Origin of the sequence: Streptomyces sp. KR80 (assembly GCF_052245555.1) — a bacterium.
Lineage (GTDB): Bacteria > Actinomycetota > Actinomycetes > Streptomycetales > Streptomycetaceae > Streptomyces.
Map to the genome: position 1 here is coordinate 1 of NZ_JBQQCD010000024.1, position 57671 is coordinate 57671.

Here is a 57671-nt window from a genome sequence, read left to right on the forward strand (position 1 = left end):
CGCAACCAGGCCGAGCAGCTCGTCTACCAGACCGAGAAGTTCCTCAAGGACAACGAGGACAAGGTCCCGGGCGAGGTGAAGACCGAGGTCGAGACGGCGGTGGCCGACCTCAAGGAGAAGCTCAAGGCGGAGCCCGCCGAGGGCGGCAATACGGCGGAGATCCGCACCGCGACCGAGAAGGTCGCCGCGGTCAGCCAGAAGATGGGGCAGGCGATCTACGCCAAGGCCCAGGCCGAAGGCGCGGGCGGTACGGCGGGCGCCGGTACCGCGGGGCCCGGCGAGGCGAAGAGCGAGGAGGATGTCGTCGACGCCGAGATCGTCGACGAGGACAAGCCTCAGGGAGGTACCGGATGAGTCACCCGACCGGCTCTCGACACGGACGCCAGCAGCGGACGCCGGCGATCGCCTCGGATGCGATGCGCACCCATCCGGCCGCCCTCGCACCGCCTTCCCGGTCCGCCCTGGCAGCGTCTTCCCGGTCCGCCGTCGACCGGCCCCGGCCCCGGGCGCCGTTGCCGGCCGCCGGCCGGGACGCCGAGGCGAGCCTCCCTCGGACGCCTCCCCCGGACTCCGTCTGGACGGTGCCTGCGGTGCCCCCAGGCGGGACGTCCATGCCGTCGCCCTCCCCGCGCGGTCACGGCTCCCAGCCGGACCAGCCGCAGCAGCCACACCCCGCGGAGCTGCAGGCGCGGCTCGTCGAGCGCACCGCGGACCTGCAGCGGCTGAAGGCCGAGTACGACAACTACCGCAAGCGGGTCCGGCGCGACCGGCTGGCGATCCGTGAGACCGCCGTGGCCGACGTACTCCGCGAGCTCCTGCCCGTCCTCGACACCGTCGAGGAGGCCCGCGGCCGTGGCGATATGACCGACGGCTTCATCGCCGTCGCCGACGCCCTCGAAACCCACCTGGCAGCGCTGGGGCTGCACTCCTTCGGCACACCCGGCGAACCGTTCGACCCCAGACAGCACAAGGCGCTCTACCAGTCGCCCTCCGAGGACGTCGACCGCGCCACATGCGCCGTGGTCCTCCGGCCCGGCTACCGGCTGGGCGAACGGCTTCTCAGCCCGGCCTACGTGATCGTCGCCGAACCGGCCGCCCCGGAAGCGTCGGCACCCGAACCACGGGGTCAGCGCCCCGCGCCCTCGTCGGGGGGCTGACCAGCCACGACGCGTCAACCTGCGGTAAAGGCGGCACGCAGTGCGTCCTCCACCGCCGCGAGCGCGGCGGCCCGGTCCAGGCCGAGGCGGTGGACCCGCTGTGCGTAGGCCATAGCTGCTGCGGCCGCCTCCCGCTCGGCGGCATCGCCGGCCGCCGCGACGAACGTGCCGTTGCGCCCGCGCGTCTCGACCACGCCGTCCGACTCCAGCGCGCGATACGCCTTGGCCACCGTGTTCGCCGCGAGCCCGAGCTGTTCGGCCAGCCCACGCACGGTCGGCAGCTTGTAGCCGACCGGCAGGGCTCCCGAGCGCGCCTGGTCGGCGATCTGCGCACGTACCTGCTCGTACGGCGGCTCGGCGGCATGGCTGTCGACGACGACCTTCAGACTCACGGGGGCTCCTCGCGGACGGCTGTGCTTTGTGGCACCCATTGTGTGCAGCCGCCGAGGTCCGTGCGCGCCGTGGCGCGCGAATGTCAGCCACCGCTCACTGGATGGGGGACATCGGCCAGTGGTCTGTGGCGGTCGGCGGTCAACTCCCTCCCAGGCCGCGGTGGCGGGCTCGGCGGGCGGTGCGGCGGGCGGCGGGCTCCTGGGAGCGCAGGGACGCCAGTTCGGCGCCCAGGACCCCGCCGAGGCAGGTGAGGAAGGGCTCCGGCTCGTCGGCGGCGTCACCGCCGCCCTCCCCTCCGGAGGACTCCTCGACGATGCGATCGACGATGCCGTGCGCAAGGAGGTCGGCGGAGCGCACCCCCTGGCGGGCCGCCACCTCGGACGCCCGGTCCGTGGTCCGGTACAGGATCGCGGACGCGCCCTCGGGCGGCAGGGGTGAGAGCCAGGCGTGCCGGGCCGCGATCACCCGGTCCGCGGGCAGCAGCGCAAGCGCGCCGCCCCCCGCGCCCTGGCCCAGGAGCAGGCACAGCGTCGGGGCGGGCAGGGTGACGAGGTCGGCGAGGCAGCGGGCGATCTCCGCGGCGAGACCGCCCTCTTCGGCCTCCCGGGAGAGCGCGGCGCCCGCCGTGTCCACGACGGTGAGCAGTGGAAGGTCGAGTTCCGCGGCGATGCGCATACCGCGGCGGGCCTCGCGCAGCCCGCCGGGCCCCAGCGGCGGAGCGACCTCGGCCCGGCGGTCGTGACCGAGGACGACGCAGGGCGTGCCCCCGATGCGGGCCAGCGCGAGCAGCAGGCCCGGGTCGTGCTCGCCTGCGCCCGTCCCGTTGAGCGGGGTGACATCGCGACCGGCGACCTTCAACAGGGCACGCACGCCCGGGCGGTCGGTCCGCCGCGAGCGCCGGATCGACTCCGCGGTCGACGCACCGCCGCTGGCGTCCCGACCGGCCCCCGCTGCCGGGTCCTCGCCCGCCTGCGGCGGTGTCGCTGCCCCTGCCCGGCCGCGGGCCTCGGCCGGGCGTTCCGGTGGTGCCGCAGCGGCGGTGTCACCGCAGAGCACGGAGAGGGCGCGGGCCACCACGTCGGGGAGCCGGTCCGCGGGGAAGACGGCGTCCACCAAGCCGTTGGCGAGGAGGTTCTCCGCGGTCTGGACTCCCGCCGGGAACTCCTCGCCGTACAGGGCCGCGTGGACGCGCGGGCCCAGGAAGCCGATGAGCGCGCCCGGTTCGGCCGCGGTGACATGCCCCAGGGAGCCCCACGAAGCCAGGACGCCGCCCATGGTCGGATGGCGCAGGTACACCAGATACGGCAGTCCGGCCGCCTTGTGGTCGGCGATGGCCGCGGTGACCTTCACCATCTGGACGAAGGCGACCGTGCCTTCCTGCATGCGCGTGCCACCGGAGGCGGGGGCGGCGAGCAGCGGCAGCCGTTCCTTCGTGGCCCGCTCCACGGCCTGTATGAGCCGTTCCCCCGCCGCCATGCCGATCGAGCCGGCCAGGAAGCGGAATTCACAGGCGAGGACGGCCACCCGACGCCCGCGGATCCGGCCCTCGCCGGTGACGACGGACTCGTCGAGGCCGGTGCGCTCACGGGCCTGCTCCAGGTCGGCTCGGTAGTCCGCGTCCTCGGTCGTGACGGTCACGGGTTCGTCCCAGCGGCGCCAGCTGCCGGGGTCGACGACGGCTTCGACGAGTGCCAGCGCAGGAGAGCGCGGGCTCGCGTGAGGGCTCGGTCCGGTCATGGGAACACCCTGCCACGGGCCCTCACCGGCTCGTTCTTCAATGACTGCTGAGTGGTTCCTTAACCGCACCGTAAGGGCCTGCAGCCTTCCTCCGGCCCTTTGTGCAGGTCAGGGCAAGGCTGCAGCTATCGCACCGTGCGCCGGGTTGGGCCTTAGGAGTGCCTTAAGCATCCCCGCCCGCGTTCACCGCGTCATGTCCCCGTGAGAGCTCTCTCCGGAAACCGTCCGGATGCCTTCGGGCATCACAGGAAAGGAGCCTCGTCTTCGACCCCGATCCGCCAACCCATCACCGCTGGGTGATAGCCCGCCGCAGCCTGTCTGACCCCAGCGAGCTCGCCTACTACCTCGCTTACGCACCTATCGGGATCGAGATCGCCGAGCTGGCCCGCGTCGCCGGCTCACGTTGGGCGATTGAAGAGTGCTTCCAGGCCGCGAAGAACGAGTGCGGCCTGGACGAGTACGAGGTCCGCCGTTACGTGGGCTGGTATCGGCACATCACCCTGGCCATGCTCGCCCATGCCTTCCTCGCCGTCCTTGCTGCCCAGGCCCGGGACACCGCAAAGGGGGCGGCAGAAACACGAACTCTGACTGGAGTACTCAGCCCACGTAAAAGCCTGGCCAACTCATCTGTTGGCCCCGTGGTGCCCAACAGGCGTCCTCCGTTATTCGTGTCGTTGTCCGGCGCAAAACGAATCCACACGTCCCGATGCACCGTCGAACCTGCAGATCAGGATGGGGGGAACGTCCCGCTCGTCCCGCGCGTCGCACAGAGCGTTGCCGGCCCCGGCCGGGGGTCCCATGGTTATGGCGATCGCCTCGAGGCCCTGCAGCCTTGGGGCTGCCCCGGACGGGAGGTGTCCGGGGCACGTACCTAACACGGGGAAGGATCCATGAGATTCAGCACGATCACAGGGGTGATCACTGCGGGGGCGCTCGCCCTGCCGGTGGCCAGTCTGGCCTCGGTGCCCGCCCACGCCGCTGCCAGCGCGGCGGCGCGGGCGAAGGCCGCTCAGGTGTCCCCGACGGCGCCGGACGGCGCCCTCGGGGCACAGGGCGGCTGCAGCTGGTTCGGGTGCAGCGAGATCCAGAACTTGTCGCGCAGGAACGTCCGGGTGGCGCGGGACTGGTGCGGAAGTGGCAGAAACGGAGCCATCAGCAACCGCTCGCGTGGTCCGCAGACCTGCTCCCGCAACAAATACAAGTGGCTCAAGCCGGGGCAGCACTCCTACACGTCTGCGTTCAAGGACACTGACTCGTTCCGCGTTGGCCGCGGCTGCAAGATGAAGGTGCAGTGGAACACGGACGGCCAGGAGAACGGCAGATTCAAGACGTACAGGCCGTCACGGACCATCTGGGTGAAGGTGTCGGACAACTACGACATCGACATCGAGAGTTACCGGTGCTGACCCGATAGCGAGTCAGACTCGACGGGCCCCTTCCCGCGACCGGGCGGGAAGGGGCCCGTACTGTCGGCGACAGGTGAACTGAAATCAGGGTTTCGTACTCAGGGCGGTGCTGCCTCGTGGTGGTGATCGACCGCTCCTCCGGCGGCGCCACCTCTAGGCGCTCGGGGAGCGCCGGCTCCATCGAGGATTCTGCTGCCGTACCTCCCGCGACGGTCGGGGAGCGGGAGAGGACCGGGTGATCTTCTCCTCGCTGGAGGAGCGCAGGAATCCCTTCGGGAGCCGACGACGCGCCACGCCCCGGGCCATCCCCCTGGCCGGGTCGGCTCCGACCGCCCGCTCGCGATCACTTGGCATCGGCGACCGTCATCAGTCGCCGACGGGAACCCGTCGGCTGGAGATCAACACCGGTTCCTCGGTGATCTCGACTTCGTCACCGACCTGAACAGGGACCACAGTCCCGTCGAGAGCGTGCACAGACCGGCCGCGGGACCCCACCATGGTGGTGGCCGTACCGGACTCGGCCCACCGGATGACCGCACGGCCACCCGGCCCGTGCGGCCCGCCCGAGAATCCGCACTGCCACACCTTGTCCGGCAGTCCCTCGGCCGCCCCGTGTCCGCAGCCATGGATACGGGCGCCCGCGAGCCATCGTTGCAGCTGCTCGACCGCCCGGGCGGCCTTGGTGGGTGGCGCGCCCTCGGCCTGAAGCACGATCGGGATGTGGCCGCTCCCCCAGTTGTAGAAGTACATACGCCGTAGGTTGACCTCCCGTCCGTACAGCCCCACCAAGAAGAAGCGGACGGCGTAGTCGCGGGCGCGCTCGGGAGAGAGTGACCCCTGGAGCGGCAGGTCGTATGTCGTCCCTGTGCTCCACAGCGGTGGGTGCACACCAACCCGGTGCAGGGTCTCATCCACGGCGGTCAGCACCTTGGCCATGGTTTCCGGCGGATCCGACGCGTGCCGCTGATGCAGCTTGATCCCCGCCACATCGCAGTGGTCGTATCCACCGAGTTTCGCGAAACGCCGCAGGAAGGGCAGCGCGTCGCGCTCCCACAGGCGGCCCATGCCCGGGCAGACCACCGTGGCCTCGGGGGCGGCGTCCTTCAGGATCCGGTCCGCCCGCTCGGTCATCTCGACAAGCGTCTCCACGCTGCCTGAGTAGAAGCGCCGGTCGTTGGCCATGACCCAGAGCTCGTACGCCTCGATACGGTCCCGGTAGCGCTCGCCGAGCGCCCTGACGAAGGCATCCCAGTCGGCGAGGTCGTCGGGGGGCGCGGTACGGGAACCGTCGGCGTAGACCGACTTCGGCCCCTTCGGCGCCGCCCAGGCCGGCGTACCCCCGAGGACGAACAAGACGGGCCGCCCGGCCTGTTCGGCGCCGTCGACTAGCCGGTCGAGGGTACTCCAGCGGAACTCCCCGCGCCGTGGCTGGATGTTCGCCCAGCGGGTACCGCTGTCCCACAGCCGCACGCTGCCGACTCGGAACGACGGCATGACGCCGGAGGAGCTGTTGATGGTGACTCCGAAGGTCGTCTCGGGAACCAGATGGGGAGTGTCGGTCCACTGGTCTCCCGGGGAGCCCGAGGAGCCCGGCGCGCGGGGCGGCGCAGGCGGCTGCGAGGACGCGGGCAGCCCGGAGTTCGGCGCCAGCACGAACACCAGGACACCGAGAAGCAGCGCCAAGAGGACGGCGGGGCCGGGCAATCGGCGGGGGCGCGCGGCCGAGGAACGGACCAGGGGGGATACGGGTAAGGGCTCTGCGGCGCGCGGATTCTCGGACGGTGACTGCGGACGTAACGTTTCCGGAAGTGGCGCAGTCGAAGGCGACGCGCCCATGGGCGGCGCGTCCCCATGCGATCCATCCGACGCAAGCGGATCCGCTCGCTGCGCATCCTCCGTGGCGGCCGTCCACAGCCGCAGCAGCTTGTTCAGCTCAGCCGGCGTGGCACCGCACTCCCGGGCCAGCCTCACGACCACGTCGTAGTCGGGGGGCACACTCGTGCCCGTGCAGTAACGGTGCAGTGTCGAACTGCTGGTGTACGTCCTTCTCGCGAGTTGGGCGTAGCTGACCCCACCGCGCCGTTTCAGCTTCAGCAGCAGCGCGCCCAGGCTCTGTGCGTCCTGTGACCCGGTCACGATCTCCCCCTCGTGTCACCGCGGACAGCACCGCGGACAGCGTGCCAGGGCCAGCACTGCCCCCGCAGTTGTCAGTGTTCCGGCTGCGATCGCGATGGCCGCTGCGGGCCGTACAGGGCCCCGGGCGCCCGGTCATAGCCGACCAGTACCGGTCGCGGTACGACCAGTGCCACCACTCGGTGGGGTAATTGACGAACCCGGCCCTGGTGAGGGCGTCGGACAGCACACGGCGGTTGTCCCGCGCGATGTCGGAGATGTTGGGCGCCGCGGTGTAGCACGCGCCGTCGCTCTCCTCGGGGCTGGCGTTGACCGGGGTGCCGAGGTCGAGTTCGGTACCGACGGCGGTGCAGAGGGTGAGGTCCACGGCGGCGCCGGCGACATGGGGGGCGACTTCCGGCGGGGAGAGGGAGCGGCTGGTCTGGGTGCGGAGCACCGCCGTCGACCGCGACCACCAGCAGGGACGTGGTCACGCGAGGCGACGAGGCGATGCGGAGCATCAGATTTCCCTCCCCCTCAGGATTCCTGGCGTCGGGTGTTTCCGTCCGACGCCAGTAAGGTTCGCGGAAGACGCTTTAGGTTCTCTACAAGTCGATCTCCAGCGACCTCCAGCCGTCCCTCGCGGTCTCACCACTCATCCGCCGCGCAGGTCGGGCCTCTCTGACACCCTTCCGACACCTGTCGCCGCGGCTGCGTTTGGCTCAGCGCCGACCTTTGATGACCAGGGCCATCAGGGCGTCGACGACGGTGACGTGCCAGCCGCGGGCGCCCAGCTCTCTGGCCCTCGACAGGCCGAATACTCCCGCGCCCACGACAACAGCCGTCCTCGTCATCCGGTGCTTCCTCTCCCTTTCTTCTCCGGCTATCCCTGCTCACGCTGCAGACCTGGAGTTCGTCCACACCCGCCAGGCCGGCCAAACGGACGAGGCCCACGAAGACCAGGAGCCGATGAAGACCAACGTCTGACCGTCCCCCGGCGGCTCGGCTCCCGAGCGGGTCCGTATACGCCTGCGTCTTGGCGTATACGGACCCGCTCACCTGCGTATCAGCAGGTGAATCGGCTTCTGCTGAGCCTGCAGGCCCATGAGGCGCAAAGAACGGCGTCATGGCTACGCAGGGTGTGCCGGGAAGTCTGGTCGGCGTCCAGGGGACTCCTGTACTCGCTCATCGACTCGCCCAGACATGCTTGCCAGGGCCTTTCCGTACACGTCGAGACGCACGCCGCCGAGTGATCGTTGCTGCTTCGCGGATAGCGCCGGGTCGGGTGGGTTCGGTGGGTGAGGCCCGCCGGCCTGTCGCAAGAGCCGACTCGCGCTCTTCTGCTCAACTCCCCTCTCTCGTAAGGTCATCGCTGTTTGAAGCGGTCATGGCAACAAGGAAGGTGTCATGGGCAGACGTCTGCTTGCGTTGGTTCTGGCCGCGGTCACCGGTGCCGCGGTCCTCATAGCACCGGCGGCCGCGGCGCCGCCTAGGCCATCCGATGTCTACCGGCCGGTCCGTGGACCGGCCGCCCCCGCGGAGTACCGCTACCTCCAGAAAACCCTGCCGGGAGAGTCGATTCCGCGCCACGCCCACGACCTCGCCGCGGCACAGGCGCGCCAACTGCCCGCCACCGGCAGGCGCTGGAAGGCCATCGGACCCACCAACATCGGCGGGCGCATCGTCTCCCTCGCGCTCGACCCCATACGCGCCGACACCCTGTATGCGGCGGCCGCCAGCGGCGGGCTGTGGCGCAGCACCGACGCCGGGCAGACGTTCCACTCGGTGTGGCCAGACAGCTGGACCCAGGCCATGGGCGCGGTCGCCACCGCCCCGGACGGCACCCTGTACGTCGGCACCGGCGAGCCCAATCCCGGCGGCGGAAGCATCACCTACGAGGGGACAGGGCTGTACCGCAGCACCGACGGTGGCGCCCACTGGACGCCGCTCGGCCTGCGCGACTCCGGTGCGATCAGCGCCATCACCATCGACCCCGCCAACCCTCGCCGCATCTACGTCGCCGCGGCCGGATCGCTGTACAACGGCGGTGGCGACCGGGGCGTGTACCGCTCGGACGACGGCGGCGCCACCTGGGAGCGGATCCTCACCGGGGCCAACGAGTTCACCGGCGCCACCGAGATCGTCGTCGACGGCGACCGGCTCTACGCGGTGCTGTGGGACCACCGCCGCCGCCCCGACGTGCGTACCTACGGCGGAGTGGGCTCGGGTGTCTTCCGCAGCACGGACGGCGGCCGGACCTGGCAGCGGCTCGGCGGTGGCCTGCCCGCCCCGGGCCCCGATGTCGGGCGCATCGGCCTCGCCGTCGCCGGCGACCGGCTCTATGCGATCGTCAACAAGTCCAGTGGCCCCTTCGAGGGGTTCTACACCTCCGCCGACGCCGGCGACAGCTGGACCCGCACCCCCGCCAACAAGGACCTCACCGACTCCCAGTCCAGCTTCGGATGGTGGTTCGGCAAGGTGTGGATCGACCCCCGGAACACCGAACACGTGCATGTAGCCGGGGTCGCCCTGCTGACGACGAAGGACGGCGGCACCACCTGGACGGCTGACGACAAGAGCATGCACGTCGACCACCACGCCATGGTGTGGGACCCGCGCCGCCCCGGCCGCGTCTACCTCGGCAACGACGGCGGTGTCTACCGCTCCGACACCGGCGGCGACGGCGGCTGGGTCAAGGCCAGCCACCAGCCGTACACCCAGCTCTACAGCGCGGCGATCAGCCCGCAGGACGTCACCAGGATCTCGGGCGGGGCCCAGGACAACGGCTCGCTGCGCTCCTGGGGCGGGGACGGGTTCAACGAGTACCTCGGCGGCGACGGCGAGGAGAACCTCATCAATCCGACCGACGTCGACAACGTCTTCGCCTGCTACCAGTACGGCAACTGCTTCCGCTCCACCGACGGCGGCGACAAGCTCACGTACTTCGCGGACACGACCACCTTCAAGCGCCGCAACTGGTTCACCCCAGTCGTCTTCGACCCCCGCGACCCGAAGGTCCTCTACTACGGCTCCGAGGTGCTCAACCGCTCCACGGACGGCGGCGTGACCTGGCGGCCCATCAGCCCCGATCTGACCGGCGGCCCGGGCGCCGACCCCATCTACACCAACTACGGCACGATCACCTCGATCGCCCCGGCAGGCGACGGACACACCGTGTACGTCGGCACGGACGACGGCCGCGTGTGGGTCACCAAGGACCTCGGGGCGACGTGGACGAAGCTGGCCGAGGGGCGCCCTTGGGTGACCCGCGTGGTCGTCGACCCGAACGACCCCGAGCAGATCTGGACGACGCACTCCGGCTACCGCTCCGGCTCCCCGCTGCCCCACGTGTACGGCAGCACCGACGGTGGCCGGCACTGGCGGAACCTGTCGGGCAACCTCCCGGCGGCGCCCGTCAACGACCTGGTCGTCGCGCGGGGCGGCGTCCTGTACATCGGTACCGACCACGGCGTGTTCACCAGCGGCACGGGCGGCGGCCGCTGGCTGCGCCTCGGCCGTGGCATGCCGCAGGTTCCGGTCGACGACATCGAGTACGACGCGGGGCACCGCAGACTGGTGGCCGCCACGTTCGGCAGGGGCTTCTACGAACTGACCACTTCCTGAGCCGGACGCGCCGGGCGTCCCGCCCGTGGGCGGGACGCCCGGACTGCTGCGGCCACTGCCGCCCGCCCTGGCGGCGCTGGACACGGACCGCGCCAATTGGGCACCACAGACCACGACACAAGACACACGCGCTTGGACAACCACGGACGGTCGCGCGCCCGGACGCCCGGTTGAGTGGGCCTCCCTGCAGCCCTGTCTGAGGCCCCGATTAGCGCTCCCTTAACCGCACCATAAAGATCGCCTTCCCCCCGTCGCAGCAGCGGAAATCGGTGCTCTGCGGGTCTAGCGTGCTGGTCGACGCGACAGGGAGATGCCGTCGGCGCCGTCTTCGGGGGGCTGCGCCGGCGGCCCATCACCCCGCCCTCGCGGTCCCCCTCCGGCCGCGGCCCGTGTCACCCGACCCACCCCCCCACCGATGAGGAGACTCGCGATGACCGCACGTCGTAAGGCCGCTGGTATCGCCGCTATCGGCCTCGCGCCGCTCGCGCTCACCGCGCTGGCCGCCGGGTCCGCGGCTGCGCACGGTTCCATGACCGGCCCCGCCAGCCGGACGGCCGCCTGCTTCGCCGAGGGCCCGGAGACCCCCAAGTCGGCGGCCTGCAAGGCGGCCATCGCGGAGAGCGGCACTCAGCCGTTCTACGACTGGCACGAGGTCAACATCGGCGACGCCGCGGGGAAGCACAAGCAGCTCATCCCGGACGGCAAGCTGTGCAGCGCCGGTCGTGACAAGTACAAGGGCCTGGATCTGCCGCGCGCCGACTGGCCGGCGACCTCCGTCTCGGCCGGCAGCCAGAACTTCAACTACAAGGCCACCGCGCCGCACAAGGGCTCGATCGAGCTCTACGTGACCAAGGACGGCTACGACCCGACGAAGCCGCTGAAGTGGTCGGACCTGGAGTCCGAGCCGTTCGCCACCGTGACCAACCCGCCGCTGCAGAACGGCGCCTACGTCTTCGACGCCACGGTGCCCTCCAAGTCCGGCCGCCACATCATCTACAGCATCTGGCAGCGCTCGGACAGCCCCGAGGCCTTCTACGCCTGCTCCGACGTCGTCTTCGGCAAGGACAACGGCGGCTCCGCCCCTGCGCCGCAGCCGGAGACGCCGACTGACGAGCAGATCGAGGCCGGTGCCGACAAGTCGACGGTGGACCACAACGGCCACGGCGGCGACGACCACGCCGCGGAGCCGGTCGAGGCCGCGGCGGAGAACGCGGGCAACGACCCCAAGACGAACGGCTCGGGCGCACCGGCCGGGGACGACAACCTCGCCGAGACCGGAGGCGACAGCAGCACCACCCCGATCGCCCTGGGCGGCGCTGCGGTGCTGGCCCTCGGCTCGGCCCTGCTGTTCGCGACCACCCGCCGAAAGGCCGCACGCAACCGCGGTTGAACCGCCGCGGTTTGTACGGCGTACCGAGGTCACGCGCCGTACCGAGGCGCCGCCGCCCCTCCCTCCTCCACGGGGCGGCGGCGTCGGCGTGTCCGGGCACCGAACTCCGGGCACCGAACGGAGCCGGAATCGCGCGGGGTTCAGCCGAGCGACCAGCAGGTCGTCGGGGTGGCGTGGGCGGGGTCGAGGGCGTTGGCGGTCTCGTGGAAGGCGAGCCGGTCGAACAGCCCGATGGCCACGTGCTCGGAGAAGTCGAGCGGACACAGGTCCTGGAGCAGGACGTTGCGCACACCGGGCCCGGAGAGGAACTGCGAGCCGTACGGCGTGACGACCTCGTCGTACTTGGTCGCGATCACCGTGTAGCTCACCTCGGGCACCGTGTCACCGCCCTCGTTGAGCTTCCGCAGGAAGTCCGATCCCAGGATCTGGTCGGCCAGCCCTGGGGTCTTGTCGCTGATGAGCTCCTTCGCGCCGGGGAAGTGGTCGAGCAGCTGGGTGAAGCCGTTCATCGTGGTGCCGTGGTTGCTCGGCGCGAGCCCGACGAGTGCGTTCACCTTCGCCGCGCCGCCCAGGAATTTGAGGTAGTGACGCGGCATCATGCCGCCCTGGCTGTGTCCCACCAGGTCGGTCTCCGCGGCTCCGGTGGCCGACAGGACGCGGTCGACGTAGGCGGACAGCTGACGGGCCGAGTCCTCGACGGGACCGAGACCGTGGAAGAAGGGCACGCCGGGAAGTTGGCCGTAGTCGAGCGAGAAGACGCAGTAGCCGCGCTTGACCAGATAGGGCGCGAGGCCGAGCCAGTTGTCCACGGAGTTGCCGAGGGTGCCGTGCACGAGGACCACCGGCCGGGGATGGGCGGCGGACGGCTTGCAGGAGAAGTCGTTCCAGCCGCTGGTCGTGGCGGCGGAGACGGTGGTCGCGGAGACGGTGGTGGCGGACGCGGCGGCGGGTGCGGTGGGGACCGCGGTCAGGGTGGCTGTCAGCAGGATCGCGGGCGCGAGTCGCCACGCTCGCTTCCAGGGCAACTTCATGTGATCTCCTTGCGGGCGGTACGGAGTGGGGTAGCCGTTTCACCCTGTGGTCCGGATCACAAGAGAGCTGTTCATCCATCAAATTACGGACGAGTAGCAAAACTGGCCAGTAGCACGGTCGTAAAGAAACCGACACATCCCCTTCACCAGGCGGCCAAATCCTTGGCCAACGCCTAGCCGGAGTGCACGGGTCGGCCGCCCGTCCGCGTCCGTGCCGACGGCCTCGTCACGCCGCGCGCAGCGTCCCGGCAGGACGGGCCGCGCCCCCACCGAAGCGGGCCCGGGCACGGTCGGCGGCCGCCTCGATATGACGGGACTTCTCCTCCGCCGGGTCGTCGAAGGTCAGCTGGCGGGAGGCCAGTTCAGCGGGTATCAGGTCCTCGGCCCGCAGGGAGACGGCCCGCACCCGTGCCCGCTGCAGGGCGAGGGAGGCGTGCAGCGCGTACGCGGCGGAGGTCAGCGCCGGGGTGTGGGCCGTGGGCTCGGGGAGGGCGCGGCCGCGGGTCGTCGTGGACCGGTCGGCGTAACGGACGGTGAGCGTCAGGGAACGGGCGACTTGGCCCTCCGTACGCAACCGGGTGCCGATCTCGTGCGCGAGTGTGAGCAGCGCCCGGCGCCGCTGGTCCGGATCCAACTCGTCGTGGTCGAAACGGTGTTCCGCGCCGATGGAACGGGCCGGCGCGTTCGGAGTGACGGGGGTCGGATCGATGCCGCACGCCCGTTCGTGAAGGCGCCGTCCGGCGCTCGCGCCGAGGATGCGCTGGAGGGTGGCCTGCGGTACGGCCGCGATCCGCTCGAGGCTGTCCAGGCCGTACGACCTCAGGGTGCGGGCGGTCGCCGGGCCGACCCCGAGCAGGGTGGATACCGGCTTGCGGGCGAGGAAGCCGGCGACGGCCTCCGGGTCGCCGGGAACGGTCCGCACCGCTCCGGCCGCTCCGGTCGGTCCGGCCTGGGCAGCCATACGGGCGAGCAGCGGGTTGGCGGCGACCCCGATGGTGCAGTCGACGCCGTAGCGGGCGAGCGCGCGAACGCGTACGAGCTCAGCGAGCCCGACCGCGTCGCGGCGGAAGTAGCGCAGCGCGCCGCGCACGTCGGCGAGCGCGGCGTCGGGGGGCAGGGCCTCGATGACGGGGGTCACTTCACCGAGCAGGCCGAGCAGTCCTTCGTACGCCTCGTCGCCGAGCGGCTCCCCGCTCATGGCGTGAAACCGCACATACAGCACGTGCGCCGCCTCATTCGCCTCCCCACGCGCGCGTGCCCGCGCCGCCGAGGCGTCGGCGGCCACAGTGGCGTCCTGACCGACCGTCGGCAACCCTCCGACCGGAGCGCCCGCCAGAGCCTCGGCGCGCGGCACCGCCAAGACGTCGACCCGCGGGCCCCCGCGGCGAGACCGCGGCTCATCCGCCCGCACGCCCGCACCGAACCGCACCGACGACCATGCGGGCACGGGATCCGGCACGCCTCCGGCACGCGCGCGTGCACCGGCCCGTCCGCCCGGGCCCGACTCCGCCATCGGCTCGTCGCCCAGCCCGGTCGCCAAGGCGCCGACTTCCGGCACTCCGGCGAACTCGTCCCTCTCCTCAAGCCCCCTGCCGGGCAGGGAACTTGACAGGCCACCTGCCTGCGGGGCCGCGTATGGCGCCCTCGGCGGCGGGGCGTCGGGGCGCATGGCCCCGTGCGGCTTCCCCGCCGAGCGGCGGAGCTGCGAGGCGGCACGCTTCGGGGTTCGCCGGGTCATCGTCCCGCGCTCCCCGGGCTGGAGTGCCACAGCTTGCGGCCGGTGGCGGCGCCCTCGCCCGCGGGGCGGAGGTCCGCCCAGGGGTGCATGGCGTAACCGGTGGGCAGATGGATGCGGCGGTCGCCTCCGGAGTCCGCCCCGTCACCGGGCTCCGAGGCGGATTCCGGCGCCGGTTCGCCGCCCGGCTCGCCGTCAGGGCCCGTGCCCGCCAGGCGGGCCGCGACCGCGTCCAAACCGCCCTCGCGGCGCAGCTCCACGAGTTCGGCGAGGTTCCACGCCACCGCCCCCACCACGCTGAGGCTGCGCGGTCCGCGCCGCTGAACCGTGCCACGGACCAGCAGTAGCCAGGAGTGGAAGACCGTATGCGCGCACGAGGCGTGGCTGTCGTCGAAGAAGGCCAGGTCGACCAGGCCCGTACCGTCGTCGAGGGTCGTGAAGATGACCCGGCGCCCGGAACGGATCGGCGGGGTCTGGGTGGCGACCTTGGCGCCGGCGACCAGCACCGTCTCGCCGTGCCGCGCGTCGGCCAGCCGCTGCGCCGGGGTCACGCCCAGCTCCTCCATGAACTCCTGGTGGTCGCCCATGAGATGGCGGGAGGTGTCCATGCCGAGCACGTTCAGCTCCGCGCCGAGCCGTTCTGCCGCGTCGAGGTCGGGCAGTCCCACCGGCTCCGTGACGGCCGCGGCACCCGGGTCCGCGTCCAGCGGAAGCTGTCCGGCGTGGGGGCCGCCGTCCCGCCGGGAGGCCTTCTGCCGCCGGTGCAGCTCGGCGATGTGCAGCAGCAGGTCGCGCCGGTTCCCGCCGAAGGCGTCCAACGCACCGACCTGGGCCAGCCGTTCGGCGATGGCCCGTCCCGGCCGGGCCCGCCGCCACAGGTCCTGGAGGGAGGCGTACGGCTGCCCGTCCGCGATCCGCTCCGCCTCGGCCTCGCTGATGCCGTGCACATCGCAGAGACCAAGCCGTATGCCCCACTTGCCCCCTGAAGCAGCATTATCACCAGACACCAGTTCGATCCGATAGGCCGATCCCGACCGGTTCACATCCAGCGGCAGGATCGGCACTCCGCGCCGCCGCGCGTCCGCCAGCAGCAGCCGCTTCGGGTACATCCCGGGGTCATGGGTGAGCAGCCCCGCGTAGAAGGCGGCCGGGTGATGGGCCTTCAGCCAGGCCGACTGGTACGTCGGCACGGCGAAGGCGACGGCATGTGCCTTGCAGAAGCCGTACGAACCGAACGCCTCGACGATCTCCCAGGTGCGCGCCAGCACCTCCGGCTCGTAGCCCCGCTTGGCCGACTCCCGCCAGAACCAGGTCCGTACCCGCCCCTGCCGTTCCGGATCCGACAGCGCGCGGCGCGCCTCGTCCGCGCGCCCCCGCCCGCAACCGGTCATGATCCGCAGAATCTCGATGATCTGCTCGTGGAAGACGACGACGCCGTACGTCTCGCGCAGCACCTCCTCCAGGTCCTCGTGCGGATAGCCCGGCGCCTTCCGCCCGTGCCGCCGCTCGATGAAGGGGCGCACCATGTCCGCCGCGACCGGCCCGGGACGGAAGAGCGAGATGTCGACGACGAGGTCGTGGAAGGTGCTGGGCTGGAGCCGCCCGATCAGATCGCGCTGGCCCGGCGACTCGATCTGGAAGCAGCCGAGCGTCTCGGTGGACCGGATCAGGTCGTACGTCGCCGGGTCGCCCGGCGGCACCATGGCCGGGTCGTCCAGGTCCACCCGCTCCCCCGAGGCCCGTTCGATCTCGGCCACCGCGTGCGCCATCGCGGACTGCATCCGCACGCCGAGGACGTCGAGCTTGAGCAGTCCCAGCTCCTCGACGTCGTCCTTGTCGAACTGCGACATCGGGAAGCCCTCGCCGCTGCTGGCAACGACCGGCGTACGAGCGTGCAGTGAAGCGTCGGACAGCAGCACCCCACAAGGGTGCATGGCGATGCCCCGGGGCAGACCGTCGAGCTCCTCGACCAGCTCCCACAGCCTGCCGTAACGTTCCTGCTCGGCAGCGACCGGGCGCAGCTCAGGCAGTTCGGCGAGCGCCGCCCGGGCGTCACGGGCCCGGATGTGCGGGAAGGCCTTGGCGAGTCGGTCGACCTCGGCCGGGTCCATTCCCAGGGCCGCGCCCACATCCCGGATGGCATGGCGCACCCGGTAGGTCTCGGGCATGGCGACCGTGGCGACCCGCTCCGCCCCGAAGCGGTCGAAGATCGCGCGGTAGACCTCCAGCCGTCGCGCCGATTCGACGTCGATGTCGATGTCGGGCAGCACGCGCCGGTCCCTGGACAGAAAGCGCTCCATCAGCAGGTGGTGCTCCACGGGGTCGGCGTGCGCGATGCCGAGGAGGTGGTTGACGAAGGACCCGGCGCCGGAACCGCGGGCGGTGACCCGGATGCCGAGGGCCCGGGTGTCGTCGACGACCTGGGCGACGGTGAGGAAGTACGAGGCGAAGCCGTGGAACGCGATGATGTCCAGCTCCTCGTGAAGTCGCTCCCAGCGCTCCCGGCTGCGGTCGTAGCCGCGCAGCACCATGGCGGCGGCACAGCGGGAGCGCAGGGCACGGTCGGCGGTGCGCCGCTCCGCGCCCACCAGGTGCGGCTCGGGGAAGTGCACACTGCCGAGGCCGAGATCGTCCTCGGGATCGACCAGGCACTCGGCGGCCGTCCGCTGCGTCTCCTCCAGCAGGCGGCGTGCGGTGTCCCGCCGGAAGCCCGCGGCCTCGGCGATCCGCTCGGCGATGCGGGCCATGTCCGGCGCGTCCTTGAGCCAGCGCTCACCGGTGTCGAGGGTGTCGGGCTTGCGCGGGTCGATGGGCACGAGACGGCGGGCGGCGTCGAGCACATCGGCGACCGGACCCTGCCGGGGGTCGGCGTAGCGGACGGCGTTCGTCAGCACGACCCGTACGCCCTGGTCCGCGGCGAAGCCGAGAGTACGGGCGGCAAGCCGGAGCGAGCCGGGACCGGTGCCCGTACGCCCCAGGTGCACGGCCTCCAGCCGGAGCGCGTCTCCGTGGATCTCCCGCCAGGGCTCGAGCAGTCGGGCCGCGCGGTCGGGGCGGCCCGTGGCGAGCGCCCGGCCGACCTCGGAGTCGGGGCCGAGCAGCACGGTCAGCCCGCTGTCCGCGGATTCTTCGAGATCCGGCCATCCCAGGAGGGGCCGCTCGGCGTCGGGGTCCGCATGGGCGGCGGAGATCAGCCGGCACAAAGTGGCCCAGCCTGAGGCACCGTCCCGCGCGAGGAAGATCACGCGGGGCGCGGACTCGTCGATGAACGCCCCGCCGCGCACCGGAGTGCGCCTGCGGGACGTACGCCCCCCGAGGTCCTGGGCGCGTTCCCGCACCGCAAGACCGGCGCCGAAGAGCGGTCGCACTCCGGCTTTCCCGCAGGCCCGGGCGAACCGGACCGTCCCGGCAAGGCTGTCCCGGTCGGTCAGCGCGAGAGCGTCCATGCCGCGCTCGGCGACACGGGCGGCCAGCATCTCCGGATGCGCGGCCCCGTACCGCATGGAGAACCCGGAGACGGTGTGCAGATGCGTGAACCCGGGCATCCGCACCTCCTGCCACTCGCCCACCCCCTGGCCGAATCCTTCTCGTCATCCCCCTTCCCCACCATAGCCCAACTCTCGAACATCCGTACGACACGATGCGGGCAGCGCGTCGAGCGTTTATTGCGGTCAGCCAGGGTCCGCAGCGCCGCTGTCGGCGTCACCCCATGCGGTGTTGCTGACGCCCTCGAGGGACAGCAGCCGGCGCTTGCGCTCCAGACCGCCCGCATAGCCGGTCAGCGAGCCGTCCGCACCGATCACGCGATGGCACGGGCGCACGACGAGCAGCGGATTCGCGCCGATCGCCGCCCCGAGGGCGCGGACCGCCGCGCGGGGCAGACCGATCTGCTCGGCGAGCTTCCCGTAACTGATGGTGCTGCCATACGGGATGGCCTCCAGCGCCTTCCAGACCCGCTGCTGGAAGTCGGTGCCCCGGGTGATGTGTTCGATGTCGAAGCGGGTCCGCTCGCCGTCGAAGTACGAGCGCAGCTGCGCTGCGATGCCGGCGAAGGCCTCCGGGTCGTGGCGCCAGTCGTCCTCGACCGTTGCCGCGCCCTTCTGGCCGGGCATGGACAGCGACGCCAGCGCGATGCCGCCCTGCGCCGTCGCGGACTCCTCACCGACGAGGAGCAGTTCGCCCAGCGGGCTGCCGATCGTCATGTAGACGGTCATCTCTCGTTCCTCTCTCACCATTCGTCAAGCTTTTTCCTGATACACGTCCATGGCGTCGCCTCGTTGTACCCGGACAGCCGAGTTCCACAGGTGGTGGGTGGCGTACGAGCGCCAGGGCCGCCACGCGTCGGTGTCCGCCGTCGAGGCGCCGAGGCGCCGCAGTGCGGCCCGTACGGCGGCGTCCCCGGCAGGCAGCACGTCCGGGTCGCCCAGCGCGCGCATGCGGATGTAGCCGGCCGTCCAGGGGCCGATGCCGCGCAGGGCGAGGAGCGCCTGCTCCGCCTCGGCCCGGTCGGCCCCCGGGTCGAGGCGGACCGTGCCGTCCGCGAGCGCCGCACACAGCGTCCGCAGCGCGGTGCGCCGGGATTCGGGCATGCCGAAGTCCTCGAGCGAGACCTCGGCGATGTCCTCCGCCCGCGGGAACAGATGGGTGAGTCCGCCGCTCGGAGCGGCCAGCGGTGCACCGATCGCCGCCACCAGCGCATCCCCCAGGCGCCGTCCGGCGGCCACCGAGACCTGCTGGCCCAGGACGGCGCGGATGGCCAGCTCCGGTCCGTCGGCCGCTCCGGGGGACCGAAGGCCTGGAAGCGCGGCGACGAGCGGGCCCAACACCGGGTCGGCGCCTAGGCGTTCGGCCACCGCGTACGGATCGGCGTCCAGGTCGAACAGACGCCGCATCCGCTGCGTGGCCGTGGTCAGATCCCGCAGGTCGTCCAGGTGCAACCGGCACTCGAGCCAGCCCGCCCCGGACTCCGTACGGGTGGCAGTGCCGCTGGGGGTGCTTCCACCCCGCATCCGGCGGGAGGGCCCCGGCCTGGCGGCGCCCCCGCCCGGCTTCTCGCGGACCTCGGCGATGCCGGTGCCATGCGGCAGCCGCAGTGTGCGCCGATAGGTCCGCGCACCGCGCTCGCCGGTGATCTCCTCGATGCCGGTGACGGCCCGCGCTCCCAGGTGGTCGAAGAGCTCGGCGGAGGCATACGGCCCTCGGCAGGCGAGCCGCAGCGGCACACCGGCCGCTCCGGCCCCCGGCCCCGACTCAGGCGCTCCGGAGCGGAAGGCGCGGCCGGGCCGGGCGGCGCGCAACTCGCCGGGCGTTGTCGCGTAGATCGCCCGGATGGTGTCGTTGAACTGCCGCACGCTGGCGAAGCCGGCTGCGAAAGCGATCTCCGCTGCGGGCAGTTCGGTGGTCTGCAGCAGCACTCGTGCGGTGTGAGCGCGCTGGGCCCGGGCGAGTGCGATGGGGCCCGCGCCGAGTTCGGCGCCCAGCTGACGCTGCACCTGCCGGGCGCTGTAGCCGAGGCGGCCGGCCAGCCCGGCCACTCCCTCGCGGTCGACGACGCCGTCGCCGATCAGGCGCATGGCCCGGCCGACGACGTCTGCGCGGGCGTTCCACTCGGCGGAGCCCGGCACCGCGTCGGGGCGGCAGCGGCGGCAGGCGCGGAATCCCGAGCTCTGGGCGGCGGCCGCGGTGGGGAAGAACGTGACGTTCTCGCGCCGGGGGGTGATCGCGGGGCAGCTGGGGCGGCAGTAGATGCCGGTGGTGGAGACGGCGAAGAAGAACTCACCGTCGAATCGGGCGTCCCTGCTGCGCACCGCCTCGTACCTGCTGTCTTCGTTCATCACGAGTCCACTGTGCGCGCCCGGGCGAGCGGATGCTGGCGGATATCGGACATCACCGTACGGCGGCCCGCCACCCGGACCCGCGGCCGCACGGTCGCCAGCCGGTCCGGGCGGCGTACGGATCCGTCGCGGCCGTCGGCAGATGAGACGAGGAACGTCGGTTTCCGGTCGAGGTGAGCCGGCCGGCCAACCGCCCGTTTAGGCATTTGCGCAGCTCAGATGGTTGTTTTTACTTGAACGAAGCAGTTTTGCCCACATTATGGACGGCGTTCACATTCTCTTCGCACACCCCTGACCTGCCCGAATGTCCATTCGGGCACGATCTGCTGCCACCTCGCGACCAGAAGTGACCGCCGGGCGTGCATTCACTGTTCGCATGAGCAAGACTCCGGTCCGGAATCTGCACCCGCGAGAACAAAGGAGTTCGATATGCGGTACACCCTGGGGGCCTTGGGAGCGACTGCCGCTCTGACCGTCGGAGCCCTGGCGGGCACGACCGGTACGGCGCAGGCCGCACCTGCGGACGCCGAGCGTCTGTACGCCCCCTCCGCGCTGGTGCTCACCACCGGCAGGGGCGAGGACGCGGCGACCGCCGCGGTGGAGCGGGCCGTACTGCTGAGCTGTAGCCCCAAGCCGACCGGCACGCACCCGGCGGCCTCACAGGCGTGTGCGCAACTGCACGAGGTGAAGGGGGATTTCGAGCAGCTGGCCGACACCAGCGGTTCCACCCGCGTGTGCACCAGGATCTGGGACCCGGTCGTGGTCACCGCGGACGGTGTCTGGGAAGGGCGCAGGGTCTCCTGGTCCCACACCTTCGCCAACCGCTGCGTGATGGAGGGCTCCCAGGGGGGCGTCTTCTCCTTCTGACCCGGGACACCAGCGCGACCGCCGACGATGCGGGTCCGGCGGAGCAGGCTGGGAACTGCCGCTCGAAGACCCGCTGAGCGAGGTCTTTCATGGGGCCGTCGCGCCCCGGGGCCGTGGGGGACTCGGACGCGACGGCGCCGGTCTCCGGACACTATGGGTGGTGTCCGGAGACCGGCTGGCCGGCCGTTCCGACGGCCGGATGACGCATCGGGGGTGCCGATGGCGTGGGGCGACGAGGCCGAGATCAGCCGATCTCGGCGCCGACCGCCTCCAGCGCCTCAGGCACCGGCTGGAAGAAGGTCGTGCCGCCCGAGGTGCAGTTGCCGCTGCCGCCCGAGGTCAGGCCCAGCGCCGTGTCACCGGCGAAGAGCGCGCCGCCGCTGTCGCCCGGCTCGGCGCAGACCGTGGTCTTGATCAGACCCTCGACCGTGCCCTGGGCGTAGTTCACGGTCTCGTTGAGGCCGGTGACCTCGCCGTCGTGCACCTGGGTGGTGCTGCCGCTGCGCTGCACCTTCTGACCGATGGTGGCTTCGCCGGCCTTGGCTATCGCCTGCGTGCTGCCGTTGTAGAGGTTCACCGCACTGGGGTGCTCGACATCACCCGTGTACTTCACGAGTGCGAAGTCGTCGCCCGGGAAGCTGGACTTCTCCATGGTGCCCATCGCGGAGCCGCCCGCGGACTCGGACCACGTGCTGCCCTCGTCCCCGCAGTGACCGGCGGTGAGGAAACCGGCCCCGTCGCCCACCTTCACATTGAAGCCGAGCGAACAGCGTGCACCACTGCTGTGGATGGCGTCGCCGCCCGCGATGAAGGGCTTGAACTCACCGGCCGTCCGCTCCACCACGGCCTTGCCGCCGAGGCTGTCGACCACCTTGTTGAGCCGGCCGAGCGCGGCACCCTTGACGGTGCGGTCCGCCGTCACGACGACCTTGTTCGTCCGCGGGTCGATCGACCATGAGGTGCCCGGAATCGTGGCCTTGTCGGCCAGCGTCTCGCGCGCCGACGTCAGCTGGGCGAGCGTGTTCCGTACGATCTTCGCCTCGGCACCTTGCTCGCGGACCGCGTCCGCGGCCGCCTCGTCGAGGACATTGACCACGAGCTTCTTGGCCTTGGCGTCGTAGTACGAGCCGGCCGTGTCGGCGCCGAGATCGGAGACGACCGCGGACGCCAGCTTCGTCGCCGCCGAGACAGACAGGGTGTCCGGGCTCGGGGCGGAGGGCGACGCATTGGCATTCGACAAGGTGAGCGCTGCGGCGACGACCGCCGCCAGTCCCGCACCCGCGATCGCCGTGCGCCGCTTTGTGATCCGTCGATGCTTCAACTCAGGACCTCCAGTGGGGGGTTGGGCCTGCCGTGGGGAGCATTGGCCCGGAGGACGGCAGAACGCGCACCAGGACAGCAAGCGTCCATAGTCGCGTTCATGCCAATAGTCCTGCCGAAGTATTCCGGGGGGCTAAGCAGTGCACAAGGTTGACTTCGGGCCGCGCACACCAGAACGCCGATGCGCCCCGTAAAGGCGCGCATCGGCGTTCTGGCACGTTTAGTTCGGCGGGTGAGCACTCACCGCGGATGAGTGGTCAGCAGTGGGTGAGGTCTACTCCTGTCCGGAAACAGTCCCTCCGGTTCCGGAATCCGATGGTGACCGGTCACTTGCCGGACGCTCACCATCGGCCTGGCCGGGCTCGGCGGGAACCGGGCTGTCGGCCCCGGAAGACTCCGGTGGCGTCGGCGCCGGCGCCGTCCGCTCCGCGTCCCGCTCCTCGACCGCCGGATACAGCCCCTGCGATCCCCGCTCCAGGAAGCGCAGCAGCTCCACCGGGATGGGCAGCACCAGCGTGGAGTTCTTCTCGGCGGCCACCGCCATCACGGTCTGCAGCAGCCGCAGTTGCAGCGCCGACGGCGTGTCCGCCATCTGCGTGGCGGCCTCCGCCAGCTTCTTCGAGGCCTGCAGCTCCGCGTCGGCATTGATGACCCGGGCACGCCGCTCGCGGTCGGCCTCCGCCTGGCGGGCCATCGACCGCTTCATCGTCTCCGGCAGCGAGACGTCCTTGATCTCCACCCGGTCCACGGTCACGCCCCAGCCGAGGGCAGGGCTGTCGATCATCAGCTCCAGGCCCTGATTGAGCTTCTCCCGGTTGGACAGCAGATCGTCGAGCTCGCTCTTGCCGATGATCGAGCGCAGTGAGGTCTGGGCCATCTGTGAGACGGCGAACCGGTAGTCCTCGACGTTGACGATCGCGTCGGCGGCATCCACGACCTTGAAGTAGACGACGGCGTCGACCCGTACCGTCACGTTGTCGCGCGTGATGCCTTCCTGCCCCGGCACCGGCATCGTGACGATCTGCATGTTCACCTTGCGGAGGCGGTCCACGATCGGAACGATCATGGTGAATCCCGGTTCGCGGACTTTGGGCAGCAGCCGTCCGAGGCGGAGGACGACCCCGCGCTCGTACTGTTTGATCACACGGGCTGCTGCCATGGCGTACACCGCGCCGCAGGAGAGTACCGCCGCACCCGCCGCCACGAGCTCCTCGACCATCACGGCCACCTGCCGTCCGTATCGCGAGCAATACCCCGTTCGGGGCCTGGTCTCCACGATAAATCCGATACCGGGCGGGTGGGGAGTGGGGCCGCCCACGAGCAGGGTGAGCCCCCGCCCGGTCCTCCCCCGGACATCGGGCCGGGAGGTGGAGCGAGGCAGGGGCTCACCTGTCGCACTGCGGGTCGGCGCCCTGGTCGGTCGGGACCGTACCCCGGATCATCAGGTCGCTCCGGGTCCGTACGGCGTCCGGGACGGGCGGCGCGGGGGAGTCCGGATCAGTAGACGCTCACGCCGTACGCGCTCAGCGCCTCCCTCACCGGCTGGAAGAAGGTCGTACCGCCGGAGCTGCAGTTTCCGCTGCCGCCGGAGGTCAGGCCGATGGCCCGGCTGCCGGAGTAGAGCGGGCCGCCGCTGTCGCCGGGCTCGGCGCAGACGTTCGTGCGGATCATGCCGTAGACGACGTCGCCGTTGCCGTAGTTCACCGTGGCGTTCAGGCCGGTGACCTGACCGCTGTGGGTTCCGGTGGTGCTGCCGCGCCGGGTGACCGACATGCCCGCCGTGGCGTCCGCGGCGCTGGTGATGTCCTGGCTGCCGACCGTGCCCGGCTTGCTGATCGAGGTGTTGCTGTACCGGACGATGCCGTAGTCGTTGCCGGGGAAGCTCGAGCCGGAGGTCGGGCCGAGGACGGTGGTACGGGCGGAGTTCGCGTACCAGGTGCCCGCGCCGTCAGTGCAGTGACCGGCGGAGAGGAAGTAGTACGTGCTGCCGCTGCGGACGTTGAAACCGAGCGAACAGCGCCAGCTGGCGGCGTAGGTGGCGTCGCCGCCGGAGATGAGCTTGCTGAGCTTGCCGGGGGTGCGTTCGATACGGATGGCGCCGGCGTTCGCACCGGCTTCCTTCTTGATGTCCGCGATCTCGGCACGCGAGACCGTGCTGTCGGCAGTGACGACAAGGGCATTGGTCTTCTTGTCGATATGCCATGCGGTGCCTGCCACGTCTGCGGCGAGCACCGCGTCGCCCGCCGCGGAGAGCGCCTCAGCGCTGTAGGAGCGTGCGGTGGTCTCGGCATTGGCGGCGGGCACTGCGAGCGCCGTCGCGGCAACGAGCCCGGACGCCACGGCGATCAGCCGGGTACGTCTCGCTGTGCCGCCGTGGGGGGTCGTGCGCTTGATCCTCACTGGTTCCTCCAGAGGGGAATCGGGGGTCCGCTTGGGTGGGCGGGCCCATGAGGCGCAGCCAGTCGAGCACTACGGATTCCGCATGTGTCCGGATTTCGGATACGTCGTGCCCCTGACAAACGCTGGGGGGAGTATTTGGCGGGCGGGCCCGTGGCCGCAAGGGCGTCTTTCAGCCGTGATCCGCGCATACCGAGAGCCCCGGCGGCCGGTGACCACCGGGGGAACTGCGCGTCGGCGCGACCGGCGTGGTCGATGCCGGTCGTTGTGTTCGACGTGTCAGCGCGTCAGACGGTTCCGCTTCACTGCCGGGAAGGTCATGTCCCGCCGACGCGAGGCGTTTTCTGCTGTCGTGTCCGGCTGCCGCGCACAGAGCCGTCCACACCGGGCCGACTGCGCCTTCAGCCCGTGCGGCGAGCCGGTGTCATCCCGCCTCCGCGGCGGAGTTTCGGGCGGCCCTCAAAGGTCGCCGACGCAGCCGGCGAGCCCGGCGGCGCGCCTCACCACCACGGATCGGCCGACCGGCGCTACTTGGCCGAAATCCGACCCCACCGCACGGGCCGTGCGGTAGCGGCATCCACGCCGCCAGCCACCGCCCGTCCTCCGGAGCCGCCGCCCGCCGAACTCGAGGATCAGCAGCAGTCGCAGGGCAGCAGCAGTCGCAACCACAGTCCAGGCAGCCGCACTTGTGGCAGCAGCCCTCGCGCTTCTCGCGCGATCAAGGGGCCGCGTAACGCCACTCCGCACCCCGCCCGGAAGCCGCGCCGCACGGGCTTGCGGGGTTCGTGCGCGAACGCGGCCCGCCGACGGAGAATCCAGACCGTCAGTAGCCATCGTGGCCGGAACCTTGACGCTCCGACATTCGTTGTGCACCAGTACCGTCACGAAATTTCTGTGTGGGGGCTATTCGCTTGGCGCAACTTCCGCATGATGGACGACCATAGGGGGGCGGACATCACGGACCGCGTGGCGAGAGGAGGCGACCATGGGATCGGTGCGGAAGGCGAGTGCCTGGCTGGGCCTCGTTGATGACAGCGATGACGACCGCTACTACGACGACGACTACGCCGAGAGCCCCGAGACCGCTGACGCCTGGGTGACCGATCCTCGTGTGCGTGTGGCGTCCGAGTCCGCGCAGGAGAAGGGCCGCCGGATCTCGACCGTCACCCCGGACGGTTTCCGGGATGCCCGCGGAATCGGGGAGCTCTTCCGCGACGGCGTCCCGGTGATCGTGAACCTCACCACCATGGAGGCCGCCGACGCCAAGCGCGTGGTGGACTTCGCCGCCGGGCTGACCTTCGGGCTGCGCGGCTCCATCGAGCGGGTGGCCACCCGGGTTTTCCTGCTCACGCCGGCCGAATACCAGGTGGTCAGCGGCGAGGCGGCCCGCCGCGCCAACGACGGCTTCTTCAACCAGAGCTGAGGGCAGGGGCGCTCACCGTGCGCCTCGTCACCGGAACGCATCGATCCCGGTCAGCGCCTTGCCCAGCACGAGCTGGTGCATCTCGACCGTGCCTTCGTAGGTGAGCACCGACTCCAGATTCGTCGCGTGCCGCATCACGGGGTACTCCAGCGAGATGCCGTTGGCGCCCAGGATCGTCCGGGCGGTGCGGCAGATCTCGATCGCCTCCCGTACGTTGTTCAGCTTGCCGAAGCTGACCTGCTCCGGCCGGAGCGTTCCCGCGTCCATCCGCTGCCCCAAGTGGTGCGCGAGCAGGATGCCTTTGTGCAGCTCGACCGCCATGTCCGCGAGTTTGGCCTGGGTGAGCTGGAATCCGCCGATCGGCCGGCCGAACTGCTCGCGGGTCTTGGCGTATTCGACCGCCGTCTCGAAGCAGGTCCGGGCGGCGCCCATTGCGCCCCACACGATGCCGTAGCGGGCGTGGCTCAGGCAGCTGAGCGGACCGCGGAGCCCGGTCACCCCCGGCAGCACGGCATCGGCCGGAAGCCGGACGTCGTCGAGCACCAACTCGCTGGTGACCGAGGCGCGCAGCGACCATTTGTGCTTGATCTCGGGCGCGGAGAAACCCGGGGTGTCGGTGGGGACGACGAAACCCCGGATGCCCTCGTCGGTGCGAGCCCAGACGATCGCCACTCCGGCGACCGAGCCGTTGGTGATCCACATCTTGCGGCCGGTCAGCACCCAGTCCGAGCCGTCGCGCTTGGCGTAGGTGCGCATTCCGGCCGGGTCGGAGCCGTAGTCGGGCTCGGTCAGCCCGAAGCAGCCGATGATCTCCCCGGCGGCCATGGACGGCAGCCAGCGCTGCTTCTGCTCCTCGGAGCCGAAGCGGTGGACGGCGTACATGGCGAGGGAGCCCTGCACGGAGACGAGGGAGCGGATGCCGGAGTCGGCGGCCTCCAGCTCCAGGCAGGCGAGCCCGTACTGCACGGCGCTCGCGCCCGCGCAGCCGTAGCCGTCGAGGGACATGCCGAGGGCGCCGATCGAGCCGAGCTCGCGGGCCAGTTCCCGTACGCGGGGCAGCTCGCCGCGCTCGTACCAGTCGGCGATCTCCGGCAGGACGCGGTCGGCGGCCCACTCCCGTACCGTCGCGCGCACCGCGAGGTCCTCGGCGCTGAGCAGGTCGTCGAGCCCGAGCAGGTCGCTGGGGTCGAACGGCGGCGCAGACATGGATCCTCCTGGGGGCACCCCCCAACAGAAAGCCGGGGGACAGTGATCATTTGCGGCTCGGGGCCGACGCTACGACCAGGCAGCCCCTCGCGTCCAGAGGGCCCATCGTCCGCTCCCCCGGCGCCGTCCGGCGGGCTGTGCCCTCGTGGTTGCTCGTCGAGCGGAAGCGGGGGCTGAGGCCGGCGGTGCCGTGCTCAGCGCACCATGTGCCGTCGGCAGGCAACGGTGACCGCCGTACGGCGCCGGGTCAGCGAGGTGTCTCGGCGCCGACACCGGCGCGGGTACGGGTCTGCTGGCCCGGGATGGCGCCGACCGGGCTCGTCATGGCCGGCGCGCTCCCGTGCGGGGCCCGCTCCGGCCGCGGGGCCGCCTCGCGGCCTGAGCCGCACTCCATGACCCGCGGCAGGCGCAACGCGGCGAACGCACCGAGCAACAGCAGCAGAGCGCTCGCGACGAGGGTGACGTGCAGGCCGTGGACGAAGGCGTCGCGGGCCGCCTCGCGCAGCGCGGCACCGCTGGGGCCACCGAGGCGGCGCGCCACCTCGTAGGCCTCGCCGAGCGAGTGCCCCGCGGCGCTGCTCGCCGCTGACGGCACGCCGGGCACCGAGGAGACGCCGGGGGCGTAGGCGCCGTTCATGACACTGCCGAGCAGGGCTATGCCGATGCCGGCACCGAGCTGGTACGAGGTCTCCCCGATGGCCGCCGCGCCGCCGGCCTGCTGGGCGGGGGCTTCGCTCAGCATCGATTCGTAACTGCCGAAGAGCGTGGTCTCCAGGCCGAAGCCGAGCAGCACGAGGGCCGCCGTCAGCAGCCCGGGCCGGTCGTGCAGGCCCATAAGGGTCAGCAAGAGCACCGCCGCGGCGGTGAGCGAGAAGCCGAGGGCGACCATGGCCCGTGGGCCGAAGCGCTGGAGCATACGGGAGCCGAGGAGCCCGGCGGCCATCGCAGCCACAGTCAGCGGGACCATTCGCAGACCGGTCTGGAGCGGGGAGAACCCGAGGACCAGCTGGAGGTACTGGGTCGCGATCAGCTGCAGGCCCACCAGCGCGAGCATGGCGAGGACGATGCAGCCCACCGAGGTGCCGAAGGCGGGCCTGGCGAACATCCGCAGGTCGACGAGGGGATGCTCGCGGCCGCGCTGGCGGCGGACGAAGACGATCAGCAGCGCGGCGCCGGCGATCAGCGGGACGAGGGTGGCCGGGTGGAGCACGGCCTCCTGGCCGCCGATCCGCTTGACTCCCAGCACGACGCCGAACAGGCCGAACGCGGCCAGCAGCGCGCCGAGCACGTCCCAGGGACCGTTGCGGTCGCCGGTCGACTCGGGCAGCAGCCAGCGGCCGATCGGCAGGCAGACCGCCATCAGCGGGATGTTGACGAGGAAGACCGAGCCCCACCAGAAGTGCTCGAGGAGGAAGCCGCCGAGCAGCGGGCCGACGGCCGCGCCGACCGCGGCGACCGCGCTCCAGATGCCGATGGCCAACGCTCGCTCGCGCCGGTCGGGGAAGACCTGGCGGAGGATCGACAGCGTGGCGGGCATGATCATCGCGCCGCCGACGCCGAGCAGCGCCCGCGCCGCGATGAGGACGTGTGGACCGTCGGCGAAGGCGGCGACGGCCGAGGCCACGGCGAAGAGGGCGTAACCGAGCAGCAGGACGCGCCGGCGCCCGATGCGGTCACCGAGCGTGCCGAAGAGGATGAGCAGGGAGGCGGCGACGAGCGGGTAGGCGTCGACGATCCAGAGGAGCTCGATCGCGCCGGGGCGGAGGTCCTCCGTGACGGCGGGGACGGCGACGTGGAGCACCGTCGCGTCCAGTGCGACGAGCAGCAGGCTCACGCAGAGGACGACCAGCACGACCCAGCGGTTGGCCCCGCCGCCACCGCTGCCGCGCGAATGCCAGGGAACGTCCGCTGCCCGCCGGTCGCGGGCCGTGGTCGTTCCGGACAAAGTACGCACCTCCCAGTGGTGTGCTCGCAGTCACCGGTGCCACGGCACTGCGGCCGGCCGGTCTGGCGCCGAAAGGCGGAGTAAAGCGCCAGAGTACGCGAGTCGGGGCGCGGGAAGCGCGGTCCTCTCGACCTTCGTCAACGATGACACGTGGTGTTCGCCACGTACATTCGGGCGATGGGCTACGTAGCGGTGAGCGGTGGTCGGCGCAGCGTGAGGACGATCGAGCCGCCCCGGCGCTCCGCCCGACCGCCCGGGCGGGACTCCGCGACCCCTCGCTCCCTCGCGAAGAACCAGGTCACACCCTTGATCACGAATTCGGTACCGAGTGCTGGACCGACCTCGGTAAAGCGAGAAGCGCAACTTCACGGAAAATTCACGGCCACCGGAAGGTAAACGCGCCGGTGCGCTCGAAACAGGACGCCGGGCAATGGTTCTGAGAAATTCACCCGCCGGTCACTCGGGTTTTGGCGGAGCCGCCCGAATAACGAGCCGTGGGACGGCTACTCCACATCACATCGTCATCACGAAGCCGGTGCCCCCACCAGGGCCGCCGCTCACCCCCTGTAACGTCGATTGAGTGCGTACCGACCAAGTCTTCGCCCGGCTGGAGCAGGAGCCGGAGCGACCGAGCCGCCGCGATGTCCCGCGGATGAGCCGAACACGCATGGTGTTGTTCGGTTCCGCCGTCGTGTTCTACGCGGCCATCGTCGCGGCCGTCTTCGTGAGCGACTACCTCGTCCTCCTGGACTGGCAGGTGATGTTCTTCCGGCCCTACAAGCAGTGGCCCGACCTGCACGCCTTCCTCGACTACTTCGTGGTGCTGGGCCAGCGCGGGCCGACCGCGGTGCTGGTGGCCGCGTGGCTCGGCTGGCGCTCCTGGCGGCAGCGCACCCTGCGCCCGCTGCTCGCCCTGGGCATGGCGCTGCTGCTGCTCAATATCACCGTGGGATCGGTGAAGTACGGGCTCGGCCGGCTCGGCCCGCACTACGCGACGACGGTCGGCTCGGCCGAGATGTTCGCCGGTGGGGATATATTTCCTTCGGGGCACACCGCAAATGCCGTGGTGACATGGGGAATTCTGGCCTATCTGGCGACGACTCCCCAGGCCCGGCGGGTGCTGTCCGTCGTCGGCGCCGTGTTCGCGCTCGGCGTCGGGGCGACCACCGTGTACCTCGGTACGCACTGGGTCAGCGATGTGCTGCTCGGATGGGCCGCCGGCCTGCTGATCCTGCTGGCGCTGCCCTGGTTCGAACCCTTCATCGCCTGGGCCGAGCAGCGCATTCTCGCGGCCCGGGACCGACTTCGCGAGCACGGTGTGCGTACTCCGGCCCCGGTCCCCGCGACCGCCGCCCACCCCTCGCTGGTCACCCAGCGGGGCTTCGCGGCGGATCTGCCTCCCGTGCTCGAACCCGTAGGTGCGGGTTCGCCTCGTCCGGCAGGGCTGGGGTCCCCGTCCGTCGTCCGGAGCGTCGAGACACGGCCGCATCACCCGCCACGAGCACATACGGTGCGGTCCGAGCGCACGCCCGTCACACCGACCGGCAGCCGCCGACCGCCGCACTCGGACCGCACACCGCACACCGACCGCACTCCGCGCTCGACCGCTCCGCTGGGCCCGGCAGCCCCGCACGGACGGACCGGGGGCTGATCTCGCGGGGGGACGGTACGCACGTATCCCCCGGAGTACGACGGCCCCGGCGCCCCTGCTCGAGCGCCGGGGCCGTCAGCGTGTGCGCGTGGGCGACGCCACCGTCAGCGTGTGCGCGGCGGCACCGTCAGCCCTTCCAGCAGCGGACGACCTCACCGTCCTTGACGGCCAGGTTGATGCGGCCGGACAGGTACTCCATGGTGATGATCGCGTCCGGCGGGAGCGTACGGACCGTGGTCCAGCCGCGCTGCCGGGCCCGCTCTTCGGCAGCCCCGACGTCAAGTCCGACATAGGCCTCGGGGTCGTCGTCGGCCGGCTCCATGTGGTTCGACGTGTCGTTCATGAAGCCCACCGTAGGCGCGTCCCGCAGTCGGTGGAAGCCACCCCTTTGCAACCGCGGAGTGTACGGACCGTCACGCTTGTGTCACAGGGGCGCCCCCCGTTTGCCCCGATTGCCGTCACTCGTACGGGCCCTTCTCGGCCGCCGAGAACGCACTTCCAAAGACGCCACATTGCATTTCTGACACTGCTTCGCATCGTCTTCTGAATTCCGAACCCGAGCGGCACTCAAGGGAATTGCGGGGCGATACCGAACAGCGGGTTTATACCGGTCTGATCGCGGTACTCGGGCGCGGCAGCAGCCCTGGCAGACAAAGTCTGAAAACACCGGACATGAGCGCGATGCGAACCGTCGCCCCCGGGCGCGCCCACCCACGCGCCCGCCGGGCGAACTCACGACAGACCTCTGTCCGCGCGGGGGGCATCGAGGCGAGACTCAGACCGGTGCGGGGCTGCGGCGCGGTGCCGGGAGAACCCGGCGAACGGGGCATACCGTGCCCGTGGAGCACCGACCCTGCAGCCTGAACCGCGATGCGCGAGGGGGGCGTCGATGAGTACCCGGATCCCGGAGGCGAGCGCCGGTCCCGCACCCGCACGGACCCCGGGCCGAGTCGTCGTCGACTGGCTGACCACCACCGATCACAAGAAGATCGGCCACCTCTACCTGGTCACGTCCTTCGTCTTCTTCCTGGCCGGCGGGCTGATGGCACTGATGATGCGCGCCGAGCTGGCCCGCCCGGGGCTGCAGGTGATGTCGAGCGAGCAGTACAACCAGGCGTTCACCCTGCACGGCACGATCATGCTGCTGCTGTTCGCGACCCCGACCTTCGCGGGCTTCGCCAACGAGATCATGCCGCTGCAGATCGGCTCACCGGATGTCGCCTTCCCTCGGCTCAACATGCTCTCGTACTGGCTGTTCCTCTTCGGCGGATTGATGGTGCTCGGCAGCCTCCTCGTACCGAGCGGCGCGGCGGACTTCGGCTGGACCGCATACGCCCCGCTGAACAGCAAGGAGCGCACCCCCGGTATCGGCGCCGATCTGTGGATCATGGGTCTTGCGCTGGCCGGCTTCGGCACGATCCTCGGCGCGGTGAACTTCCTGACCACGATCATCGCCATGCGCGCCCCCGGCATGACCATGTTCCGCATGCCGATCTTCACCTGGAACACCCTCTTCACCTCGATCATGGTGCTGATGGCCTTCCCGGTGCTGGCCGCAGCCCTGCTGTGTCTGGAGGCCGACCGGCGGTTCGGGTCATGGGTGTTCCAGCCGGAGTTCGGTGGGACGCTGCTGTGGCAGCACCTCTTCTGGTTCTTCGGGCATCCGGAGGTCTACATCATCGCGCTGCCGTTCTTCGGCATCGTCACCGAGATCCTGCCGGTCTTCTCCCGGAAGCCGATCTTCGGTTATCTCCCGCTGATCGGGGCGACGATGGCAATTACCGGTCTGTCCATGGTGGTGTGGGCGCATCACATGTTCGCGACGGGTGCGGTGCTGCTGCCGTTCTTCTCCCTTCTCTCCTTTCTCATCGCGGTGCCGACGGGGGTGAAGTTCTTCAACTGGACCGCGACGATGCTGCGCGGCTCGCTGTCCTTCGAGACCCCGATGCTCTGGTCGGTGGGTTTCCTGGTGACCTTCCTGTTCGGCGGGCTCACCGGGGTGATCCTGGCTTCCCCGCCGATCGACTTCCACGTCACCGACACCTACTTCGTCGTCGGCCACTTCCACTACACCGTCTTCGGCACCGTGACCTTCGCGACCTTCGCGGGCTTCTACTTCTGGTGGCCCAAGTTCACCGGGAAGAGGCTCGACGAGCGGCTGGGGAAGCTCCACTTCTGGACGCTGTTCGTGGGCTTCCAGACCACCTTCCTGGTCCATCACTGGCTGGGCGCCGAGGGGATGCCGCGGCGGTACGCCGACTATCTGGCGGCCGACGGTTTCACCGTGCTGAACTCGGTCTCCTCGATTGGTGCGTTCCTGCTCGGCCTGTCCACGCTGCCGTTCCTCTACAACGTCTGGAAGACCGCGCGATACGGCAGCAGGGTCGAGGCCGACGACCCGTGGGGCTTCGGCCGGTCGCTGGAGTGGGCGACGTCCTGTCCCCCGCCGCGCCACAACTTCGTGACCATGCCGCGCATTCGCTCCGAATCGCCCGCCTTCGACCTGCACCACCCGCAGGCGGCGGCGCTGGTGCAGTCGCCGCCCTGGCGTGAGGAGCGGCTCACGGAAGGCGAGGAGTGACGGCCGTCCGCGGGGTCAGGGCCCGGCCGAGCCGGTCCGCGATCTCCCTGATGTGGTCGTTCAGCTCGGCGGGCTCGCGCACGTCGAACTCGAAGCCCATCAGCACGATGTGGATGACCAGCACGTCGAGCGTGTGGGCTCCGGTGTGCAGCAGGCAGCTGTGCTCGTCGATCGCCTCCAGGACGCCGGCCGACGGGGAGATCCGCTGTGCGGCCTCCTCGGCTGACGCGTGCAGCAGGACCACCGCCTTCGCCGCGTAGGCCGCGGTGGACACCCCGCGCGAGACATATGCCGCGAGGTCCTCCGCGGGCGGCGTGCGCGGCTCGAACCGCGGGCCGTGCGGCGGTTTTGGGGTGATACGGTCCGCGCGGAAGGTACGCCAGTCCTCCCGCTCGACGTCCCAGGCGACCAGGTACCAGCGCCGCTCGGTGAAGACTAGGCGGTGCGGGTCGACGACCCTCCGCGTCGCCGACCCGGCGTGGTCGCGGTACTCGAAGCGCAGCCGCTCCCGGTCGCGGCAGGCGTGCACCAGCTCGGTCAGCGTAGCCGCGTCGACGGTCGGGCCTCGGCGCCCGCCGAGCATCGGCACGGTGTACGAGTTGAGCGCCGCCACGCGTCGCCGCAGCCGGGATGGCAGCACCTGTTCCAGCTTGGCGAGGGCTCGTACGGATGTCTCCTCGATGCCCTCGATGCCGCCGCCCGCCACCGTCCTCAAGGACACGGCGACGGCGACGGCCTCCTCGTCGTCGAGCAGCAGCGGCGGCAGTTGGGCACCGGCGCCGAGTTGGTACCCGCCGCCCGTGCCCGGGCTGGCGTGCACCGGGTAGCCCAGCTCGCGCAGCCGGTCCACATCCCGGCGCACGGTTCTCGGGGTCACCCCGAGGCGGTCGGCGAGGTCCCGGCCGGACCATTCGCGATGGGCCTGCAGCAGCGAGAGCAGGCGAAGCAGCCGTGCCGAAGTCTCCAACATGCCTCTCACCCTTCCGGCCCTTGAGGACAATCACCGTCCTCAAGGGTGTCCAGCGTAAGGGCACGCCTTTCCCCGCCGCCCCGACCCGATCCCTGCTAGATCCTGTCCGGTCGATCAGGCCGGATCAGGGAGCGGCGTCTGGTGCAGGAGGCACCCCCAGCGGTAGCTGAGGGAGGAGTCCATGCGGTGGGGGCACCTCCCAGCGGTAGCTGGGGGCCATCGGCGACCGACGACAACGCGGCGAGGCGCGGTGCCAGGCGTCGCGAGCCCGGCATGATCGGCCCGGACAGGGCCTAGGCGGCCGCCCCGCCTGCCGGGTCGATCCGTACGGCCAGGTCGTTGTCCGTGGTGTAGTACGGACCGACCTCGGCGGATCCCTGCGGGGCCGCAAGCGGCTGCGCCGGATAACAGAAGATGTCCTGCTTGTCCGGCACATCGTCGAGGAGGCGGGCGATTCGTGCCGGCTCCGCGTCGGCATCCGGCCGCAGCCAGAGGTCCCATGACTCGCTGTCGCCCTCCCAGTCCTCGGCCAGCTCCTTGAGGGAGAACGTGAAGGCGAAGGCCGCCGCTCCCTCGACCGACACCGGCGCCGTACGGACCAGGGACGGGTCCCGGCGGCAGCGCGCCTCGGCCAGGGCACCAGGGCCGACCGCCGCGCCGTACAGCCGTCCCTCGACGGTGATTCCACTGTCCGTCAGCCGGATCTCCCCCGCCTCGGCGTGCGGCGCGCGCAGCCAGCTGCGGACGGACAGATTGGCGTGCTTGGTCGCGTACGGGATGCGGACGGCGACCGTAGGCCGGTCGGAGTCTGGCCGACGGTCGACGAGCGAGCGGAGGTCGAGCACGCCGGGCACGGTCCGCTGGGGTCCGCCGTCACCGGCTGCCGGTGCGTAGACGTCCCAGCGCCCCTCGGGCAGTTCCATGGTGCTCGGCAGCACGGCCCGCAACCGGCCGCCCCCGGTCTGCACGAGCGGGAGCCGCACCTCCTCGGCGTCGCCGTCCCCGTCCCGGCGGCGCAGGACGAGCGAGGTGTCCCAGGTTTCCGGGGCGCCGGATGGCCCGCAGTCGGCCAGGTCGAAGGTGAGCCCGCCGGCGGAATCCGCGATGCAGTCGGCGATGGGGCTGCTCACACCGCAGTCCAGGGCGGGCACGGACACGGCAGGGGACTCCTCGGCTGGTCGTCCGGGCTCGGTCGGGAGCCCGGGGGCGGACTGGGGCGTGCGCTCGGTCGCGGTCCGAGCCGTCGTGGACGGGAGCCGCAGTGGTACGGACCGGTCCACGCGCGCGTGCAGCGGGAGTTCGGCAGAGATGGTCATGCGGTACGGCCCTTTCGCGGTGCGGTGCGGCACAAGTCCTGGACGGCATAGGCCCCGCCGAGCAGCGCACCCCGGGTGCGGTGCAGCGAGCCGCGCAGCCGGGTGCGCACGCTGCCCCGGCCTGCCTGGGCGACCAGGTCCGAGAAGAGCGACTCGTAGCGCCCGGCGACCTGGGACGGGTCGAAGCGAGCCGCGCCCTCGAGTGCCGCGCGGCCCATGCGCCGCCGCCGTTCATCGTCGTTGATCAGTTCCAGCAGAGCCGCGGCCACGGCGTTGACGTTGCGCGGCGGGACGAGCAGCCCGTCGACGCCATCGTCGATGATCTCCCCGGGCCCGTGCGGACAGTCGGTGGAGACGACGGGGAGGCCGCAGCGCATCGCCTCCACGATCGTCATGCCGAAGGATTCGAGGCTGGAGGTGACCGCGGCGATCGAGCCTTTGGGCCACTCCGCCTCGATGGGGTTGGCGGGCCCCATGAGGAACACATGGTTGTAGAGGCCGAGTTGGTCGATCAGCCGGCGCAGCTTCTCCTTCTCCACGCCTCCGCCGTAGATGCGCAGCCGCCAGTCGGGACGTTTCTCCACGACCTTGGCGAACGCCCGGATGAGCAGGTCGTAGCGCTTGACCTTGGCCAGCCGGCCGGCCGCCACGACCCATTTGCCGGTGCCGTCGGCCGGCTCGATGCCCGGTTCGGGCACGCTGTTGGGCACCGCCTCGACCCGTACGCCCGGCAGCCGCAGCTTTCTGCGATAGGCGGAGGCGTCGGCCTCGGTGACGGTGGTGACCGCGTCCAGCCGCGGGTAGAGGCCGCGCAACTCCCTGCGCAGCGCGTCCGAGTGGCTGTCGAGGGTGAGGTGCTCCTGACCGACGCGAACGGGGCCGCGCCGGGCCTCCCGGGCGATGTGGACGTTGAGGCCGGGCCGGGTGCCGACCAGGACATCGGCCTCCAGGGTGCGCAGATGGCGGCCGATGCGCCGGTCGGTGAGCTCGCTGTACTGCTGGTAGCGGCCCTCCGCCTTGGGGAAGACCCGTGCGGGGCGGTGGTATTCGGGCGAGTCGCCGTCGTATCCGGGGCTGTCCTTGCGCAGATCGACGAGGTGGCGCAGCCGTACCTTCGGGCCGGTGTCGAAGACCGGCTCGTCGCGGTGGCGGAAGACCGAGACGATCTCCACCTCGTGCTGCTCGGCGAGCGTACGGGCGAGGTTGCAGGTCGTGCGAATCGTCCCGCCGATGCCATAGGCATTGTGAATCAAGAATGAGATGTGCATCCGTCCCCGTATCCCACGGTTCCCCGCGGACAGTACCTCTCGTCCGCCTACCTCATGGTTAGACCTGGCACGCCGGTCAGGGGTTGGTCTCTATCACTGTTTTGTTCCATATAAGAGATGACATCGTTAGCGAAGATCGGGAACCTTTTCGGCTGACCGTACGTCACGGGGAGTACGGCAGCTGCGGAACCGTGAAGCAGTTTTGCGTCATGTCACCACCTTGGGTGACCCAGCCGCCGTCTCCGGAACCTGCATCATCACTCCAACGGGCTACCGACAGACAGCTGCGCCGGGTCTTCGGGGGCTCCTCCGAAGGCTGAAACGTCACCGGCAGCAGCAGACCGCGCGCCGTGTATGGCTTGTCGCGCATCAGAAAGCGTTCCACGCACGAGCGCGTGAGCCGGTCACCGCACGACCTCGCGGCATCCGTGAACCACATCGCCGCGGCCCACCCCTCCAACTGCCACTGGGACAACGTCTCTCCTCCCGGGTGTCCTTCCATGCCCGAGCGAAACGCGCGCACAGCCGGGTGGCCGGTGTCGTCGTAGTTACGGCTCGAGCCCGTCGCCCAGAGGGCGTTGCGGCAGCCCGGCGCGTTCTTGTAGTCGTCGGACACCGCCTGGGACCAATTCTGCACATTGGTGACCTTCGCCGTGACCTCGGCTCCGACGGCGTCCATCGCCTCGCAGAGGCGGGAGTTGCCGTGGGTGTCCATCGCATCGAAGACGAGGTCGGCACCACGAGACCGCAGATCGGCCGCGACGGCCTGGAAGTTGGGCAGCACGAAGTCGACCTGCTCGGTGACGACCTCATAGCCCTCGGCCTGCAGACCGCGGGTGACGAGGTCGGCGTACGCGGCCGAGGAGGCCTGGTTGTACGAGACGACGGCGGCGGTGCGGGCGCCGTGCTCCCGCTTGAAGTAGCGGTAGACCTCGGTGCCGCCGTAGAGCTTGCCGTCCCAGCCCGGCTCGCGCCCGTCACGCGGCGCCTGACTGCCGTAGATGCCGTACAGATGCGGATAGGTGTCGTAGGCGGGGCCGATGGGCTGGCCGCCGATGTCGGGAACACCGGCCTTGCTGACCCGGGGCGCGCCCGCGTAGTCCAGTGCGGTGGTGGCGACCAGCGCGAACACCTTGTCCTCGTCGATCAGCCGGTGCACGCACTCGTTGTTGCCGACGCCGCTCCCCCCGTCGTCGCAGGTGACGACCTCGACCGGACGGCCGTTGATGCCGCCCTGCCGGTTGAGGTCCGCGAAGTAGGCCTGCGCGCCGTCCCGCGGGCCGGTGAAGGTGGCGGCGCCGACCGGGCTGGTGGCGCTGGTGATGATGCCGACCTTGATGGGCGCGCCGTCGGCCGGACCGGGCGACGTCGTACGGTCCTCGCGCGGCGGCCGGTCCTCGAACTCGCTCTCGGGCAGGCGGCTGCCGCAGGCGGCGGTCAGCAGCAGGAGCGCCGCCAGCAGTGCGGTGAGAAGAGCCGCGAGAAGGTCCGCAGGCCGCGCGTGCTCAGCAGCCCGGTGCCTCAACGCCGCTCTGCCCCACCAGGGCGCACAGGGTCTTCACCGACACCTTCCACACGTTGTCCTGGAGGACCGCGACGCCGGAGGCGTTCGGCAGTGCGGTGGTGCCCTGGACCGTCAGGTTGTACGTGACCTCGGCGCCCGTCGCGGAGGTGAATGTGACCTTGGTGACCTCGGCCGCGGACTGCCGGGCGCGCTGGTCTCCACTGAACGCCTGGAGCAACGGCTGCAGCCGGTCGCCGTTCTCCAGCACCTTCGTCTTCTCGTCCAAGGGAGCGCGCGGGTCGAAGAACGTCGCCCAGTTCTCCCTGACCTGCTTCTCGGCCGCCGCCGGGTCGGCAGGCCGGTTCCCCGCGGGACTCTCGGTCGCGGTCGTCTGCGTAGGAGAGGGTTCTTCGGCACCTTCGTCGTCGTCGTCCCCGCAGCCGGCCGCCCCTGCCCCCACGAACAGGATCCCGGCCGCCAACCAGGCCGCCGTTCTCCCACGTCCGCCAAGGACCATGTGGCTCACCACCAGGTGTAGTCGGGCCGGTACTGATCGATGCTTTCAGGGTGTGGCGATACGGGGCATAGTGCAACTCATCGGGTGAAATGCCCGAGCTGAGTGCAGGACCCAAGGGGGCCTGATGCGGACTGACCGAGAGCACCCCTGGGCGAGGGCGTTCGTGCAGTGGGCGGGCTGGCCGGCGCTCGCCGCGGGAGCGGTGCTCTGTGCGATCGGCTGGTACGGGGTGTCGGGGGAACGTTTCGTCGAGAGGCAGATCCCCTATCTGGCGTCGTGCACGGTGCCGGGTGCGGCGCTGATCGTCGCGGGCGCGATCCTGCTGGCCCGCAGCGAGCAGAGCGTCGCGGCGGAGCGCATGGAGGAACTCCACCGGCTGCTGGTCACCTACGAGGACACCGACGGCGGGGGTCACGTCGAGGAGCCGGAGGAGGCCGTGGTGGGGACGCCCTCCGGCATCCCCACGGAGTCAGGGCGGCCGCCTCCCGAGAACCGGGCAGCTCCCCCGACAGCGGTATCGGCTGAGACCCGCGGCCTGTCGGAGGCTTTGGCCCACGAGAAGGGCCGGCCCGCCGCACCACCTCCTCCTGCGGGGCCTCCCACCTCTCGTGCCGAGGGGGCCGAACGGCCGGTGGACCGGGAGACCGGTCCCGCGTCCGGCCCCGCTCTGCTCGCGGTCCCGGGCGGAACCCTCGTGCACCGGCCCGACTGCCCCCTCGTCGCGGGCAAACCGCAGGCCTTCCGTGCCTCCGTGTCCACCGGCCATGAGCTGGGCCTGGAACCCTGCCCGGTGTGCGAACCGGAGTTCCCCACGCCGCCTGAGGCGCCGGCCGCCGGGAGCACTCCGCCCTCCCCTGGCAACAGCACCGGGCGCGGCCGACCAACCGTGCGCGAGGGCCCGACCCGTGAGCCCGGCAACGAGCCGAGGTCCGACGCGCGGTACGGACCGTCGGCAACACCCCCCGAGCCGGGTACGCCTTCCGAGCCGGGTGCGCAGCCCGAGGCGGGGCCGCGGCCGGATGACCCGCCGAAGCCGCGTGACGTACCGCGGCCCGGACCCGAAGACCCGCCGGAGGCGTGACCGTGGGGTCGCTCAGTTACGACCTCACCCTCGCCGGTATCGCTGTCGGCAGCGCCGCCGCCCTCACCGGTATCGGGCTGATCGTCACCTACCGGGCCACCGGTGTGCTCAACCTGGCGCAGGGTGCGATCGCGATGGTGACCGCGTACGCCATGCGGCAGTTCTCCGTGGAGTGGCACTGGCCGCTGGCCGCGGCGGCCGCCGTGAGCCTGCTGGTGGTCGCGCCCGGCATCGGCCTCGTGCTCGACCTCACCGTCTTCCGCCCGCTCTCCCGCACCCGCGACCTCGCCGGCGCCGGCCCCGCCCGGACGCTCGTCGCCTCGCTGGGCGTCTTCGTCCTCCTGGTCGGTGCCGCCACCCTGCTCTGGGGCAGGGGAGCGCGGGCGGACGCGCCCGTACTGCTCCCCGAGGACCCCTGGGTCCAGTTGAGCACCGCGATCGTGCTCGCTGCCGCCGTGGGAGCGGTGACCCGCTGGACGCAGTTCGGCCGCGAGCTCCGGGCCGTCGTCGACAACCGACGGCTGGCAGTCCTGGGCGGCGTCGACGCCGACCGGGTGGCCGCCGCCGGCTGGGCCTTCGGCGCCTTCACCGCGGGGCTCACCGGGGTGTTGCTGGCCCCCTATCTCCGGCTCGACCCGTACGGCCTGCCGCTGCTGGTCATGGAGGTCATGGCGGTGGCGGTCGCGGCCGCCATGCGGAGCCTGCCGGTGGCGGTCGGAGTGGCGCTCGCGATCGGTGTCGCGCAGAGCCAGTTGACCCGGCTGCATCCACCGGGCTGGGGCGAGCCGCTCGTCCAGGCGGTCAGTGCGAACCTCTTCGTCGTCGCCCTGCTGGTGGCGGCGCTCGCACTGCCCGGTGTCGGGGCCGCGCGGGCCCTCCCGGCGGAGGCGCAACCCGGCGTGCCGTTCGTCCCTCAGCTAAAGCTGGGGGTGCCCCCACTCCGGGTCCGGGGGCGGCACGGCGCCATCGCCTGGCTGGTCTGCGGCGTGCTGTTCCTGCTGCCGCTCGGGTTCGCCGGGCAGGATCTGTCCACCTCGGTGCAGGTGCCGGCCATGGTTGTCGTCCTGCTGTCCCTGGTCGTCGTCACCGGCATGGGAGGCCAGATCTCCCTCGGGCAAGGGGCGTACGCAGGGCTCGGCGCACTGTTCACCGCACTGCTCGCGGCCGGGCGCTTCCCCGGTCTGCCCGCCCTGCCCGAACTCCTCGCCCTGGCGGCTGCGGTGGTGCTGGTGGCTCCGCTCGGCCTGCTCACCGGACGGCCCGCGATCCGCCGCCACGGACTCGCGCTCGCGCTGGTGACGCTCGCCATCGGTGTCGCGGTCAGCCGCTTCGTCTTCGCGCAGCCGTACGCCACCGCGGGACTCGGCCTCGACCGCCCGGCGGGATTCGACGGCGACCGCGCGTACTACCTGCTCGAACTGGTCCTGCTCGGCGGCGGTCTTGCCGCCGTCGCGGCACTGCGCCGCGGCCGGGAGGGACGGGCGCTGGTGGCGATGCGGGACCACGAGCCGGGTGCGGCAGCCGCGGGTGTTCCGGTTCCCGAGCTGAAGCTGGCGGCGTTCGTGGCCGGGGCTGCCCTCGCGGCACTCGGCGGCGGGATGCTCGGCATGGCGGTACGGGCCTTCGACGCGGATGCGTACGACCCGGTCCGCGGGCTGCTGTGGTTCGCCGCGGTGGTCGTGCTCGGGGCGGACAGCATGCTCGGGGCGATGGCCGCGGCGGTCCTGCTGGTGGGGCTCGACGCGGGAGCGCGGGGCGGTGTGGCGGCAGCGGTGATCGGTGTGCTGGCGGTGCTCCTGGGCCGCTTCCCGGACGGTCTCCCGGGGGCATTCCGCTCGGCGTCGGCCCGCCTCTTCCCCCCTCGCGGGCCCGCGAACCTCACCCCACTGGGCGTCCGCGTTGCCGCGCACCTGAGAGCAGCGGGCGCAGGCGTCTCGGCGCCCGGCCGCGGCCGGGCCACGGCCGATCCGCCGCGCTCCCCGCGAGGAAACCCCGATCCGGGTGCGGCCGCGCCCGCGAACTCCCGATCCGCCGCCGACGGGCACCCGGCCGCGCCGGCTCCCTGGACCTGGTCTCGGAGTGCGCCCCCGGCCAACGGGCCCTGGTGGCTGAGGCCGGACGCATCGCACTCGACGGGCGGCCGCAGGGGGAGTGCCCCTGGACGGACCCTGGGTGCGCTGCTCGCCGGGCGGCGTGGCGGCCGGACGGCTGCGGGCCCACGCGGCGGCGGCGCACTTACAGGCGCGGGCTCACGCGGCGAGGATACGGGCGCGGCGGGACGCGCGGCCGGCGGCCGGCCACCGCGGCGTGGGCGGCTGACGGCGCGTGGGATCCGGGTGGCATACGGCGCGTTCGTGGCACTCGACGGAGTGGACATCTGCGTCGCCCCGGGCCGGGTCACGGCCCTGATCGGCCCCAACGGGGCGGGGAAGAGCACCCTCTTCCACTGCCTCTGCGGGACCCTCCGCCCCCGCTCCGGACTCGTCACCCTCGACGGCAGCGACATCACCCGCCGCCCCGCCCACGCCCGTACCCGCCTCGGCATCGCCCGGACCTTCCAGCAGCTCGCCGTCTTCCCGTCCCTCACCGTCGCCGAGAACGTCCGGATCGGCGCCGAACAGGGCCGCGTTCGCGACCTCGCCGCCGTCGAGCCCGTGCTGCGGCTGCTCGGGCTCGACGGCCCCGTACGGGACGCGCCCGCGGCCGGGCTGTCAACGGGCACCCTGCGCCGGGTCGAGTTGGGCCGCGCCCTGGCGGGTGGTCCGCTCGCCCTGCTCCTGGACGAGCCATCCGCGGGACTGGACACCGCCGAGATCGCCGCACTGACCCGCGTCCTGCGGGCGCTGGCCGCCGACGGGATGGCGCTGCTGATCGTCGAGCACGACCTCGACCTCGTAGGCGATCTGGCCGACACGGTGTACGCCATGGAGGCCGGCCGCATCGTCGCCTCGGGCCCGGCTTCCCGGGTGCTCGCGGAGGCCGCGCCATGAGCGTCGAGATCGCGCTGCACCGGGCGCACGTGCGCTACGGCCCGCTGGAGGCTCTGCACGGCGTGGATCTGACCGTACCCGCCGCACGGCTGACCGTGCTCGTCGGCCGCAACGGCGCGGGCCGCACGACCGTGCTGCGGGCGCTCGCGGGCACGGTCCCGCTGGCATCCGGCCGGGTGGAGTGGCGCGGCGCGGACGTCACGCGGGTCCCGGCCCATGTGCGGGCCCGCAGCGGGCTGGCCTTCGTGCCGGACCAGCGCGCGGTGTTCAACTCCCTGACCGTGGGCGAGAACCTCGCCCTCGCCGCCCCGGGTACGGCGGCGAACCGGGCCGCCGACCGCGCGATTGCCGCCTATCCGTCCCTGGGTCCCCTGCTCGGCCGCCGCGCGGGCACCCTCTCGGGCGGCGAGCAGCGGATGCTCGCGGTCGTGCGGGCGCTCCTGTCCCCGGCTCATCTCCTGCTGCTGGACGAACCGGCGCAGAGCATGTCACCAGGAACGTCGGCTCGTACGTACGAGCTGCTCGGCGAGGCGGCGGCGCAGGGCCGGACGGTGATCGTGGCCGAGCAGTCGCTGTCGCCCGCGCTACATGCCGTCACGGCTGTGGTCCACGTTCTGCGCCGGGGGACGGTGGTCTTCAGCGGCGAGCCGTCGGAGGTGACGGGGGCTCCTCCTACTCCCGGCCCGGCAGCAGGAGCACCCTCCCGGTCATGAGCCGGTTCGGATCCCCGCCGATCTGCGCGGCGTTGGCCCGGTAGAGCGCATGCCAGCCGCCCGGCACACGGTGGCTGTGCGCGATCGACGACAGCATCTCGCCCGGCCGTACGACGTGAGTCCCGTCGCGCCGTCCGCCGGCGTCCCCGCCGAGGGCGCGCTTGGTGACGGTGAGGCGGATGCGCTTGGAGCAGACCGGCCAGGCGCCCCAGCCCTGCTTCCGCCTGACGGCCTCGGCGACCAGGATCTGCTCCTGGCGGGTGGCGAGGTCGGCGCGCTTGGCGAACCGCAGGCCACCGTAGCCCCGCCAGGTCGTGGGGGCGAACTGCAGCCCGCCGTAGTAGCCGTTGCCGGTGTTGACGTGCCATCGGCCAGTGCTCTCGCACTGCGCCAAGCGGTCCCACACGGCCGTTCCCGCCCGTCCGGTCGGCCGCGAGCCGGCGGCCGGCTTCCTCACCGGCGCCCGCTGCGGCTTCTTCACCGGCTTCTTCACCGGCTTCTTCACCGGCTTCTTCACTGACGTCGTCACCGACATCTTCGTCGGCTTCATCGTCTGCTTCTTGGCGGGCTTCCTCGCGGGCTTCCTCGCGGGCTTCTTCGTCTGCTTCTTCGCCGCGGGCTTCTTCACCGTCGGGCCCGCTGCTCCCGGCGGCGGCGTCCTGCTCTGCGCCCCCTTCGCCGTGCCGGGCGGGCCGGTGGGCAGGTCCACTGTCCGTCCCTGCACCGTCCCGGTCGTGGCACGCGGGTCGGTGGCGGCGGCTCCCGCCGTCCAGGACTGCGTGTTCTCTACCGGCCGCGCCTGAACCTTCTCCCCCGCGTTCTCCCCTGGGCTGGGCGGATCCATGGGCGTATCCGCCGTCAAGGACTGGTCCTTCTCGACCGGCCGCGCCTGAACCCTCTCCCCCGCGTTCTCCCCCGGGCTGGGCGGATCCATGGGCGTATCCGCCGTCAAGGACTGCGGCCTCTCGATCCGCTGCCCCGGAACCGTCTCCTCTGCGGGCTCCCCTGGGCCGGGCGGATCGGGGGACGTGTCCGCCGCCCCGGGCTGCCAGGCGTACGCCGTCTCCGGCGCCATGGCCAGGAGTGCGGTGATGACGAGAGCGATCGGCCCGCTGATCCGCATCTGGGACATGCCGTCACACGCTAGGCACGCAGTCGCCGCCACCCGGGGAGCGCGCCCTCGGACGCGGCGAGCCCCACCCGGTCGGACCATCCGACGCCCGGCAGAGGCTTCGCCGCTGTCGCGAGAGCTTCTTCAGGGTCAGAGCACGAGCCGCTGACCAGGGAGGATGAGGTTCGGATCGGCGCCGATCACCGCCTTGTTGGCTGCGTAGACGGCGCGCCAGCCGATGTTGTGGGCGGCGGCGACGGCGGAGAGCGTGTCTCCGGGCCGGACCGTGTAGTCCCCGCGGTCCTGGCCGCGGTCCGGGTGGCCGGTGGCGCGGGCGGGCGTCTTCCGGGGCTGGCCGGCCTCGGTCTCGCGGGAGTTCTCGGGGGAGGACTCGGGGTCGGGAACCGTGGGCGTGCTGCCGCTCGCTGTCGCACGCGCTCCGCACGTGGGCCAGGCGCCCCAGCCCTGTTCGGCCTGAACCTTGGCGGCCACGGCGATCTGCTGGGCGCGGCTCGCCCGGTCGGCGGTCGGCGCGTAGGCGGTGCCGCCGTAGGCCCGCCAGGTCGCAGCGGCGAACTGCAGCCCGCCGTAGTAGCCGTTGCCGTTGTTGATGTGCCAGTCGCCACCGCTCTCGCATTGGGCGATGCGGTCCCACACATCTCCCCTGGCCACCGTTGCGGACATCCGCACCGCCGCGGCCGCCGGGTCGGCGGCGACGAAAAGTGTCAGCGGTGCCATCAGGGCGGCGGCTGCGAGCGTCGCCAACTCACGACGACGTTTGGGTATGGACATGTACTACCTCTCCACGAACCCGGGGTCACCCGGGCGGAGGGGCCGCCGTACGCGTCGGGCGCGGGCGGGCCGCTCCGCCCCGCCCGCCGTGGGTGGGCCGGCGCGGTGCTGCGCCGGCGGATGGGTGCGGTCGTGCCGTGGCGGGCGTTGCCGGGCGGTGCTCGTTGCACACGGCCGGAATGTAGGCAGGCGCTCGCCCCGGTCTCAACCAACCCCTCGTCATCCCAGGCCGGTTGGCGGTTACCTCAGGTATTGGCGGGTTTCCGCCAGGCATTTGGTCCGCCGATATCACGATGTGTCGACCTGGTGAATCGTTCGCGCGTGACCCACTTCACCACGAATCGGTACCGTGCCCGGCCCCTGAATTGACGCGGAGTAAGACATTCCGCAGCTGGGCTCACGCTCCGCACCAGAGGCGGCGATTACGCCACCGGGTGTGCGTGACTCCGGCCACAGATCACCCGTTGTCCTCTCATGAGTCGGTCCTCCCGGCGTCCATCACCGAGATTCGAGGAGCCCCCCAGTGCCGCGCATGCTCGACGTCAGCGACGACGTACGCGCCGAGATCGGCGACGAAGAAGCCGACCGGCTGATCGGCGGCGAGAACGCCCCGGGCAGCTACGACTGCACCTCCTGCCGGACCCCCGGCAACGCCGAGCAGGAGCGCACCAGCACGGTGCTGTTCGTCGGCGACGAGACCGCGGTGCTCGCCTTCGCTCACGCGTCCTGCATCCCCTCCCAGGTCGTCCCGGTCTCCGAGGAGCAGCTCCAGGGCGCCGTCCGGAGCATCACCGGCGAGGAGGGCGGAGATCCCGACGCCGCCCTTCCGATCACCGTGCCGGCCGGACTGCGGACCGAGCCGCGCCAGGCGGTGATCGGCGTGACCAGCGGTCTGGTGCTCATCGACGGAGACATCCACCCCGCGCTCGTCGTCGAGCCGACCGGGCCCATCACCCGGCCCGGCAGCGATGATTCCGACGACGAGTTCCTGACGCTCCTGACCGAGCAGGGGTTCGTCCCGGTGTCGGATGTCGAGCAGCTGCCCGGGCTCCTGCCCGGGTGGTCCGTGCTGCTCGCCATGGGGCAGCTGCATGCGATCCTCCAGCCCGGCACGGGGGGCGGACAGCCGACCGCGTGGTGGCAGGCCCACCAGCCGCTGGCCGTGACCGAGGGCTGGCGGACGGCGGTGACCAAGTCCTCCAAAGTCCTGGTCTTCGCCGTCCCCGTGGGCGCCGTCGGCCAGCAGCCGCGCGAGGATCTGCTGCGCGAGGCCCTGGACAAGGCCGCCGCTCGCGGTGAACTCGTGGGCGCGGTCATGCCGCTGGCGGGCACATGACCCGGACTCCCTCGGACGGCCCAGGGAGCGGGGCGCAGCACCTCACTGCCCGGGCCGCCGCCCTGCGGGCGGCCGCGGGCCTGCCCAGGCCCCGGCACGATGCCCCGACGGCCGACAGCACTGCCGTCGGCCCCACGCAACGGACGGTGACGCCGCACGCGGCCACCCCGCAGGCGTTCGGTCTGCATGCGCAGGGCGGCCGGAGGCGGCGGCCTGTCACCGGGCCGATTCCGGTGCCGGGGACCGGGGCACAGCGAGCGCCCGGCGGGCCGTACGAGGTTCGCCCCGCCGGTGCCACGACGGACCCGATGCCCCGCAAGTCGGGCACAACCGGCATTTTCGGCGCAACCCCGCATCCGGCGGCCGCCCAGGTCGTTGGCACATACGTGCACGGATACGACCCTTCAGCCCGGCTCCCGTACCCCGCCCATATCCCCGGCATGCGTCCTTCACATGACACGCCGGCAGGCGGCCATCAATCGGCCACTCCGATCTACGACTCGCTCTACGCCGAGTACCGCCGGTCCTTCCGGGCGCTGCCCGGCGACCGCTCGGGCGAGGAAGACCTCGGGTTCGTGTTCGGCCGCCGCGAGCAGCGTGGCACCTGGGACGGGTTCGGGTCGTGGGAGACACGGGAGCGACAGCACCGGGCCGGGTCGCCTCCTGCGCTGCCACCCGCGCAGCGCGACAACCGGCGGCAGGCGCCGTAGCCGCGGCCGGACTCGCACCCCGTAGCCGCCGCTCGACACCGCGTCGGGGCCGACGGTGTGCGCCGGCGCCATCGGCCCGTGGCCGGGAGGTGCCTTCGCCCCGGGGGCTATGACCGGCGGCTGCTACTTCTTGCGGCCGCGCTTCTCCCGGACCCGCACCGAGATGTGGATCGGTGTCCCCTCGAAGCCGAACTCCTCCCGCAGCCGCCGCTCGATGAAGCGGCGGTAGCCGGCCTCCAGGAAGCCGGAGGCGAAGAGCACGAACCGCGGCGGCCTGGTCCCGGCCTGTGTCCCGAAGAGGATGCGGGGCTGCTTGCCGCCGCGGATCGGGTGCGGGTGGGCGGCGACGAGCTCGCCGAGGAAGGCGTTCAGCCGTCCGGTCGGGATCCGGCTCTCCCACCCGGCCAGCGCCGTCTCGATCGCCGGGACGAGCTTCTCCATGTGGCGGCCCGTGGACGCCGAGACGTTGACCCGCGGCGCCCACTGGATCTGCCCAAGTTCCGTCTCGATCTCCCGCTCGAGGTAGTAACGGCGCTCCTCGTCGAGGGTGTCCCACTTGTTGTACGCGATGACCAGCGCCCGCCCGGCCTCGACGGCCATCGTGATGATCCGCTGGTCCTGGACGCTGATGGTCTCGCTTGCGTCGATGAGGACCACGGCGACCTCGGCCTTCTCGACGGCGGCCGCGGTGCGCAGCGAGGCGTAGTAGTCCGCGCCCTCCTGGAGGTGGACCCGGCGTCGGATACCGGCGGTGTCGACGAACTTCCAAGTCTTGCCGCCGAGTTCGATGAGCTCGTCGACGGGGTCACGGGTGGTGCCGGCCAGTTCGTCGACCACGACCCGGTTCTCGCCCGCGACCTTGTTGAGCAACGACGACTTGCCGACATTGGGTCGCCCGATCAGGGCGACCCGGCGCGGTCCGCCGACGGCTTCGCCGAAGGTCTGGGCCGGGGCCGCGGGCAGCACCTTGAGCACCTCGTCGAGCATGTCACCGGTGCCACGGCCGTGGAGCGCGGAGACCGGGTACGGCTCGCCGAGGCCGAGCGACCACAGCATCGCGGCGTCGGCCTCGCCGGACGGGCCGTCGACCTTGTTGGCGCACAGCACGACCGGCTTGCCGGCCCGGCGCAGCAGCTTGACCACGGCTTCGTCGGTGTCGGTGGCGCCGACCGTGGAGTCCACCACGAAGACGACCGCGTCGGCGGCCTCGATGGCGAACTCGGCCTGGGCGGCGACGGCCGCGTCGATGCCGAGCACGTCCTGCTCCCAGCCGCCGGTGTCGACGACCTTGAAGCGGCGCCCGGACCACTCGGCCTCGTACGTCACCCGGTCGCGGGTGACGCCGGGGGTGTCCTCGACGACGGCCTCACGGCGGCCGAGGATCCGGTTCACCAGGGTCGACTTGCCGACATTGGGGCGGCCGACGACGGCGAGCACGGGCAGCGGGCCATGACCGGCCGCGGCGAGGTCTCCCTCGACCTGCTCCAGGTCGAAGCCCTCCTGCACGGCGAGCTCCATGAACTCCTCGTACTCGGCGCCGCCAAGCTCACCGTGCTCGTCGCCGGTGTGGATCTGGTCGTTCATGAAGTGAAGTTCCTCGTCGTCCATCGTCCGCCAGCGACTGTGTGCCGCTGGTGCGACCGGAGGCGGCCCGTACTCAGGGTACGGAGGGCCCCGACCATCAAGTCTCGCCTAACGCCCGGTGGAACGCCTGGCGTTTTCCAGGTGGGCGGTCAGCCGCTCCTGGATGCGTGCCGTGGCCTGGTCCAAGGCCGTCCGCGTCCTTCTGCCGCTGCCGTCCCCCGCGGTGAAGGGATCACCGAAGACCACGTCGACCCGGCTGCGCAGCGGAGGCAGCGCCGGTATCAGCCGGCCGGTGCGCTCGGCGCTGCCGAGCACCGCCACCGGCACGATCGGCGAGCCGGAACGCACCGCGAAGTAGGCCAGCCCGGCGCGCAGCGAGGCGAAGTCCCCGTCGCCCCGGGTGCCCTCGGGGAAGATGCCCAGCACGCCGCCGCGCTCCAGCACACCGAGCGCACGGCTGATCGCGGCCCGGTCGGCGGTCGTACGGTCCACCTCGAGCTGCCCGATCGCATGCAGGAACGGGTCGAGCGGACCGACGAACGCCTCCTTCTTGATCAGGAAGTGCACCGGCCGGGGCGCGGTACCCATCAGCATCGGGCCGTCGATGTTGTGCGCGTGGTTGACCGCCAGGATGACCGGCCCCGAGGTGGGGACCCGCCAGGCGCCGAGCACCCGCGGCCGCCACAGCCCGTACATCAGCCCGATGCCGATCCGGCGTCCGACCGCCGCTCCCCGAAGGCTCGGCAGAGAGTCGGGGCTCGTCACGCGGTCCGCTTCTCCTCGATGAGGGTGACGACGCACTCGACGACCTGGTCGAGGGTGAGGTCGCTGGTGTCGACCTCGACCGCGTCGTCCGCCTTGGCGAGCGGCGAGGCCTTACGGCTGGAGTCGGCGGCGTCGCGCCGGGCGAGCGCGGCCTGCGTGCTGGCCAGGTCGACGGCGTCCTTGCCCTTGAGCTCACCGCTGCGCCGGGCGGCCCGGACCTCCGGCGAGGCCGTGAGGAAGATCTTGACGTCGGCGTCGGGGAGGACCGTCGTACCGATGTCGCGGCCCTCAACGACGATGCCGGGTTCGGCGGTCGCCGCGAGGGTGCGCTGCAGCTCGGTGATCCGGGCGCGCACCTCCGGGACGGCGCTGACCGCGCTCACCTTGGAGGTCACCTCATGGGTACGGATCGGTCCCGATGCGTCGGCCCCGTCGACCGTGATGGTCGGGGCGGCCGGGTCGGTGCCGGAGACGATCACCGGCTTGCCGGCCGCGGTGGCGATGGCGGCGGGGTCTTCGACATCGACGCCGTTGGCCAGCATCCACCAGGTCATCGCCCGGTACTGCGCGCCCGTGTCCAGGTAGCGGAGGCCGAGCTTGGCCGCCACGGCCTTCGACGTGCTCGACTTGCCCGTGCCGGAAGGGCCGTCGATGGCGACAATCACTGTTGCCGGGGCGGTCCGGGCGGCGGCTTCCACGGTGACGAACACCTTCCTCATGCGCGGGGGCGGGGAGCCGGGGCACCTCTGGGCCCTCCCAGTAGGGAGCCGGAGGAGCCAAGGCCTTCGCACAAGGTTACTGGCTGCCGGGACCGCCCCGCACCGAGCCTCTGCTGGGGGCTCCCAGCGGTAGCTGGGGGGACGGCCTACTGCCGGATCGACCAGCCCCGTTCACGCAGGGCGGCGGTCAGAGCTGGCGCCGCCGACGGCACCACCATCAGCTGGATCAGGCCGGCCTGCTGCCCGGTCGCGTGCTCGATCCGCACGTCCTCGATGTTGACCCCGGCGCGGCCGGCGTCCGCGAAGATCCGGGCCAGCTCGCCGGGCTGGTCGCCGATGAGGACGGTGACGACCTCGTACGTCGCCGGGGCTGCGCCGTGCTTGCCCGGCACCCGCTCGCGCCCGGCGTTGCCGCGCCGCAGCACGTGCTCGATGCCCGAGGCGCCGTCCCGCCGCTTGTCCTCGTCGGCCGACTGGAGGGCGCGCAGCGCCTGCACCGTCTCGTCGAGGTCGGCGGCGACGGCGGCGAGGATGTCGGCGACGGGGCCGGGGTTCGCGGACAGGATGTCGATCCACATCGAGGGGTCGGAGGCCGCGATCCGGGTCACGTCCCGGATGCCCTGCCCACACAGCCGTACGGCGGTCTCGTCCGCGCTCTCGAGCCGGGCCGCGACCATGCTGGAGAGCAGTTGCGGGGTGTGGGAGACCAGGGCCACCGCGCGGTCGTGGGCATCGGCGTCCATGACCACCGGCACGGCCCGGCACAGGGCGACGAGCTCCAGGGCGAGGTTGAGCACCTCGGTGTCGGTGTCCCGGGTGGGGGTCAGCACCCAGGGCCGCCCCTCGAAGAGGTCGGCGGTCGCGGCGAGCGGCCCGGAACGCTCGCGTCCCGCCATGGGATGCGAGCCGAGGTACCGGGTGAGATCGCCGCCGAGGGCCTCCAGCTCGCGGCGCGGGCCGCCCTTGACGCTGGCGACGTCCAGGTAGCCGCGGGCCACGCCGCGGCGCTGGGCGTCCGCGACGGTCGCGGCGACGTGCGCGGGCGGTACGGCGACGATGGCCAGGTCGACGGGGCCGTCCGGCGTCTCATCGGTGCCGGCGCCGAGCGAGGCGGCGGTACGGGCCTGGGCCGGGTCGTGGTCCGTGAGGTGGACCTGGACACCGCGCCCTGCCAGGGCCAGGGCGGCGGAGGTGCCGATCAGGCCGGTACCGATGACGAGAGCGGTTCTCACTGGGCGATGTCCTTGCGGAGGGCTGCGGCGGCGCCGAGGTAGACGTGGGCGATCTCGGATTTGTCGAGTGAGCACTCGACGTGCGCGAGGACGCGGATGACGCGGGGCATGGCGCCCCGCACGTCCAGCTCCTGGGCGCAGATCAGCGGCACGTCGACGATGCCGAGCTTGCGGGCGGCCGCCGCCGGGAAGTCGGCGTGGAGGTCGGGGGTGGCTGTGAACCAGACGCTGATCAGGTCGTCGGCGGTGAGCCCGTTGCGCTCCAGGACGGCGGTGAGGAGTTCCGCCACGCGTTCGTGCATGTGCCCGGACTCGTCCCGCTCCAGCTGGACGGCCCCGCGCACCGCTCGTACCGCCACCTTGTCGCTCCCTCGCCGCTCTCGCCCACCGGCTCCCGTGCTGCTGATCCGACCAGCGTAGTCAGCGCGTCGGCCGGTCCGCCGGGGCGACCGCTCTGCGAGACGTCCGGTAGAACGTTGCGCATGATCTTCCATGTGGTGCCGCTGGACGACTGGCTGGCCGTGCCGGACCGCCCGTATGCCCCTCCGACGCTGGGTGAGGAGGGCTTCATCCACTGCTCCCCCGATGAGGCCACCACCCTCGCCGTCGCGGACACCTTCTACCGGGACGCCGTCGGCCCTCTGATGGTGCTGATGATCGACGAGGAGCTGCTGGACGCCCCGGTCCGCTGGGAGTCGGCGACCTCCCCCGCCCCGCCGGGTTTCGGACCGGGTGCACTGTTCCCGCACGTGTACGGCCATATCAACCGGACGGCGGTGGCCGGGATGCTGGAGGTCCAGCGGGACGAGGACGGCCATGCGGTCGGCCTCGCGGTCTGGTCCTGAGGACCGGCGCGGGGCGGCCTGCCGGCCCGACGGAGGAAACCGGCGGGGAGACTACAGATCGACCTCGCGCATGAGCATCCCGACCTCGGTGTTGGTCAGGCGGCGCAGCCAGCCGGACTTCTGGTCGCCGAGGGGGATCGGGCCGAAGCTCGTCCGCACCAGCTTGTCCACCGGAAAGCCCGCCTCGGCGAGCATGCGGCGCACGATGTGCTTCCGGCCCTCGTGCAGGGAGACCTCGACGAGGTAGTTCTTGCCGGTGTTCTCCACGACCTTGAAGTGGTCGGCCCTGGCATAGCCGTCCTCGAGCCGGACGCCGTTCTTCAGCTGTTTGCCGAGGTCGCGCGGGATCGGCCCCTGGATGGCTGCCAGATAGGTCTTCCGGACGCCGTACCGGGGGTGCGTGAGGCGGTGGGCAAGCTCGCCGTGATTGGTGAGCAGGATGATGCCCTCGGTCTCGGTGTCGAGGCGGCCGACGTGGAAGAGCCGGGTCTCGCGGTTGGTGACGTAGTCGCCCAGGCACTGACGGCCGTCGGGGTCTTCCATGGTGGAGACGACACCGGCGGGCTTGTTCAGCGCGAAGAACAGGTACGACTGGGTGGCCACGGTCAGCCCGTCGACCTTGACCTCGTCCTGCTCCGGGTCGACACGCAGACCCTGTTCGGTGACGACCTCGCCGTTTACCTCGACGCGCCGCTGGTCGATCAACTCCTCGCAGGCCCGCCGGGAGCCCATACCGGCCCGGGCGAGGACCTTCTGCAGCCGCTCGCCCTCCGGCTCGCCGAACGTCTTCGGGAGCTTGATCTGCGGCTTGCTGTGGCGGGCGCGGTTGCGCTCCTCGATCTTGGCGTCGAGCTCCCGGGGACGGGACGGGCCCTGCGGCCGTCCGCCGCGGCGAGCGTCGCCTGCCTTGGCACCCTCGGGGCGCTTGGGGCCGCCCTTGGCGCCGCCGCGGGCCGCCGCTCCCCGGCTGCCGCCGCCGGCCGGCTTGCCCGAGCCGCCGCCCGTACGGCCGGAGGACTCCCCGACGTCGTAGCGGCGCTCCTCAGGACGGGGACGGCCCGAGCTCTTCTGCTTGCCGCCGCGCTGTCCGCCACCCGCCCCCCGGGGATTCCGGTTGCCGCTTCCGCTGTTCCTGCCGCTGCTTCGCATCAATGTTCCGTCTGAGAGTGGCCGCTGTCGTCTTCGTCTGCGTCCGGAGCATCCGGATCGAACGACGGCACCCCTTCCTGGGACTCGCCCTCGACCGCGTCCACCTCCGGGAGGAACGGCGCGAGCTCGGGGAGCTCGTCCAGGCCGCGCAGGCCCATCCGCTCCAGAAAGTAGTTCGTCGTCCTGTACAGGATCGCACCTGTCTCGGGTTCCGTGCCCGCCTCCTCCACCAGTCCGCGCTGAAGGAGCGTGCGCATGACGCCGTCGCAGTTCACCCCGCGTACGGCCGAAACGCGGGACCGGCTGACCGGCTGGCGATACGCGACCACGGCCAGGGTCTCCAGCGCGGCCTGGGTGAGCCGGGCGTGCTGACCGTCCAGAACAAAGCCTTCGACGGCGTCGGCGTATTCGGTGCGGGTGTAATAGCGCCAACCGCCGGCCACGAGACGCAGGTCGAAGCCTCGACACTGGGTCGTGTACTCGTCCGACAGCTCGCGCAGGGCGTCGGCGACGGCCCGACGCGGGCGCTGAAGGACCTTGGCGAGGTGCTCCTCGGTGGCCGGCTCGTCGACCACCATGAGCACGGCCTCCAGGGCGGGCTTGAGCTCGAGCTCGGCGACTGCGGAGGTCCCTGCGGGGGGTGCTGGGGCCGCGGGGGCCGCCTCCGGTTCCTGCGGCTCGTACGACACCTCTGGCACGTCGTCGCTGCTCATGCCTTCTCCATCTCTTCGGCCTTCTCGGCCTCTTCCGCGCGCTCGCCGGGGACCTGGTCGAACTCGTCCGTGACCATGGGCTGCCGGTCTTCGCCGCCGGTCCAGCGGACCATCAGGGAGCCGAGCGCCTCCTCCTGGTCGAGTACGACCGCGCGCTCGCGGTAGAGCTCGAGCAGGGCGAGGAAGCGGGCGACGACGGTGAGGGTGTCGGCGGCGTCCTCGGTGAGCGCCTGGAAGCTCGCCTCCCCCGCCTCCCGCAGCCGGGCGATCACCACGGCGGCCTGCTCGCGCACGCTGACCAGGGGCGCGTGGATGTGATCAACGTAGACCTGCGGCTTGGGCTTGGGCCGCATCGCCTTGACGGCGAGCTTCGCGAAGCCCTCGGCGCCGATGCTGATGGCGACCTCGGGGAGCAGCTCCGCGTGGTGCGGCTCCAGGCCGACGGTCCGGGGATGGCGACGGGCCTCCGCGGCCAGCCGGTCGTTGAAGATCTCCGCGATCTGCTTGTACGCGCGGTACTGCAGCAGCCGCGCGAACAGCAGATCGCGAGCCTCGAGAAGCGCGAGATCCGCCTCGTCCTCGACCTCCGCGGCGGGCAGCAGGCGTGCCGCCTTGAGATCGAGCAGCGTGGCGGCGACGACGAGGAACTCGGTGGTCTGATCGAGGTCCCAATCCGGGCCCATGGCGCGGATGTGCGCCATGAACTCGTCGGTGACCTTGGAGAGCGCGACCTCGGTGACGTCGAGCTTGTGCTTGGAGATGAGCTGCAGCAGCAGGTCGAACGGCCCCTCGAAGTTCGCCAGCCGCACGGTGAATCTGCCACCGGCGTCCTCGCCTTCGCCACCCCCGCGGCGCCCGGCGTCCCCGGCCTGGGGACCTCCGCGGCTCCCGGCGTCGATGCCGTCCCCGGGGCCCTGGCGCACCCCCACCTCGGCGTCGTCCCCGCCGACGAGCTGGCCCATCTGCTGGTCCTGCACGGCAGGCGAGTCGCCGTCGGCGGCTCCCCGCTCAGTGGCCGCGACGTGGCCTGCGGGGGCCGGCTGTCCGGCAGAGGCGGCGTCCGTCGCCTGTGAAACCCGGCCATCCTCCTCGACGTCATGAGCCGCCGACCGTCCAGGGCGGTCGGCGGTGCCGGTCTCGCCAGCCGATCCGTGACGCGGCGCATCGCCGCTCTCCCCTCCCGCGGGCGAACCCGCAGCATCCGCCTCCGCGGCGAGCGGGGGCGCGGCGGGAACCGGGTCGTTGCGCTCGACCGCAGTCGGCAGGGGCGCATCCCCCACGGCCGCAGACTGGCGGCTCGCCGCAGGCTCATCACCCGGAACCGACCGCCCATCCCGCCCCGACAAGTCGTCCTCGGCAAGCGGCACCGGACCCTCCGCGGCAACGGCCCCCGCAGCGAGCGGAGTCGTGCCGGGGCCCCGGCCCAAGGCGCGGCGGCGGGACTGGGGCGCAGGGGCGTCGTCTGTCGGCATCACGGTCCATGGTGCAGGGTTCCGGGCCGGAGGCCACGGACGGGGAGCCGGGCCGGTCACCAGAGCACGGCCCGCGAGTACGGCAGGTTACCTCCCCCGGTCCGTGGCGTGGGGGATCCCGGGGCCCCGGGTCAGCGCCCGCGCAGGCGGCGGACGAGGATGCTCGCGTCGCCGCGGGACTCCAGGTCGGCCAGGACCACCGCGACCGCCTCGCGGACGATGCGGCCACGGTCCACGGCGAGGCCGTGCTCGCCGCGCAGCACCAGCCGCGCGTGTTCGAGGTCCATGAGCTCCTCTGCGGAGACATAGACGGTGATCTTCTCGTCGTGGCGTTCCCGGCCACTGGGGCGTCGGCCCGCCGTACGGGAGCGGCGCCGGGTCTGGCCGGACCCGGACCCGGATCCGGCCGCCGTCGCCGACGGCGTCGAGCCGACCGCCTGCCGGGGAGCGGGCGGCTGCGCGGCGGCGCCCGGGCGGTCCTTCGCCGGGCCGCCCTTGGGCCGGCCCTGTGCCGGCGCCCGCACCTCCGCCGCTTGGTCCTCGTCGTTCACCCGCCCGCTGTGCTCGGCGCCATCCGCGCCCTCGGTGTCGTCCGCGGCCGACTCGTCCCCGCCCGACGGCGTGCCCGCCGCGTGCGCTGCCGAGCTGTCGGACTCGCCCGCAGGGCCGGGCACGCGCGCGGCCGCCGGCGTCTCTCCATTGGGGTGCTGTCTGGTGGACCCCGGAGACGACGCCTGGAGCGCCATCCCTCCCGTGGTGCGGAACAGTTCGTCGGCGCCCGGGATACTCACTCGGCGTGACACCGGGCGAGCACCTCCCTGGCGAGCTGGCGATAAGCGGCGGCACCGACGGAGTTGGAGGCGTACGTCGTGATCGGCTCGCCCGCGACGGTGGTCTCGGGGAAGCGGACGGTACGGCCGATCACCGTGTGGTAGACGTGATCGTCGAACGCCTCGACGACCCGCGCCAGGACCTCGCGGCTGTGCACCGTACGGGAGTCGTACATCGTGGCGAGGATGCCGTCGAGCTCCAGCTCGGGGTTGAGCCGCTCCTGAACTTTCTCGATCGTCTCGGT

At 71.6% G+C, this 57671-nt stretch carries 46 protein-coding genes and 3 pseudogenes (1 of these 49 running past the window's edge); 16 read left to right on the forward strand and 33 right to left on the reverse strand.

Annotated features, from left to right (window positions below; genetic code table 11):
* Positions 1-354 (forward strand): Hsp70 family protein (locus ACTWQI_RS25945; protein WP_443274170.1); only part of this gene is annotated, 354 nt, incomplete at its 5' end.
* Between the two features lie 257 nt (positions 355-611).
* Positions 612-1157 (forward strand): nucleotide exchange factor GrpE, encoded by a 546-nt coding sequence (grpE, locus tag ACTWQI_RS25950; protein WP_443274171.1) that lies wholly within the window; start codon positions 612-614, stop codon positions 1155-1157.
* A 14-nt stretch (positions 1158-1171) separates the two neighbouring features.
* Here grpE and ACTWQI_RS25955 read toward each other — a convergent pair whose 3' ends face one another.
* On the reverse strand, positions 1172-1549 hold the full coding sequence (locus tag ACTWQI_RS25955; RefSeq protein WP_443274172.1) for a GntR family transcriptional regulator: 378 nt from the start codon (positions 1547-1549) through the stop codon (positions 1172-1174).
* A 139-nt stretch (positions 1550-1688) separates the two neighbouring features.
* Positions 1689-3287: a carboxyl transferase domain-containing protein gene (locus ACTWQI_RS25960; RefSeq protein ID WP_443274173.1), complete on the reverse strand. Its 1599-nt coding sequence runs from the start codon at positions 3285-3287 to the stop codon at positions 1689-1691.
* 275 nt (positions 3288-3562) lie between these two features.
* On the opposite strand from ACTWQI_RS25960, the pseudogene ACTWQI_RS25965 reads away from it, so the two are divergent.
* Both ACTWQI_RS25965 and ACTWQI_RS25970 read left to right on the forward strand, forming a co-directional pair.
* Positions 3563-3865 (forward strand): annotated as a pseudogene (locus ACTWQI_RS25965) (IS701 family transposase); the annotation flags it as partial.
* A 312-nt stretch (positions 3866-4177) separates the two neighbouring features.
* Positions 4178-4693, forward strand: a complete 516-nt coding sequence (locus ACTWQI_RS25970; RefSeq protein ID WP_443274174.1) for a hypothetical protein — start codon at positions 4178-4180, stop codon at positions 4691-4693.
* A gap of 366 nt (positions 4694-5059) precedes the next feature.
* Here ACTWQI_RS25970 and ACTWQI_RS25975 read toward each other — a convergent pair whose 3' ends face one another.
* The 3 genes and pseudogenes from ACTWQI_RS25975 to ACTWQI_RS25985 form a co-directional block, all read right to left on the reverse strand.
* Positions 5060-6829 (reverse strand): helix-turn-helix domain-containing protein, encoded by a 1770-nt coding sequence (locus ACTWQI_RS25975; protein ID WP_443274175.1) that lies wholly within the window; start codon positions 6827-6829, stop codon positions 5060-5062.
* Positions 6830-6900: 71 nt separating this feature from the next.
* Positions 6901-7259: pseudogene (locus tag ACTWQI_RS25980) on the reverse strand (M15 family metallopeptidase); the annotation flags it as partial.
* 268 nt (positions 7260-7527) lie between these two features.
* Positions 7528-7659 (reverse strand): hypothetical protein, encoded by a 132-nt coding sequence (locus ACTWQI_RS25985; protein WP_443274176.1) that lies wholly within the window; start codon positions 7657-7659, stop codon positions 7528-7530.
* Positions 7660-8212: 553 nt separating this feature from the next.
* Here ACTWQI_RS25985 and ACTWQI_RS25990 point away from each other — a divergent pair.
* Together ACTWQI_RS25990 and ACTWQI_RS25995 are read left to right on the forward strand one after the other, a co-directional pair.
* Positions 8213-10429 (forward strand): WD40/YVTN/BNR-like repeat-containing protein, encoded by a 2217-nt coding sequence (locus ACTWQI_RS25990; RefSeq protein ID WP_443274177.1) that lies wholly within the window; start codon positions 8213-8215, stop codon positions 10427-10429.
* 430 nt (positions 10430-10859) lie between these two features.
* Positions 10860-11819, forward strand: coding sequence for a lytic polysaccharide monooxygenase auxiliary activity family 9 protein (locus ACTWQI_RS25995; RefSeq protein WP_443274178.1), 960 nt, complete (start codon positions 10860-10862; stop codon positions 11817-11819).
* Between the two features lie 140 nt (positions 11820-11959).
* On the opposite strand, the gene ACTWQI_RS26000 is transcribed toward ACTWQI_RS25995, so the two are convergent.
* The 5 genes from ACTWQI_RS26000 to ACTWQI_RS26020 form a co-directional block, all read right to left on the reverse strand.
* Entirely contained in the window at positions 11960-12850 is an 891-nt protein-coding gene (locus ACTWQI_RS26000) for an esterase/lipase family protein (protein ID WP_443274179.1), read from the reverse strand.
* A 226-nt stretch (positions 12851-13076) separates the two neighbouring features.
* Positions 13077-14048 (reverse strand): DNA polymerase Y family protein, encoded by a 972-nt coding sequence (locus ACTWQI_RS26005; RefSeq protein WP_443274226.1) that lies wholly within the window; start codon positions 14046-14048, stop codon positions 13077-13079.
* Positions 14049-14584: 536 nt separating this feature from the next.
* Positions 14585-18130 (reverse strand): DNA polymerase III subunit alpha, encoded by a 3546-nt coding sequence (locus ACTWQI_RS26010; RefSeq protein ID WP_443274227.1) that lies wholly within the window; start codon positions 18128-18130, stop codon positions 14585-14587.
* A gap of 126 nt (positions 18131-18256) precedes the next feature.
* Positions 18257-18799: a methylated-DNA--[protein]-cysteine S-methyltransferase gene (locus ACTWQI_RS26015; RefSeq protein WP_443274180.1), complete on the reverse strand. Its 543-nt coding sequence runs from the start codon at positions 18797-18799 to the stop codon at positions 18257-18259.
* 24 nt (positions 18800-18823) lie between these two features.
* Positions 18824-20419, reverse strand: a complete 1596-nt coding sequence (locus tag ACTWQI_RS26020; protein WP_443274228.1) for an AlkA N-terminal domain-containing protein — start codon at positions 20417-20419, stop codon at positions 18824-18826.
* 429 nt (positions 20420-20848) lie between these two features.
* Between ACTWQI_RS26020 and ACTWQI_RS26025 the strand changes: the two genes are divergently transcribed.
* A complete protein-coding gene (locus ACTWQI_RS26025) occupies positions 20849-21286 on the forward strand; it encodes a subtilase-type protease inhibitor (RefSeq protein ID WP_443274181.1) in 438 nt (145 codons plus the stop codon).
* 244 nt (positions 21287-21530) lie between these two features.
* Here the strand turns inward: ACTWQI_RS26025 and ACTWQI_RS26030 are convergent, their stop codons facing one another.
* From ACTWQI_RS26030 to ACTWQI_RS26040, 3 genes are all read right to left on the reverse strand, one after another.
* Positions 21531-22607 carry a S1 family peptidase gene (locus ACTWQI_RS26030; RefSeq protein ID WP_443274182.1) on the reverse strand — a complete coding sequence of 359 codons (1077 nt, stop codon included), beginning with the start codon at positions 22605-22607 and terminating at the stop codon, positions 21531-21533.
* A 273-nt stretch (positions 22608-22880) separates the two neighbouring features.
* Entirely contained in the window at positions 22881-23825 is a 945-nt protein-coding gene (locus ACTWQI_RS26035) for a slipin family protein (RefSeq protein ID WP_443274183.1), read from the reverse strand.
* Positions 23826-24103: 278 nt separating this feature from the next.
* The gene (locus ACTWQI_RS26040; RefSeq protein WP_443274184.1) at positions 24104-25006 is read right to left on the reverse strand and encodes a S1 family peptidase; all 903 of its coding nucleotides are present in this window, start codon (positions 25004-25006) and stop codon (positions 24104-24106) included.
* A 982-nt stretch (positions 25007-25988) separates the two neighbouring features.
* On the opposite strand from ACTWQI_RS26040, the gene ACTWQI_RS26045 reads away from it, so the two are divergent.
* Positions 25989-26426, forward strand: coding sequence for a cell division protein SepF (locus ACTWQI_RS26045; RefSeq protein ID WP_443274185.1), 438 nt, complete (start codon positions 25989-25991; stop codon positions 26424-26426).
* 27 nt (positions 26427-26453) lie between these two features.
* Here the strand turns inward: ACTWQI_RS26045 and ACTWQI_RS26050 are convergent, their stop codons facing one another.
* Together ACTWQI_RS26050 and ACTWQI_RS26055 are read right to left on the reverse strand one after the other, a co-directional pair.
* Positions 26454-27632, reverse strand: a complete 1179-nt coding sequence (locus ACTWQI_RS26050) for an acyl-CoA dehydrogenase family protein (protein WP_443274186.1) — start codon at positions 27630-27632, stop codon at positions 26454-26456.
* 247 nt (positions 27633-27879) lie between these two features.
* Positions 27880-29577: an MFS transporter gene (locus ACTWQI_RS26055; RefSeq protein WP_443274187.1), complete on the reverse strand. Its 1698-nt coding sequence runs from the start codon at positions 29575-29577 to the stop codon at positions 27880-27882.
* Between the two features lie 580 nt (positions 29578-30157).
* Here ACTWQI_RS26055 and ACTWQI_RS26060 point away from each other — a divergent pair.
* Complete coding sequence (locus ACTWQI_RS26060) at positions 30158-31228, forward strand: phosphatase PAP2 family protein (protein WP_443274188.1); 1071 nt, start codon at positions 30158-30160, stop codon at positions 31226-31228.
* A gap of 127 nt (positions 31229-31355) precedes the next feature.
* On the opposite strand, the gene ACTWQI_RS26065 is transcribed toward ACTWQI_RS26060, so the two are convergent.
* Entirely contained in the window at positions 31356-31571 is a 216-nt protein-coding gene (locus ACTWQI_RS26065) for a proteinase inhibitor I78 (protein ID WP_443274189.1), read from the reverse strand.
* A gap of 546 nt (positions 31572-32117) precedes the next feature.
* Between ACTWQI_RS26065 and ctaD the strand changes: the two genes are divergently transcribed.
* The gene (ctaD, locus tag ACTWQI_RS26070) at positions 32118-33809 is read left to right on the forward strand and encodes an aa3-type cytochrome oxidase subunit I (protein WP_443274190.1); all 1692 of its coding nucleotides are present in this window, start codon (positions 32118-32120) and stop codon (positions 33807-33809) included.
* On the opposite strand, the gene ACTWQI_RS26075 is transcribed toward ctaD, so the two are convergent.
* The 5 genes from ACTWQI_RS26075 to ACTWQI_RS26095 form a co-directional block, all read right to left on the reverse strand.
* Entirely contained in the window at positions 33790-34779 is a 990-nt protein-coding gene (locus ACTWQI_RS26075) for a helix-turn-helix transcriptional regulator (RefSeq protein WP_443274191.1), read from the reverse strand. The genes ctaD and ACTWQI_RS26075 overlap by 20 nt on opposite strands.
* A gap of 293 nt (positions 34780-35072) precedes the next feature.
* Positions 35073-36095: a hypothetical protein gene (locus tag ACTWQI_RS26080; RefSeq protein WP_443274192.1), complete on the reverse strand. Its 1023-nt coding sequence runs from the start codon at positions 36093-36095 to the stop codon at positions 35073-35075.
* On the reverse strand, positions 36092-37363 hold the full coding sequence (locus ACTWQI_RS26085) for a glycosyltransferase family 4 protein (protein ID WP_443274193.1): 1272 nt from the start codon (positions 37361-37363) through the stop codon (positions 36092-36094). Before ACTWQI_RS26085 ends, ACTWQI_RS26080 begins: the two co-directional genes overlap by 4 nt.
* A gap of 163 nt (positions 37364-37526) precedes the next feature.
* Positions 37527-38825 carry an ABC transporter substrate-binding protein gene (locus tag ACTWQI_RS26090; RefSeq protein WP_443274229.1) on the reverse strand — a complete coding sequence of 433 codons (1299 nt, stop codon included), beginning with the start codon at positions 38823-38825 and terminating at the stop codon, positions 37527-37529.
* Between the two features lie 43 nt (positions 38826-38868).
* Positions 38869-39348 (reverse strand): hypothetical protein, encoded by a 480-nt coding sequence (locus ACTWQI_RS26095; protein ID WP_443274194.1) that lies wholly within the window; start codon positions 39346-39348, stop codon positions 38869-38871.
* Between the two features lie 160 nt (positions 39349-39508).
* Between ACTWQI_RS26095 and ACTWQI_RS26100 the strand changes: the two are divergent.
* The 3 genes and pseudogenes from ACTWQI_RS26100 to ACTWQI_RS26110 form a co-directional block, all read left to right on the forward strand.
* Positions 39509-39820: pseudogene (locus ACTWQI_RS26100) on the forward strand (hypothetical protein); the annotation flags it as partial.
* Between the two features lie 647 nt (positions 39821-40467).
* A complete protein-coding gene (locus ACTWQI_RS26105; RefSeq protein WP_443274195.1) occupies positions 40468-43455 on the forward strand; it encodes an ABC transporter permease subunit in 2988 nt (995 codons plus the stop codon).
* Positions 43452-44168 carry an ATP-binding cassette domain-containing protein gene (locus ACTWQI_RS26110; RefSeq protein ID WP_443274196.1) on the forward strand — a complete coding sequence of 239 codons (717 nt, stop codon included), beginning with the start codon at positions 43452-43454 and terminating at the stop codon, positions 44166-44168. Before ACTWQI_RS26105 ends, ACTWQI_RS26110 begins: the two co-directional genes overlap by 4 nt.
* Here the strand turns inward: ACTWQI_RS26110 and ACTWQI_RS26115 are convergent.
* Positions 44128-45300: a transglycosylase family protein gene (locus tag ACTWQI_RS26115; RefSeq protein ID WP_443274197.1), complete on the reverse strand. Its 1173-nt coding sequence runs from the start codon at positions 45298-45300 to the stop codon at positions 44128-44130. The two genes, ACTWQI_RS26110 and ACTWQI_RS26115, sit on opposite strands and share 41 nt — an antisense overlap.
* 129 nt (positions 45301-45429) lie before the next feature.
* Complete coding sequence (locus ACTWQI_RS26120; protein ID WP_443274198.1) at positions 45430-46071, reverse strand: transglycosylase family protein; 642 nt, start codon at positions 46069-46071, stop codon at positions 45430-45432.
* A 523-nt stretch (positions 46072-46594) separates the two neighbouring features.
* Between ACTWQI_RS26120 and ACTWQI_RS26125 the strand changes: the two genes are divergently transcribed.
* Both ACTWQI_RS26125 and ACTWQI_RS26130 read left to right on the forward strand, forming a co-directional pair.
* A complete protein-coding gene (locus ACTWQI_RS26125) occupies positions 46595-47407 on the forward strand; it encodes a hypothetical protein (protein ID WP_443274199.1) in 813 nt (270 codons plus the stop codon).
* Positions 47404-48117, forward strand: coding sequence for a hypothetical protein (locus ACTWQI_RS26130; protein ID WP_443274200.1), 714 nt, complete (start codon positions 47404-47406; stop codon positions 48115-48117). The genes ACTWQI_RS26125 and ACTWQI_RS26130 overlap by 4 nt, the downstream gene beginning before the upstream one ends.
* Before the next feature lie 123 nt (positions 48118-48240).
* Here the strand turns inward: ACTWQI_RS26130 and der are convergent, their stop codons facing one another.
* The 5 genes from der to aroH all read right to left on the reverse strand — a co-directional run bounded on the left by der (position 48241) and on the right by aroH (position 52776).
* Positions 48241-49701 (reverse strand): ribosome biogenesis GTPase Der, encoded by a 1461-nt coding sequence (gene der, locus ACTWQI_RS26135; RefSeq protein WP_443274201.1) that lies wholly within the window; start codon positions 49699-49701, stop codon positions 48241-48243.
* A 108-nt stretch (positions 49702-49809) separates the two neighbouring features.
* Positions 49810-50397, reverse strand: a complete 588-nt coding sequence (locus ACTWQI_RS26140; protein ID WP_443274230.1) for a lysophospholipid acyltransferase family protein — start codon at positions 50395-50397, stop codon at positions 49810-49812.
* A gap of 65 nt (positions 50398-50462) precedes the next feature.
* Positions 50463-51185 carry a (d)CMP kinase gene (cmk, locus tag ACTWQI_RS26145; RefSeq protein ID WP_443274202.1) on the reverse strand — a complete coding sequence of 241 codons (723 nt, stop codon included), beginning with the start codon at positions 51183-51185 and terminating at the stop codon, positions 50463-50465.
* A gap of 146 nt (positions 51186-51331) precedes the next feature.
* Positions 51332-52417, reverse strand: a complete 1086-nt coding sequence (locus ACTWQI_RS26150) for a prephenate dehydrogenase (protein ID WP_443274203.1) — start codon at positions 52415-52417, stop codon at positions 51332-51334.
* Positions 52414-52776, reverse strand: coding sequence for a chorismate mutase (aroH, locus tag ACTWQI_RS26155; RefSeq protein WP_443274204.1), 363 nt, complete (start codon positions 52774-52776; stop codon positions 52414-52416). Before aroH ends, ACTWQI_RS26150 begins: the two co-directional genes overlap by 4 nt.
* A 123-nt stretch (positions 52777-52899) precedes the next feature.
* Between aroH and ACTWQI_RS26160 the strand changes: the two genes are divergently transcribed.
* Positions 52900-53262 carry a DUF952 domain-containing protein gene (locus ACTWQI_RS26160; protein ID WP_443274205.1) on the forward strand — a complete coding sequence of 121 codons (363 nt, stop codon included), beginning with the start codon at positions 52900-52902 and terminating at the stop codon, positions 53260-53262.
* A gap of 51 nt (positions 53263-53313) precedes the next feature.
* Here ACTWQI_RS26160 and ACTWQI_RS26165 read toward each other — a convergent pair whose 3' ends face one another.
* The 5 genes from ACTWQI_RS26165 to ACTWQI_RS26185 all read right to left on the reverse strand — a co-directional run.
* Positions 53314-54411: a pseudouridine synthase gene (locus ACTWQI_RS26165; protein WP_443274206.1), complete on the reverse strand. Its 1098-nt coding sequence runs from the start codon at positions 54409-54411 to the stop codon at positions 53314-53316.
* Entirely contained in the window at positions 54411-55124 is a 714-nt protein-coding gene (gene scpB / locus ACTWQI_RS26170; RefSeq protein ID WP_443274207.1) for an SMC-Scp complex subunit ScpB, read from the reverse strand. The genes ACTWQI_RS26165 and scpB overlap by 1 nt, the downstream gene beginning before the upstream one ends.
* A complete protein-coding gene (locus ACTWQI_RS26175) occupies positions 55121-56596 on the reverse strand; it encodes a segregation/condensation protein A (protein WP_443274208.1) in 1476 nt (491 codons plus the stop codon). Before ACTWQI_RS26175 ends, scpB begins: the two co-directional genes overlap by 4 nt.
* A 131-nt stretch (positions 56597-56727) precedes the next feature.
* Positions 56728-57399 (reverse strand): hypothetical protein, encoded by a 672-nt coding sequence (locus ACTWQI_RS26180; RefSeq protein WP_443274209.1) that lies wholly within the window; start codon positions 57397-57399, stop codon positions 56728-56730.
* A protein-coding gene (locus ACTWQI_RS26185) for a ParA family protein (protein ID WP_443274210.1) crosses the window boundary here: on the reverse strand, positions 57384-57671 show its 3' portion. The gene runs 831 nt beyond the window's last position; the window shows 288 of its 1119 coding nt (coding positions 832-1119); its start codon lies off the right edge, out of view; its stop codon occupies positions 57384-57386. Before ACTWQI_RS26185 ends, ACTWQI_RS26180 begins: the two co-directional genes overlap by 16 nt.

Bases quoted from the DNA above. Each gene is read 5' to 3' on its own strand.
- grpE (WP_443274171.1), top strand. From the start codon at position 612: ATGCCGTCGCCCTCCCCGCGCGGTCACGGCTCCCAGCCGGACCAGCCG.
- ACTWQI_RS25960 (WP_443274173.1), bottom strand. From the start codon at position 3,287: ATGACCGGACCGAGCCCTCACGCGAGCCCGCGCTCTCCTGCGCTGGCA.
- ACTWQI_RS25970 (WP_443274174.1), top strand. From the start codon at position 4,178: ATGAGATTCAGCACGATCACAGGGGTGATCACTGCGGGGGCGCTCGCC.
- ACTWQI_RS25985 (WP_443274176.1), bottom strand. From the start codon at position 7,659: ATGACGAGGACGGCTGTTGTCGTGGGCGCGGGAGTATTCGGCCTGTCG.
- ACTWQI_RS25990 (WP_443274177.1), top strand. From the start codon at position 8,213: ATGGGCAGACGTCTGCTTGCGTTGGTTCTGGCCGCGGTCACCGGTGCC.
- ACTWQI_RS25995 (WP_443274178.1), top strand. From the start codon at position 10,860: ATGACCGCACGTCGTAAGGCCGCTGGTATCGCCGCTATCGGCCTCGCG.
- ACTWQI_RS26000 (WP_443274179.1), bottom strand. From the start codon at position 12,850: ATGAAGTTGCCCTGGAAGCGAGCGTGGCGACTCGCGCCCGCGATCCTG.
- ACTWQI_RS26005 (WP_443274226.1), bottom strand. From the start codon at position 14,048: ATGAGCGGGGAGCCGCTCGGCGACGAGGCGTACGAAGGACTGCTCGGC.
- ACTWQI_RS26010 (WP_443274227.1), bottom strand. From the start codon at position 18,130: ATGCCCGGGTTCACGCATCTGCACACCGTCTCCGGGTTCTCCATGCGG.
- ACTWQI_RS26015 (WP_443274180.1), bottom strand. From the start codon at position 18,799: ATGACCGTCTACATGACGATCGGCAGCCCGCTGGGCGAACTGCTCCTC.
- ACTWQI_RS26020 (WP_443274228.1), bottom strand. From the start codon at position 20,419: ATGAACGAAGACAGCAGGTACGAGGCGGTGCGCAGCAGGGACGCCCGA.
- ACTWQI_RS26025 (WP_443274181.1), top strand. From the start codon at position 20,849: ATGCGGTACACCCTGGGGGCCTTGGGAGCGACTGCCGCTCTGACCGTC.
- ACTWQI_RS26035 (WP_443274183.1), bottom strand. From the start codon at position 23,825: ATGGTCGAGGAGCTCGTGGCGGCGGGTGCGGCGGTACTCTCCTGCGGC.
- ACTWQI_RS26045 (WP_443274185.1), top strand. From the start codon at position 25,989: ATGGGATCGGTGCGGAAGGCGAGTGCCTGGCTGGGCCTCGTTGATGAC.
- ACTWQI_RS26050 (WP_443274186.1), bottom strand. From the start codon at position 27,632: ATGTCTGCGCCGCCGTTCGACCCCAGCGACCTGCTCGGGCTCGACGAC.
- ACTWQI_RS26065 (WP_443274189.1), bottom strand. From the start codon at position 31,571: ATGAACGACACGTCGAACCACATGGAGCCGGCCGACGACGACCCCGAG.
- ctaD (WP_443274190.1), top strand. From the start codon at position 32,118: ATGAGTACCCGGATCCCGGAGGCGAGCGCCGGTCCCGCACCCGCACGG.
- ACTWQI_RS26075 (WP_443274191.1), bottom strand. From the start codon at position 34,779: ATGTTGGAGACTTCGGCACGGCTGCTTCGCCTGCTCTCGCTGCTGCAG.
- ACTWQI_RS26080 (WP_443274192.1), bottom strand. From the start codon at position 36,095: ATGACCATCTCTGCCGAACTCCCGCTGCACGCGCGCGTGGACCGGTCC.
- ACTWQI_RS26085 (WP_443274193.1), bottom strand. From the start codon at position 37,363: ATGCACATCTCATTCTTGATTCACAATGCCTATGGCATCGGCGGGACG.
- ACTWQI_RS26110 (WP_443274196.1), top strand. From the start codon at position 43,452: ATGAGCGTCGAGATCGCGCTGCACCGGGCGCACGTGCGCTACGGCCCG.
- ACTWQI_RS26115 (WP_443274197.1), bottom strand. From the start codon at position 45,300: ATGTCCCAGATGCGGATCAGCGGGCCGATCGCTCTCGTCATCACCGCA.
- ACTWQI_RS26120 (WP_443274198.1), bottom strand. From the start codon at position 46,071: ATGTCCATACCCAAACGTCGTCGTGAGTTGGCGACGCTCGCAGCCGCC.
- ACTWQI_RS26130 (WP_443274200.1), top strand. From the start codon at position 47,404: ATGACCCGGACTCCCTCGGACGGCCCAGGGAGCGGGGCGCAGCACCTC.
- der (WP_443274201.1), bottom strand. From the start codon at position 49,701: ATGAACGACCAGATCCACACCGGCGACGAGCACGGTGAGCTTGGCGGC.
- ACTWQI_RS26140 (WP_443274230.1), bottom strand. From the start codon at position 50,397: ATGTACGGGCTGTGGCGGCCGCGGGTGCTCGGCGCCTGGCGGGTCCCC.
- cmk (WP_443274202.1), bottom strand. From the start codon at position 51,185: ATGAGGAAGGTGTTCGTCACCGTGGAAGCCGCCGCCCGGACCGCCCCG.
- ACTWQI_RS26160 (WP_443274205.1), top strand. From the start codon at position 52,900: ATGATCTTCCATGTGGTGCCGCTGGACGACTGGCTGGCCGTGCCGGAC.
- ACTWQI_RS26165 (WP_443274206.1), bottom strand. From the start codon at position 54,411: ATGCGAAGCAGCGGCAGGAACAGCGGAAGCGGCAACCGGAATCCCCGG.
- scpB (WP_443274207.1), bottom strand. From the start codon at position 55,124: ATGAGCAGCGACGACGTGCCAGAGGTGTCGTACGAGCCGCAGGAACCG.
- ACTWQI_RS26175 (WP_443274208.1), bottom strand. From the start codon at position 56,596: ATGCCGACAGACGACGCCCCTGCGCCCCAGTCCCGCCGCCGCGCCTTG.